Genomic DNA, 54536 nt, shown 5'->3' with positions numbered 1-54536 from the left:
CAGCGACAGGGCCGCGACGACCGGGAGCGAGGCCAGCGCGAACACGACCAGAACGAGTTCGAACTGGCCGGCGATGAGCGTCCTGGCGTCGGCGTCGTCGCCCGCGAACAGCCACCCCGTCAGGAACGACCGGCGGAGGACGCCGACGGCGACGGTCTGCCAGCGATCGGTCACGGTCGGGAGGAACGCGGCAGCGGTCATCACGACCGAGTCGCCGTGTTTGAGGTGCGCGAGTTCGTGCGCGAGGACGGCGTCGAGTTCGTCGTCGGCGAGCCGCTCGACCAGTGCCGTCGTCACGAACAGCGTCCGCTCGCCTGGGCGACTGGCGACGAAGCTGTTGGGCGTCGCCGACTCGACGATCGAGACCTCGGGGGTCGCCATGTCGGCGGTGTGTGCGAGGCGCTCGACCCGGTCCCGGACCGCCTGGACCGTCTCCTCGCGGTCGATCTTGCGGCGCATCGCGGCGATGCTGTCGGGACTGCTCGCTGCCGGATCGGTGGCGTCCGACAGCCCCGCCCGGAGTGTCATCCGGTAGCCGAACACCGACTGCGCGATCAGCACGACCGGGGTGCCGACCGCGACGACGGGAACGAGCACCCCGGTGTCGATCCCGGCCCCGAACAGCGCCCCGAAGTCGTTCCAGAGCAGTGGGGCGAGCCCGACGGCGAGATAGCCCAGCACGTAGGCGGCCGCGACCGCGACGGCGTCGAACGCGACGAGGACGACGCCGAGCACGAGGAGGCGCGCCCGAACACGCCAGGTCGACTGACTCGTGGCTGCCATCGCCACACGTTACGGTCGCCGAGAGAAGAATGTACCGTCGACAGCGATCACGCCAACGCGCTGCCGGCCCGGATGATCTCCCGTTCGCCGAACGCTGGCCCGACGATCTGGAGGCCGACCGGGAGGCCGTCGTCGGTCTCGCCGGCGGGCACCGAGATCGCCGGGAGGTTCGCGAGGTTCACCGGCGTCGTGTTCGCGTCGGCGAGGTACATCGTCAGCGGGTCGTCGAGGCTCTCGCCGCGTTTCATCGGCGGGACCGGCATGGTCGGCGAGGCCAACACGTCCGCGTCCTCGAGCGCCTCGTCGAAGTCCTGTTTGACCCAGGCGCGGGCGTCCTGGGCCTTCTTGTAGTACTTGTCGTGGTAGCCGGCCGAGAGGGCATACGTTCCCAGGAGGACCCGGCGTTTGACCTCCTCGCCGAAGCCCTCCTCGCGGGCGTCGGCGAAGCTCTCGTTCCAGTTGCCCTCGTAGCCGCCGCTCTGTCCGTACCGGACGCCGTCGAACCGGGCGAGGTTCGAGGACGCTTCGGACATCGCGATGACGTAGTAGGCCTCGACGGCGTGTTCGACGCTGGGCAGGTCGACCTCGTGGTAGCTGGCGCCCTGTGCCTCCAGGTCGGCCATCGCGTCCCAGAACGTCTCGACGACGGCCTCGTCGGCGCCGTCGAGCAGTTCCGTCGGGACGCCGATCGAGAGGCCGTCGACATCGCCGTCGGCGGCGTCGGCGTAGGAATCGTCGGCGTCGGGCGCTTCGCGGGTCGTCGCGTCGTTCTCGTCGGGACCGGCCAGTACCTCCAGCAGTTGTGCGGCCTCCTCGACAGAGGGGGCGATCGGACCGATCTGTTCGAGGCTGTTGGCGTAGGCGATGAGGCCGTAGCGGGAGACGAGCCCGTAGGTGGGCTTGATCCCGACGACGCCACAGAACGCGGCCGGACAGCGGATCGAACCGCCGGTGTCCGAGCCGAGGGCCATGTCGGCGTCGCCGGCGGCGACGACAGCGGCCGAGCCACCGGAGGAGCCGCCGGGAACGTGGCCCTCCGCGACGGGGTTCTCGACGGCGCCGTACGCGGAGGTCTCGGTGGTGGTTCCCATCCCGAACTCGTCCATGTTGGTCTTGCCGGGGATGGTCGCGCCGGCGGCTTTCAGCCGCTCGACGACCGTCGCGTCGTAGGGCGGGACGTACCCTTCGAGCATCGCGGACCCCGCAGTCGTCTGGACGCCCTCGGTGGAGATGTTGTCCTTGACGGCGACGGTCCGGCCCGCGAGCGGCCCGTCGTCGGCGCCGTCGATGGTCTCGGCCGTGATGTAGCCGTTGTAGTCGGTCATCTCAGGACACCTTCGGCCCCTTGAACTGCCCTTCCTCGGACTCGGGGGCGTTCTGCAGTGCCTCCTCCTGGCTCAGGCTCTCCCTGACCTCGTCGGGGCGCATCACGTTCGCGAGCTCCGATTCGCGGTCCGTCTCCGGGACCTCGTCGAGGGCCTCGAAGGCGTCGAGGATGTCGCCGAACTGCTCGGTGAACCGCGTGAGTTCCTCGTCGTCGAGGTCGACGCGGGCGAGGTCCGCGACGTGGCGGACTTCGTCGGGGTCGACGGCGGTGTCGCTCATGTGCGTCCGGAGTGTTGGCCCGTCGGTAAGCGTTTCGGAACGACCACCGTCCGATCTGCCGTCGGTTCGGCGGACGGAAAACACGTCGAACGAAAACTCTCTTTTTCGATTCGGAAAGGAATGCTTACAGAGTAGGCAGAGGATTTAAGTTTCTCGGTCCGTTACAAAGAATTGCACAATACGTTTTCCGGGTATCCAGACCCGTCTGTACGTAACCAATGACCGACACCACCATCCGCCGATACACGAGCGAGCGCGACACAGAGCACGAGCAGACAGACGAGGAGGAGGACGAACTCGTCTGTCCAGAATGTGGTGGCTCCCTGCTTTCGGACAGCGAACGCGGTGAGACCGTCTGCGAAGACTGCGGCCTGGTCGTCGAGGAAGACGAGATCGACCCCGGTCCCGAGTGGCGAGCGTTCGACTCCAAGGAGAAAGACGAGAAGTCCCGTGTCGGCGCCCCGACGACGAACATGATGCACGACAAGGGGCTCTCGACCAACATCGGCTGGCAGGACAAGGACGCCTACGGCAACTCCCTGTCCTCGCGCCAGCGAGAGAAGATGCAGCGCCTGCGCACCTGGAACGAGCGGTTCCGGACCCGCGACTCGAAAGAGCGCAACCTCAAGCAGGCCCTGGGCGAGATCGACCGCATGGCCTCCGCACTCGGCCTGCCCGAGAACGTCCGTGAGACCGCCAGTGTCATCTACCGACGGGCGCTGGACGAGGACCTCCTGCCCGGACGGTCCATCGAGGGCGTCTCGACGGCGTCGCTGTACGCCGCGGCCCGTCAGGCCGGGACCCCCCGTTCTCTGGACGAGATCGCCAACGTCTCCCGCGTCGACAAAGACGAGATCGCCCGTACCTACCGCTACGTGGTCCGGGAGCTCAACCTGGAGATCCAGCCCGCAGACCCCGAGAGCTACGTCCCCCGCTTTGCCTCCGACCTCGAACTCTCCGAGGAGGTCGAGCGCCGGGCCCGACAGCTCCTCCAGAACGCCAAACAGCAGGGCGTCCACTCCGGGAAATCGCCCGTCGGCCTGGCGGCAGCCGCCGTCTACGCGGCCTCGCTGCTGACCAACGAGAAGGTCACTCAGAGCGAGGTCAGCGAAGTGGCGAACATCTCGGAGGTCACCATCCGCAACCGCTACCACGAACTGCTCGAAGCCGAGGACGAAGTCCAGCCCTGACCGCGACCGTAACCTAAAGCACCGTCCGTCTCCTCGCCGGGGGTATGGAGACGACACGGCACTTCGTCGCGACCGTCTACGTCGTCAGCGACGGCGCCGTCGCGTTGCACGAACACGACAAACTGGAACTGTGGCTCCCGGCCGGCGGCCACGTCGACCGGGACGAACTCCCGCACGAGGCGGCGCTGCGGGAGACCCGCGAAGAACTCGGGCTCGATGTCGACCTCGTGGCCCCACAGGAAGCCATCGAGAGCGAGACGGTCCGGTCGATCCCCCAGCCTCAGCACTTCCTGCTCGAAGACATCAACGTCGACGCCGACGGCGCGGTCGGCCACCAGCACATCGATTTCATCTTCTACGGCGAATCGGTGACCCGCGACATCGATCCCGGCCCGGGCGAACAGCCGGCCGACGACTGGACGTGGTTCACTCCCGGGGATCTCCAGGCCAGTACCGACCGGCTACCGGCGGATGTCGTCGAGATCGGTCGACAAGCCATCGAGACGATAACCGAGTCATAACTATCGCGGGGAGCGGGCAAGGTGTAAACATGTACCACGTCTTGCTCCCGGTCGACAGCAGCGAGGAGCGCGCCTCGGCACAGACGGCGGCGACGCTCGCGCTACCGGAGCCAGCCGAGTTCGTGAAAGCGACGGTCGTCCACGTCTTCGGCAGCGAGGAGATGGCCGAAAAGACCACTGTCGAGCAGACGACTGCGGGCAAGCGGATGGTCGAGGACCTCCGGGACGCCGGCGTCGAGGTCGAGACGATATCGGCCCACGGCGACCCCGACGAGCGGATCGTCACCGTCGCCGAGGACGAGGCGGCCGACATGATCGTGATGGGCGGTCGCAAGCGGTCGCCGCTTGGCGCGCTGGTGTTCGGCAGCGTCAGCCAGTCGGTCATCCTCGACTCCGAGCGGCCGGTCGCGGTCACCGGCGCCGGACACAGCGCCTGAGCCCACCGAGGGTCCCAGCGCCCCGACGAGTCACTCGACCAGCGACTCGACGTACTGGGTGACGTGGTCGTCCATCCGACGCTTGTAGCCGGCCTGCCTCGCGAGGCGGTCGAGTTCGCGGGCCGCGAGCGAGCCGTACTGTGCGGCCTTCTTGTCTCTGGTCGCGATGGCCTCGGGCAGCGAGCCCCGGGCGGCCTGCCGGAGCGCCCACTTGCGGGTGTCGCCGTCGACGAGGTGGTGATCGTCGAGGCCGAGCGCCGCCTCGACCACCCGGTCGTGCAACAGCGGCGCGACGGGTTCGACACCGGCCGCCCGCAGGGCCAGCACGTCGCGTTCGAGTTGGTCGGGCAGCGTGGCGACGACCTCCCGCTGGGCGCCTCGGACCGTCTCGGCCTCGACGCGGGGGTCGTCGGGCGCCTTCGCGACCTTCGCGTAGCCGCCGAACAGTTCGTCGGCCCCCTGCCCGACCGCGAGGCGGTCGAACCCGTCCGCGGCGACGCGCTCGGCAGTCAGGTACAGCGGGAGCGCGATCTGGACGGCCATAGCGTTCGTTCGACCGGTTGCCGCGACGATCTCGGGGACTGCCCGCTCGATGGCGTCGTGGGTCAGTTCGACGACCCGGAGGTCCCGATCCAGCAGGTCGGCCGCCGACCTGGCTGCCTCGACATCGTGGCTGTCGGGGAAGCCGGCGACGTACAGCGGCGCGTCCAGTCGCGCGGCCAGCAACGCGGAGTCGACGCCGCCCGAGAAAGCGATGGCGAGGCCGGCGGTGTCGACCGCGTCGACGCTCGTCTCGACGGCGTCTCGAACGGTGGCGACGGCCGCCTCGTCGTCGGCCAGCGGCGCCGGGTCCGGCAGCGAGAAGACCCGGCGTGTCCCCCTCTTGTCCCGGACGTGGCCGGCCGGGAACGACCGCGGGTCGTCGAGATCCGATGGGTCGCTACTCCACTCCGGCAGCCCGTCGTCGCTCGCGTCCTCGACGAACAGCGGGTACCGACCGAGCACGTCCCGGACGAGACGGTCGTCGATCTCGCCCGCGAACCCGGCAGTACCCGAGAGCGGGTCGCCGCTATCGAGCGCTGCCCCGACCGCTGTCTCGGACGCTCCGCGCATCAGCCCAGGAAGCTCCCCAGCCGGTTCTTCACGCGGCGTTTGGCCCCGCCGGCGGCCTGCCGGAAGCTGATCCGCCAGGGTGTCCGCTCGCCCTCGACGGTCGTCCGGCCGTCCCGGACGGCTTCGAGGATCGCGTCCTGCGAGCGGTCGGCGGCGTCGACGTTGGTGACCGCCTGTCCGACCATCTCGGCGATGTGAGCGTCGCTGCCGGCCGTCATCGGCAGCCCGCGGCGCCTGGCGAATCGTTCGGCCTGTCGGTTCGACCGGCCCGTCAACAGCCGGGAGTTGTACACCTCGATGGCGTCGGCGGCCGCGAGTTCGTCCTTCGAGATGTGTTCCAGCACCCCGGACCGGGACTCCTGAAACGGATGGGGGACGACGGCGGTCCCGCCCTGCTCGCGGATGCGGTCGAGCGTCTCTTCGAAGGCCAGTCCCGGCGGGATGGGCTCCTGGATACCCAGGGCCAGCACGTGGCCGGCGGCGCAGGTCACCTCCATGCCCGTAATCCCGATCAGGCCGTACTCCGGGGCGAGTTCGGCGGCCCGGACACTGGCCGATAGCTCGTCGTGATCGGTGACCGCGAGCGCGTCCAACCCGACAGCCTCGGCCTGCTCTAAGAGGAGTTCGACGGGGTCCCGACCGTCGTGGGAGAGCGACGAGTGTGTGTGAAGCTCGACCGACAGCACACCCACGGGTAGGCGAGGATGGGGCAAAAACACCTCGGTACGCGGCCGGCAGCCCCGTTCTCCCCGACGACGACCGGCAGCCGGCCGGACCGTGGCAACGCGGTCGCCCCGCGCCCGAGACGAGTGCGCCGCGACACGCAGTCCACTGGTCCCGAAGGGTCGCCCGAGCCCACCGGGCGACCGTGATCCGAACGAGCGCGACGGTGCTCCTGTGCTGGAGCCACGGACAGATACCCGCGCGGCCGCGTTCCGACGGCCGCACGTAGATGTTCGGGACGAAAGCTATTATCTCGGCGGCCCGAGAGCGGAGGGAATTGAAGTGGGAGTGTCAGTCCGCAGTCTCGGTGTGGCCGGCGTCGACGAACGGCTCAGCCCCCCTGATCTCGTCCTCGTCGAGGTAACACTGCGGGTCCGGCGCGAACAGATCGTCTTCGACGGTGAGCGCACGGAGGCGGGAGCCGCCACGGCAGATCCCGGCGTACCGACAGTCCGCACACTTCCCGGAGAGGTGGTCCTCCCGCTCTCGTAGCCCCCGGAGCAACGGGTTCGACTCGTCCTCCCAGATGGCACCGAACGGGCGGTCCCGGACGTTTCCGAGGGTGTAGCCCTGCCAGAACTGCGTGGGGTGGACGTTGCCCTGGTAGTCGATGTCCGCGACCCGTTCGCCGGTCGGGTCGCCGCCGTTGACACGGAGGTACTCGTAGACCCGGCGGGCCTGTGCCTCGCCGAGGTGTTCCCGGGCGTACTCGACGATGTAGGCGGCGTCGGCGTAGTTGCCGACCAGCAGCGTCTCGATCTCCTCGCCCCGGTCGTGGTACTCGCGGGTCATGTCACAGACCCGCTGGACCGCCTGGCGGCGCTCGACGGGGGTGAGGTCGGCGTCGACGATCTCGGTCCCGCGGCCGCCGTAGTCCAGGTGATAGAAACAGAAACGGTCGACGCCCACGTCGGTCAGCAGATCGACGACGCCCTCCAGATCCGGGGCGTTGCGGTCGGTGATCGTGTACCGGAGGCCGGTCTTCAGCCCGGCGTCGAGGCAGTTCTCGATCCCCTGGATCGCCCCCTCGAAGGCGCCCTCCATCCCGCGGAAGTCGTCGTTGGCGTCGGGGAGGCCGTCGACGGAGACGCCAGCGTACTTGAGCCCGGCGGCTTTCAGCGACTCGGCCCGCTCCTCGGTGATGAGGGTCCCGTTGGTCGAGAGCACCGGCCGGACGCCGACCTCGTTCGCGTGGGCGACCAGTTCTTCGAGGTCCTGGCGCACGAGCGGTTCGCCCCCCGAGAAGAGCACGACCGGCGCGCTGTAGTCGGCCAGGTCCGAGAGCACGGCCTTCCCCTCGGCCGTCGACAGTTCGCCGTCGGCGATGTCGGTGTCCGCAGCCGCGTAGCAGTGGTCACAGTAGAGGTTACACTGCTTGGTGACGTTCCAGACGACGACGGGGCGGCGCTGTTTCTCCTCGCGGATCTGGGCCTTCGTCGAGTCGTCAGCCGCGTCGTAGCGCAGGCCGTCGCCCTCGGCGTCTAGGTCACAGAGCAGTTTCGAGACGGAGATCACGCGTCCTCACCCCGGAGCGTCTCGGCGTGCATCTCGGCCTCGTCCATCGTGGCGTCACCCTCGTCGGCCGCCGGATCGAGCGCCAGGGCTTCGTCCTGGAACCGCCTGGTCTCGTCGGCCGGACACAGCCACAGCGCCGCGGCCGCGTGACCGAACAGTTTCTCCGCCTGCTCGCGGGCGATCTCCGCCGAGGGCGCGCTGACGCTGCCGGCGTGGGTCAGCGGGTCCGCGGCCGCTTCGCGGACGAACACTTCCCACTCGCGGCTCGTCGCACCCCGTGGGGCGTCGACCTCGTGATCCAGTTCTCCCATACCCGGGTCTTGTTGTCCCACTAAAAAACGGGCCGAGCGCGTTCCCAGGGGTTGGGAACAGCAGTCACACGGTCATTTATGCCGGTTCCTCGCGCAGAGCCCGACAGATGCAACTCTGGCGGCTCACCCGCAACCGGTACGGCCGCGCCGTCTACGACGCGCTCGCCGACCGCGGCGTCACTGCGACATCGATGATCGAGTACGTCGCGGAGTTGGGCGACGAGACACAGATACCCGACGAGGGCCGCTTCACCGTCGAGCGGACGCCTCCCGAGCGGGTCGACCCGCTGGACGCGCCCACGGCGGAACTGCTCGCCGACGAATCGGTCGTCGCCGCCTTCGACGGTGAGACGCCGCTTGGCTACCTCTTCTGTTCGGTCGACGCGACCCACGAGATTCATCCCCTCGAACGGCGGGTGCAGTTCGACGGGGCGTACGTCCGGCGGGTCTACGTCGATCCGTCCCACCGCAACCGCGGCGTGGCGACGCGGCTGGTCGCCGACGCGCTCGCCAGGGCCAGCGACAGGGGGGCGGAGCGGGCCACGGCGCTCGTCGCCGTCGACAACCGTCCCTCCCGGGCGCTGTTCGAGCGCCACGGTTTCGCTCCCCGGCAGAAACGTCGCTACGTCAGAGTCGGGCCGTTCTCTCACCGCTCGGTGGCCGACGCCTGACCCGTCCGGATCGCTACGGAACGCTCCGTAGCTATATAGATTGAAACTGAGTAAATAATTGACGGGCCAGATTTATACTTCGGGGCCGGGTGTCTTCGGACGAGCGGATGACCGGGGAACTCCGAGAGGCGATACGGGGCGTCTGGGCCGACCGTCGCGTGACGGACACGGGCGATCGAACCAACGTCTTCAGACAGTTGACGGGGGCCGACTACATCAGCCTCGCGGCGCTGCTGGTCGGCTGGGGGAGCGCACTGCTGCTCGTGCGCGGCGAGCCGAACCTGGCGCTGCTGGCGATGTTCGGCGCGTTCGTACTGGACAAGGCCGACGGCTGGTACGCCCGCCGGACGGGATCCTCCTCGCCCTTCGGCCGGCAGGTCGACTCGTTCATCGACATCTTCGCGTACCTCGTGCCGGCGGTCCTGCTGTACCACACCGTCCTCGCGCCGAACGACCTCGCGAGCCTGATCGTCGGGTTCCTCGTGTTCGCCTTCGGCGGGCTCCGCCTCGTCCGGCACAACAGCGAGGGATTCGGTTCTGACGGCGGCGCGAGCTACTACCACGGGACGACCGTCGTCCACACGAACCTCGTCGTCGTCGGGACCTACTTCCTCTGGGCGCTTGTCCCCGTCTGGAACGGCTGGCTCGCCGGCCTCGTCGTCGCCGCCGTCTGCCCGCTGATGGTCTCGGACTACAAGGCCTACAAGACCGACGTGAGTCACGTACTGGCCGCGCTCGGGGCGGCCGTCGCAACCGCGCTGGCGCTGGCGCTGGAGTTCGGGTATCTATGAGCGGCCCCGGACCGGCGGGGGCCGCCGACGAGCGGACCGTCCGCGTCGACCCGCATCTCCACACCGTCGCCTCCTACGACGCCCGGGCGATGCCCGAACGACTGCTGGCCCGCGCGAGCGAGGTCGGCCTGGACGCCGTCGTCGTCACCGACCACGACACCGTCGAGGGCGCCCGGATCGTCGCCGACCTGGCGCCCGACTACGGGCTCGTCGGCATCGTCGGCTGTGAGGTCTCGACCGCCGACGGCCACCTCCTCGCGCTCGGTGTCGACGAGGCGCCCGAGCCCGGTCGCCCGCTGCCCGAGACGGCCCGGACGGTCCAGGCCGACGGGGGCGTCGCCGTCGTCCCCCACCCGTTCCAGCGGTCGCGCCACGGCGCGAGCGCCGGCGCGATCGACGACGTGGACGGGATCGAGGTGTACAACGCCCACGCGCTGACGAACCTCCGGAACCGACAGGCCGAACGGTTCGCGTCCGTCCGCGCGTATCCGGCCTTCGGCGGGAGCGACGCCCACCGCACGTCGGGTATCGGGCGCGCGGCCACGGCCGTCCGGTTGGCCGAGACGGCCGTCTCCGAGCGGGCGATCCTCGACGGGATGCGGGCCGGCCGGACGGCCGCCATCTGGCGGCGGTTCTCCCGCTGGCAGTTCCTCACCAAGGTCGTCGAGAACGCGAAGCGGAAGACCCTCTCGCTGCTGTGACCGGACCAGACGCGGACGACGGCCCGGCCGACGGGTCCGGGCTGTTCAGTTCGCAGGCGGCCCGTCGGGACGCGCTCCGGCGGTCTGTCGTCCTGCTGGTCGCGCTCCTCGGGACGACCGGCGCGCTCACCGTCCTGGTCCCGGAACTCACGGACGCGGGCTGGCTGCGGGCGCAACTGGCCGGCCTCGGCGCGTACGCCCCGCTTGCGTTTGTCGCCCTCCAGACCGTCCAGGTGATCCTCGCGCCGATCCCCGGGCAAGTGCTGGGCGGCGTCGGGGGCTACCTGTTCGGGACGCTGGCCGGCACTGTCTACAGCATGCTCGGCGTGACGCTCGGCAGCGCAATCGTCTTCGTCCTCGCCCGGCGTCGCGGCCGCCCGTACGTCGAGCGCGTCGTCGACGACGCGGCGCTCGCCCGCTGGGACGCCATCGTCGAGCGGGGCGGCACCGGCGGCCTGTTCGTCCTCTTTCTCCTCCCGACGTTTCCCGACGACTTGCTCTGTCTGGTCGCGGGCCTCTCGACCGTACGCACACGGACGTTCCTCGCGCTCGTGATCGTCGGCCGGACGCCCTCGTTTCTCGCCGTCGCCTACGCCGGCCAGGAGGCCGCTTCGGGGCAGTTCCGGAGCGTCGCGGCGGTGCTGACGGCGCTGGCGCTGGCCTCAGCGGTCGTCTATCTGCTGAAAGACCGCGTCCTCGCCCGCCTGCAGCGCCGCTCCTGAGCGCCGCCCCACCCGACTGTTTATTCCTATTGAGCCGTACCGAGTGGTACGTACTCCGTATGATGGCGACGACACACGCCCTGCTGGGCGTCGCGGTAGCGGCCCTCTCGTACCCGCTGGTCGGCGATCACGTCGGCGCGCCGCTCGTCCTCGCGGCGGCGTTCGCGGGCGGGCTCGCTCCCGACATCGACGTGCTGGGCCACCACCGCAAGACCACACACTTCCCGGTGGGCTACTCGGTGCTCGCTGTCGCCGCGTCGGCCGTCGTCGCGCTCGCGCCCGGTCCCGTGACGGTCGCGCTGGCCGTCGCACTCGTCGCTGCCGCGCTCCACGCCGTCTCGGACATCTTCGGCGGCAGCCCCGAGCCGGAGCCCTGGAACCCGACGGTTGACCGGGCCGTGTTCGACCACCTGCTCGGCCGGTGGCACCGACCGCGACGCTACGTCCGCTACTCCGGTGCGCCGGAGGACTTCCTCCTGGGTGCCGGCGCGGGACTGGTCGCTATCGCGGCATCGGCCACCTCGCCCACCGCAGACGCGGCCCTGTGGGCCGTGCTGGCGTTCTCGGCTGTCTACACCCTGACGCGGAAACGGTTCGGACAGTTACAGAGGGTGCTCGGCCGCCTGGCTCCGGCGTGGGTGACACCGGCTGTTCGGGTCGTCGAGCGAGACGACGGCGGGACGACCCTCGCCGTCGGCCGCGGGGAGTAGCGCTCCGAGAACCGATCACACGTACTCACGGCTTCGACTCGCGGTTTCACCGCTCGCTTGTCCCGAAGGGTTCACTCCGTTCACCCTTCGTACCCCGCGTACTCCATCAACTGCCCGAAGATGTCGGTGTCCATGGCCTCCTTGTAGACGACGCCGGTGAGCATCCCGCCGGGGTACGCGCTCCCGTTCATCACGTGGTTGACCTTGTGACAGTGCATGAGGTAGATGCCGGGGTCGGCGTCGGCGGTGAACTCGACGGTCCGGCGGCCGGCCGGCGGGATCGAACACACGTCCTGCTCGTGGCGGGCAGCGTCGGGAATCTGGCCGCCGTCCTTGTGGGTCACCTCGAACCGGTGGTTGTGGACGTGCATCGGGTGGTCCATGTAGCCCGCGTTGAGCATGTGTAGGCGGACCGTATCCCCCTGTTCGACGATGATCGGCGAGCCGTCTTCGGGGTGGAGGGTCCGGGGTGCGGACTTGCCGTTGACAGTGAACGTGTCGGGGTTGCGGTTGCGCGGGCTGTAGCTCGCGTCCATACCCGCCATCTGCTTGTTGAGCCGGGAGTCCCACTCCTTCAAGGAGAGGAAGTACTCCTTGTCGGCCGGTTCGTACCCCTCGGGGTCGACGCGGAAGATGCCGTACATCCCCATGTCGAGGTGCCGCGGGGTCTGGTAGTGACAGTGGTACAGGTGGGTCCCAGGCACGTCCGCGGGGATGGTGTAGGTGTGTTGCTCGCCGGGGTCGACGCGGATGCCCGTCGTCGTCGGGACGCCGTCGTCCTCCCACTGTTTCGAGACGGCGTGGAAGTGGATCGTGTGCGGGCGCATCCCGTCGGAGTTGTCCAGCGTCACCTCCATGTCCTCGCCCTCGGTCGTCCGGAGGATGGGACCGGGGACGCTGGGCGAGCCGTCGTCGGCCTTGAACGCCCAGACCTGCGGGAGTTCGACCGGACCGCCCATGGACTCGCCGGGGTGGGCGTCGTGACGCGCGGGGACGGACGAGAGCGTGACCTCGCCGCCCTGTTCGTCGACGTTGACGACCTCGGGCGGGGAGGTCGTCGGGAGACTGCTGGACTGATTCGCGGCCGTCGACGCCGTGTCCGTGGCCGCCTCGACCGTCTCCTGTGGGTCGCCGGGTGCCGCACAGCCCGCGAGCGCGAGCGTGCCGCCGAGGCCGGATGCTTTCACGAAGTCGCGACGGGAGATCCCCGAGCCGGGTGCACCGATTGGATCAGTCATGTACACGTCGGGATAAGACACCTCTGTATAAACCCCCTACAGCGCGTTCTCAGCCGAGTAGAAGCGTTCCCGGCGAGTGAGAACGGGCGAGCGGCTTTCATAAGACTACCCTAAGTTTCGGGGGTCGCTCCGGGACTGAATCGCCCGCCTGCGGAAGGTTTCGGCGGGATTCGGGAATCTTAACCGTGTCGAGAGAGCACGTCCCGACAACGATGGTCCGGGACCCGTTCGCTGACGACGAGACACCGGAGTTGGAGACGGTGCTCGACGCGCTCGACGACGAGGACTGTCGAGCGATCGTCAGCGTGCTCGACGAGCCGATGACGGCGAGCGAGATATCGGAGGAGAGCGGGGTTCCGCTGTCGACGGCCTACCGCAAACTCGAACTGCTGACGGAGTCGTCGCTGCTGTACGAAGGCGTCGAAGTCCGACCCGACGGCCAGCACGCCAGCCGGTACGCGGTCGACTTCGAGGAGGTGGTCATCGGCCTGGACGAGGACCGGAAGCTCGCGGTCGACATCTCACACCGCGCACGCTCGCCGGACCAGCGCCTGGAGAACCTCTGGTCGGAGGTCCGCAAGGAGACGTAGTACCATGCCACACATCCCAAGCTCACAGATCGGTATCGTCGTCTCGAAGACGCTCATCCTCATCATCGGGGGGCTGATCACCTACTACTCGTATCAGGCCTACCGGCGGACCAACGCCCCACAACACAAGTGGCTCACGTACGGCTTCGGGGTGGTGACCCTGGGGGCAGTACTGGGCGGCGTCCTCGATATCGTGGTCAGCAACGTCTACAACGTCGACCTCATCTACACGAGCGTGTTCGTCTCCAGTGGCCTGACCGCAATCGGGCTCGGGATCATCCTCTACTCGCTGTACGTCCGGTAGCGCGGCCCTGGCCGGGCCGGCGGTGGCTTCCCACGTCCTGAAAATCCCCTGCAATTTATATTGACGGTTCCGTTCCAGCAGTGACTGTCATGATCGGTCCCAGTACGATCCTGCTGATCGCCGCCAAGACGGTGACACTGCTCTGTGGCGCGGTGCTGACCGCCCTGACTTACCGTGCCTACCGCCGGACGGACGCACGGGCGATGCGGGCGCTGTTCGTCGGTATCGGACTCGTGACCGTCGGGAGCATCTTCGCCGGGAGCCTCCACCAGGTGTTCGAGTTCCCGGTCGCGACCAGTGTCACCGTCGAGAGTTCATTTACCGCCGCGGGGTTTGCCGTCCTCACCTACTCGCTGTACACCGAGCAGCCGACGGACGGATGACCGGCCTATCGGTCCCACGCGCGAGCGAGCCGGCCACCCAGGAGTTCCGGCATCGACTGTGGGCTGTGGGCGACGAGGACGGTGACGAGGTTCGCCCCGAACAGCGCGGCCCCGGCGAACGCGAGCGTCCCCGCGGCCGTCGCCGCGACCGCCGGCAAGAGTCCGGCGTCGTGAGCGACCGCGAGAAGCCCGGCGGCAACGAAGGCCGTCACGTCGGCGACGGCGACCCGGCCGTCGTAGAGGTCGTCGATCATCGGCACGTCCTCGAATCCGAGTCGGTCGCTGTAGCGGTGGACCCAGACGATGAAGGGGACGACGTGGTACAGCGTCCCCAGGACGACGAAGCCGACGACGCCGACGAGCAGCAGGCTCCCCGTCACCGGGTGGCCGAACAACCCGGCGTAGCCAAGCGGGTCGCGGAGCCAGGTCAGCGCCGCGAGCGGCGCCCACCCCAGCACCGAGACGGCGACGACGGCGTACCGGGTCAGCATCGGCGACCAGTCGACGGTCGCGCCGACGAGCCGGCGGGCCAGGACAAGGCCGACGGTCGCCAGACCGGCCGCGACGAGCACACCGCCGAGACGGGCGACTGTCGGGACAGCGAGCAGCCGTCCCCCGCCAGCAGCAGGACGCCGACCGGGTAGCCGACGGCGACCGCCCGTTCCGCGAGCGTGGCCAGGCGGCCGGTGTCGGCCTGGGTGAACATCGGCACCAACTGTGCGAGCGCGCCCACGACGGTCGCCAACACGGCGCCGAAGACCGCGAGCGTCGCGTGCGCGGTGAGCAGCGTGGCCCGAGAGACCCCGGCGACCGGCAGGACCCCGACCGCCCGATCCAGCGCCAGCCCGAGGCCCGCGAGCGTAACGAGGACGAAAAAGCCCAGCGCGACGGCGAACAGCCCCGTCGTCACGTCCGGGGCAGCGCGCCGGAGCGTCCGGCCGAGGTTGTAACAGAACACCCAGACGCCGGCCAGTGCGAGGGCGCCCGCGACCGGCAGGAGCGTGTCGGCACGGAGCGGGAACCCGGCGGCCAGGCCGGCGAACCCGACCGCCGCGAGGGGCAACTGCAGCGCGGCCAGCCGCCGGGAGTGCAACTCGACGCCGGCCCAGACCGGGACGAACTGGGTCATCGCGCCGAGGATCGTGAGACAAACCCAGCCGGCAAGCAGGAGGTGGACCTGGGCGAGGTGGCCGGCACGGCCGCCGAGAACGCCGACCGCGACGCCCGCGACGAGAAAGCCAAGCGCCACGACGAAGTGTCGCAGCGGGATCGTCATGGGCGGGCCGGCCTCCGCGTCGATGTCTCCGGGGAGCGCGCTCATGTCCGACCGTTCGGTCCGCGTCCTGCTGGCACTGGTTCCGAACATGTTCGGGGAAACCGACGGCGGCGGTGGGGACCTACCGTCGTCCATGGACCCCGTGGCACTGCTCGCCGAGACGGACGCACCGACCGACGCACCGACCGAGCGACTGGACGTGCGCGACCTCGGGCCGCCCGAACCGCTCCGGCAGACCCTGGAGACGCTCGCGGACCTGGACGACGCCGTCCTCGTCCAGGAGAACGACCGCGCTCCACAGCACCTCTACCCGAAGCTCGACGACCGGGGCTACGACTACGAGACGATCGAGACCGACGACGCGACCGTGACGATCATCTGGACGCCATGAGTGTGAACGACGACACGACGGAGCCGACGATCGACGTGGAACAGGCGCTCGGACAGCTCGCCGCACGCGGTGCTGAGGTCCGGGCCGAACAGCTCGAAGAGGCGCTCACGCGGCTGCGTGCGGACGGCGACCTCACCGACGAACAGGTCGCCGCGCTCGAACAGTTGAGCGAGCGTCTGGTCGACAGACTGCTGGCAGTCCCCGAGGAGACGCTACGGGAGGCCGCCAACCGCGGCGACGAGGAGGCGGTCGAGACGGCGATGGAGCTGTTCGGCTGACTACTCGTCGGCCAGCACTACGAGCGCCTCGGCGTCGGTGACCGCCGTCGGCGAGATGTCCTGTGCGCCGTCGAACCGCGCGATCTCGCCGGCCGACAGCGACAGCGTCTCGGTCCCCAGGTGGAGGTCGAACTCGCCCTCGCGGACCAGAAAGAGGATCTGCTGGCCGGGGTGTCGGTGCGGCGGGACCGACTCGCCGGCGTCGAGGGCCAGCCGGACGGTCCGGGGGTCGCCCTCGAACAGCGGCGTCCGGCCGTCGCCGTCCAGTTCCGACAGCGAGACACGTTCGGTCCCGGTCGTGGTGTCGCCCGACTGCGTCATGCTTCTTTGGGGAGGTCGGCGACGTATTTCCCGTCCGCGACCTTCCGGCAGTCGTACCCCTCCGCGTCGAAGGCCTCGACTTCCGCCTGCATCTCGTAGAACAGGGGTTTGGGTTCGTGGTCGTTGACGATCCGTAACACCTCGCCGGCGTCCAGGTCGGCGAAGGCCGAGTGGATCTTCGGGTGGCGTTCCGGCGGCGGCATCTCTCGGAGGTCGAGTTCGGTCGCTGGCATCACCAGACGGTTCGTCGCCGACCGCCCAGGGCGTGTCGCCGAACGTGTTCGGGTCACTCGGGGTCGAACGTCCCCTCGCGGAGCCCGCGCCGGACCGGATCGTGCTCGGCGTCGGTCGGGGGCGGCGCGGTCACGAGCGTCGCCTCCAGGCGACCCTCCACGGCGCGGACGCCCCGGTCCTCGCCGGCCGGGACGGCGACCACGTCGCCCGGTTCGACCGCGTGCTCCTCGTCGCCGTCGCGGACGACACCGGTCCCCGAGCGGACGGTGATCGCCACGTCGCTGTCGGGCGCGTGGACCGGGATGAACTGCCCGGGCTCGAAGTACCCGAGGACGACCTTCTGGCGGTCGGTCTCGTGGACGGTCCGGGCCGAGAACTGTTCGTCGTGGTAGGCGCGTTCGTCGTCGAAACTCGTCGCGACCATCACCGGCTGTCGGGGTCGGCCGACGGTGGGAGTTCGTGCGAACACGTTCGGCACAATCGCCTGTGTGACGGCGCCACAATCGTCGCGTATGAGCTTCCTCTCCGGTCTCCGGGGGTCCGGCACCGACGCCGGCTTCGACGACTACGACACGTTCGCGCCCGAGCACGTCCCCGAGCCAGGGTCGTTCATCGAGGACGGTACGGTCCTGACCGGCTCCGACCACGCCGCTTTCCACCGGCTGACGATGGACCTGTTCGACGAGCGGGGGGTCTACGACATGACCTTCGGCTACAACCTCGCGCAGTTGAACCTCGACCACCGTCACCCCGACGCCGGCTTCCGCTACGCCCGCGAGCCCGACGACCCCGGCGTCCTCCGGGCGGCGTTTACCCCGACCACGGAGTTTTGCCCGCAGAGCGACACGCTCACGGTCGGCGCGTTTCGGGCCTGGAACGGCCTCGCGGAGCGTCACGAGTACGACCTCGTCCGCGTCCGCGTCGATCCGATACACCACGAGAGCGTCGCCATCAACGGGAAACTCAAGCAACTGGAGGAGACCTACCGCGAGACCGGGGAGATTCCCGAGCAGGTCGGGGACAGCGGCGACGACGAGCGACCCGAGACGGACGTAGAGACGCCGTTCTGAGCGGGCCGCGCGCTGTGGCACGGCGGGCGAACATATTCCCGAGAAAGCCCACGGGGCGAGCGTCGGAACGGGACCCAAATGGCAGTCGGTACACTCGTCACGACGGCACTGATGGCGACGTTGCTAGTGGGCGTGATCGCGGCGCTCGCCCGCGTCGAGAACTGGCGGTCGTACGCCCCGACGGTCGGGGGCGGCGGCACCGCGACCGGGACCGGCCACGAGAAACCGAGCGGGGTCGTCCGCTGGCTGACGACGGTCGACCACAAGGACATCGGCATCCTCTACGGGGCGTTCGCGGTCCTCGCGTTCGCCTGGGGCGGTGTCGCCGTCGTCCTCATGCGCTTCGAGTTGCTCTACCCCGCACAGGACTTCATCGGCGCGAACCTCTACAACGGCCTGTTGACCACCCACGGGATCACGATGCTGTTCCTGTTCGGGACGCCGATCCTGGCGGCGTTCTCGAACTACTTCGTCCCGCTGTTGATCGGGGCCGACGACATGGCGTTCCCGCGGATCAACGCCATCGCGTTCTGGCTGCTCCCGCCGGCCGCCCTGCTCATCTGGGGTGGCCTCATCGGCGCACCGTTCCTCGAAGGGGTCGAACCGGCACAGACGGCCTGGACGATGTACGCGCCGCTGTCGGTCGAACAGCCCAATCCGGGCGTCGATCTGATGTTGCTGGGCCTGCATCTCTCGGGGGTCGCGGCGACGATGGGCGCGATCAACTTCGTCGCGACCATCTTCACCGAGCGCGGGGAGGATGTCACCTGGGCGAACCTCGACATCTTCTCCTGGACGGTGCTGGTCCAGTCCGGCCAGATCCTCTTTGCCTTCCCGCTGTTGGGCAGTGCGCTGGTGATGCTCCTGTTGGACCGGAACCTCGGGACGACGTTTTTTACGACCGACGGGGGCGGTCCGCTGCTGTGGCAACACCTGTTCTGGTTCTTCGGCCACCCCGAAGTGTACATCCTCGTGCTCCCGCCGATGGGGCTGATCAGCTACATCCTGCCGAAGTTCACCGGCCGGAAACTGTTCGGCTTCAAGTTCGTCGTCTACTCGACGCTGGCGCTCGGTGTGCTCTCCTTCGGGGTCTGGGCCCACCACATGTTCGCGACCGGGATGGACCCGCGGCTCAGAGCCTCGTTCATGGCCGTCTCCATCGCCATCGCCATCCCCAGCGCGGTCAAGACGTTCAACTGGATGGCGACGATGTGGAACGGGAGTCTGCGGCTGACCGCGCCCTTCCTGTTCTGTGTCGGCTTCGTCGCGAACTTCATCGTCGGCGGCGTCACCGGCGTCTTCGAGGCGGCCATCCCCGTCGATCTGATCCTCCACGACACCTACCACGTCGTCGCGCACTTCCACTACGTCATCATGGGCGGCATCGCCTTCGCCGTCTTCGCGGGCATCTACTACTGGTTCCCGATCTACACCGGCCGGTGGTACCAGCGCAGCCTGGCGAAGTGGCACTTCTGGCTGACGATGCTGGGGACCAACGTCACCTTCTTCCCGATGGTGTTGCTGGGCTACGCCGGGATGCCCCGCCGGTACGCCACCTACGATGTCACCGCCGGCCCGATCGACCTGTTCACCCTGTTGCACCAGGCGGCCACCGCGGGCGTCGTCCTCCTCGTGGTCGGTCAGTTGATCTTCCTCTGGAACCTCGTCCAGTCCTGGCTGGAAGGCCCTCGCGTCACCGACCGTGACCCCTGGAACCTCGCGGAGACGGACCAGTACTCCCGTGAGTTCGCCTGGTTCGCCGACGAGAAACTCCCGGCACTGACCGACGGCGGCGAGGAGACGGACGGAGACGGGCGCGACTGACCGAACACCTTCGCGGTCAGCCCCTTCGACCCGGCGGACGAACCGCTTGACGATGACCGACCGTGACCAGACCGTGCGGGACCTGGCCGAGGATATCGCCGACCACGACGGCGTCCGTGACGCCTGGACGGCAAAGAGCTTCACCGACCGACTGCTCGTCGTCGAGACGGCCCCCGAAGAATCGGTTCCGACCGCCGCCCGGGAACTGTTGACCGCGTACGGCTTCGCCGGCGCCGACGAGGTGTACGATGTCGACGGGGCCACGGACGCGGCCTTCGCCGGCCGGTTCGAGGACTGCCGGCGCTACCGGTTCGTCGACACCGAGAGCCGCGGGCAACACCGCTCGTACGTGGTCGAGTGACTCAGCGAGCGGCGCGGAGACACTCGCGAGCCGTCCGGTCCGCGTCGGCCAGCGAGTCCTGCCCGTGTTCGCGCGCCGAGAGTTCACGGGTCCACAGCGTCCGTTCCAGTTGTGTCACGCCGGCGTCGTCGCCCCGGATCGTCAGCGAGTCCGCCGGGCTGTCGGTTAGTTCGACGCTTGGCGTCCCGTCGACCGCACGCCTGAGTTCGCTGTTCGTCTCGTCGGTGAGGGGATCGATCGTCAGTCGCATGTTCGTACCTGTATCATCATCGTCCGGGAGAGTAGAACGGCGCCCAAACTGGTTAGGTGTGTGGCGCCGGCGGTGGAGGCGACGGCGCCGCGCGAACGTGGGCAGAGCCGCTTCGGGGGCGCATGGAAAGCGATTTAGCCGGCGGGCAGCCACGGAGAGGTAATGAGCCTGTCCGACGCGGACCACGACATCGTGGTCGACGAGATCGGTCGGGAGCCGACACGCGCCGAAGCCGCGCTCTTCGAGAACCTCTGGAGCGAGCACTGCGCGTACCGCTCCTCGCGGCCGCTCCTGTCGGCGTTCGACTCCGAAGGCGACCAGGTCGTCATCGGTCCCGGCGACGACGCTGCCGTCGTCTCCCTGCCGAGCCACGGCGACGGCGACGAGATGTACATCACCATGGGTGTCGAGTCCCATAATCACCCCTCCTACGTCGACCCCTTCGACGGCGCCGCCACCGGCGTGGGCGGCATCGTCCGTGACACCCTCTCGATGGGAGCCTACCCGATCGCCCTTGCTGACTGTCTGTACTTCGGTGACTTCGACCGAGAACACTCTCGCTATCTCTTCGAGGGCGTCGTCGAAGGCATCTCCCACTACGGCAACTGTATCGGCGTCCCCACGGTCACCGGCTCGGTCGCCTTCCACGACGACTACGAGGGGAACCCGCTGGTCAACGTCTCCTGTATCGGCCTGCTGGAACCGGAGCGGACCATCACCGCCGAGGCACAGCAACCGGGCAACAAGCTCGTCCTCGTCGGCAACTCCACCGGGCGGGACGGGCTGGGCGGCGCCTCCTTCGCCAGCGAGGACCTCGCGGAGGACGCCGAGACCGAGGACCGCCCGGCCGTCCAGGTCGGAGACCCTTACACGGAGAAACTGCTCGTCGAGTGCAACGAGGCGCTGCTGGACGAGGAGCTGATCGAGTCCGCCCGGGACCTCGGCGCTGCCGGGCTGGGCGGGGCGTCCTCGGAACTGGTCGCCAAGGGCGGCCTGGGCGCGCGCATCGAACTCGACCGCGTCCACGAGCGCGAACCGAACATGAACGCCATGGAGTACCTGCTGGCCGAGAGCCAGGAGCGGATGGTCTACGAGGTCGAGTCGGGGAACGTCGACCGCGTGGCCGAACTGGCCGACCGGTACGACCTGGGCTGTTCGGTCATCGGCGAACTCACCGAGCCCGGCACGAACTACGTCTGTACCTTCGAGGGCGAGACGGTCGTCGACGTGGCGGCGGAGTTCCTCGGCGACGGCGCGCCGATGAACGACCTCCCGAGCGAGGCCCCGCCCGAGCAGGAGCGGGACCTCCCGACGGTCAACACCGAGGAGGCGTTCCGCCAGCTCGTCGCCAGCCCGAACACCGCCTCCAAACGGTGGGTGTACCGCCAGTACGACCACGAGGTCCAGGTCCGCACGAGCGTCCTGCCGGGCGACGACGCGGCGCTCCTTGCCATCCGCGAGGCCGGCACCGGTCTGGCCTTCTCGGCCGGCGCCGACCCCAACTGGACCGACGCCGCGCCCTACGAGGGCGCCCGGGCCGTCGCCTTAGAGAACGCGACCAACGTCGCTGCGAAGGGCGCGACCCCCCACGCCGCCGTCGACTGTCTGAACGGCGGTAACCCCGAGAAACCCGACGTGTACGGCGGGTTCGAGGGTATCGTCGACGGGCTCGCGGACATGTGTGCCGATCTGGACGTGCCCGTCGTCGGCGGGAACGTCTCGCTGTACAACGATTCGGTCACCGGTCCCATTCCCCCGACGCCGACGCTCGCGCTCGTCGGCGTCAAGGAAGGGTACGACGCTCCGCCGATGGCGCTCTCGGGTGAGGGGACGCTGGTCGTCGTCGGCGACCGCGCCCTCGAAGGCGAGGCCGACCCGCGGCTGGGCGGCTCGGAGTACACCGCCGTCTTCGGCGGCACCGACCGATTCCCCGAACTGCCGGCCGATCCGAGCGGCCTCGTCAGCACTATCGCCGACGTGGCCGACGCCGACCACGTGCTTGCCTCCCACGACGTGAGCCACGGCGGGCTGGCGGTGGCGCTGGCCGAGATGGTCCACGAGGACGCCGGCGCCGACGTGGAGATCGAGACCGTCGAGCGTGGCACGCGCAAACGCCTGCTCTTTGGCGAACAGCCCGGCCGAGTCGTCCTCGAGACGACCGACCCCGCGGCGGTTCGGGAGGCCTTCGACGGGGTCGCCCCGGTGACGGAACTGGGCGAGGCCAACGGCTCGAACCACCTCGACCTGACTGTCAACGACGACCGACTCCAGTACGACGCGAGCGAGATCGCCGACCTCCGGTCGACGATCGAGGACGAACTGGCCTAGCACAGAACGGTTTTCTCCGTCCCGCCCGGACGGGAATCCATGCAGGAGACGTACGACGCGGTCGTCGCCGGCGGCGGCCCCTCCGGCCTCCAGTTCGCGCGCGAACTGACACGGCGCTCGGCGTTCTCGGTCGCGGTACTGGAAGCCCACGACGAACTGTCGGACAACGACAAGTCGACGGGTGGGACCTTCGACCAGGTCGTCGAGGGGTACGACATCCCCGACTCGGTCGTGATGGCCGAGAGTAGCGGCGTGGTCTTCGAGGGACCGAGCACCGCCGAACACCTCGAGATCCCCGGCTACGTGCTGGACTTCCCGAACTTTCTGGAGTTCCTCGGCACGGAGGTCGAGGACGCGGGCGGCGAGGTCCACACCGGCGTCCGAGTCACCGAACCGGTGTACGAACGGGGGAGCATCGCCGGCGTCCGCTGTCGCGCCGACGGGACAGAGCGGACGGTATCGGCCGACCTCGTGGTCGACGCGACCGGCGACTCGGCCGTACTGACCGACCAACTCGGGATGTTCGACCGCGACAGCGCACAGCGGGGCATCGGCAAGGAGTACGAGGCCGTCGGGACGTTCGAACTCGACGAGATGCTGTTCCGGTTCGACCACTTCGACGCCCCGGGCGGGTACGCCTGGGCGTTCCCGGCCGGCGACGGCGTGTTCAAGGTCGGCGTCTGCTGGATCGACGACTTCTACGAGCGCCACAACACCGACGCGGGCCGGCGGATCGACGACTACGTCCGGCGCTGGGCCGACAGCGACGACCGCTGGGAAGTCGACTCGGTCCGGGAGGTTCACGCCGGACAGGTGTACTCGAACAACTCGATCAACACGCGGGCGGTCGACGGCCTGCTCGCGGTCGGCGACGCCGTCTCCAGCATCAACCCGCTCTTTGGCGAGGGGATCCGGCCGGGGATGGAATCCGCCGAGATGGCCGCCGACGTGGCTCTGGCGGCGTTGCGGGCCGGCGACACGTCCCGGTCGGGGCTCGCGCCCTACGAACGGCGGTGGAACGACGAGAAAGGGGGCGCCTGGAAGCTCCAGCGCGCCGTCGGCGAACTCCTCTACGACTTCGCTCCCGTCCAGCAGGATCGGTTCGTCCGCGCTGCCGGCGGGATGTCACCGAGACAGCTCGACCGCCTCCAGCGCTACGAGCTGACGATCCCGGACCTGCTCGAACTGTACCCGTTCCAGTTCTCGGACCTCTGGAAGGCTCCGGCGCTGGCACGGCACATCTGAGCGGCGGCGCGGCTCAGACCAGAACGAACGCGACGCCGAACGTCAACAGGAGCCCGACGAGCGCCACGGCCGCACCGGTCGAGACCTGCGACATCGTGAAGTCGCTCTGTGGCGCCGTCGAGCGCAGCGGCGGTTCCTTCGACGGGAGGTCGACGTGCTGTGGGTCGAACTCCGGACGCTCCTCCTCGTGGTGGTCGTCGGACATACGACAGCGTTCTGCCAGGGGCTACCTGTAGCTGTCGGATTCGGCCGGTCCCATCGTCTTCGGAGAGAGCGTGCGAGCAGGAGGTGTCGCGGTTCGATACCGGGGCGGTCAGTTGTCGATACCGACGGCATCGTTTTGCCGGCGTAGCTCGAACCCGGGCGTATGCGTGGGGAATCCGGTATCGGTTCGGACGAGCGGGGGATGACAGGAGTCGTCGGCAATCTCCTGCTGGTAGCGACGGTCGTGTTCCTCGGGGCAGTGCTGGCGATCGGCTCGTTCGCCTATCTCGACGGGCTGGGCGCGCCGACGGCGAACGCGGAGTTCACCTACGAGCAGACGCCGGCAGGCCTGGAGATGACGCCAGAGGCACTCTCGACGACCGTCGACGTACAGCTCAACGGGAAGCGAGTCACGACGTTCGGCGAGGACGCCGCCGGCCGGACGGTGTTGCTCCCGACGGCACCCGGCGACCGGATCACCGTCGTCTCCCGGGACGGCGAGCAGACCGTGCTGGTCGACAAGGCGATCGACGACCGATCCGAGGTCGGTGACTTCATCGCCTACTACACCTTCGAGTCGACGAGCGGGTCGACGCTCGTCGATCGGTCGGGCAACGGCAACGACGGGACAGTCCGAGGCAACCCCCGATGGACGGGCGACAGCCTGCGCTTCGACGGGAGCGGTGACTTCGTCGAGGTGACGGGACTCAGCGCGCCCATCGATGTCTCGGAGTTCACCGTCGCTGTCGCCTACCGGACCGACACTGGTGCCCGAAAGCAGGAACTCGTCGAGCACATCGACAACGACGGGAGCAACTGGCTGTTCGAACTGAAACAGCGCGGTGACCCGGACGAGTACGATATCGCGTACAGTGTCGACAAAGCCAGCGGCTCACAGAGCGGGCAGTTGCGAGTGGGGCCGTACAGCGAGGGCGAACGACGGGTCGCTGTCGGGACCTACGACGGCAGCGAGTACACCGTATACGTCGACGGCCAGCGCGAGAAGAGCGGATCGTTCTCGTCGAAGATCAGTATGGGCGACCTCTTCGTCGGTCGTGACGCAGAGCGTTCGGGGGATTTCCTCGACGGCGATATATACGAGATCAGGCTCTACTACACGGCCTTCGGCGAGGAGGAAGTCCGGGTCGTCTCGGCCGCGATGGGCTGACCCGATTGCGCCAGCCGAAACGGTCAAACGGCCCTGTGGCGAACCGTCGGGTACCGAATGACACTCACGAAGCGCATCATCCCCTGTATCGACGTAGATGTCGACGAGAACGGGGACGCCGCCGTCTACACCGGTGTCAACTTCGAGGATCTGGAGTACACCGGCGACCCCGTCGAGATGGCCAAAGCCTACAACGAGTCCGGGGCCGACGAGTTCGTCTTCCTGGACATCACCGCCTCCGCCGAGGGCCGCGAGACGATGCTCGAAACCGTCTCGTCGGTCGCCGACGAGGTCTTCATCCCACTGACGGTCGGCGGTGGCATCCGGACCCGGGCGGACATCAAAGAGACGCTGCGGGCCGGCGCCGACAAGGTCTCGATCAACTCCGGCGCCATCGCCGAGCCCTCGCTGATCGAAGAGGGCGCGGCGGCCTTCGGCAGCCAGTGTATCGTCATCTCGCTTGACGCCCGGCGCCGGTTCGACGAGGGCGGGGAACAGTACGCCCAGGTCGACGGGGAGTCCTGCTGGTTCGAGTGTACCGTCAAGGGCGGGCGCGAGGGGACCGGCCTGGACGCCGTCGAGTGGGCCATGGAGGCCGAAGACCGGGGATCGGGAGAGATATTCGTCAACTCCATCGACGCCGACGGCACCAAGGATGGCTACGACATCCCGCTGATGAAGGCCGTCTGTGACAGCGTCTCGACGCCGGTGATCGCCTCCTCGGGCTGTGGCAGCCCCGCCGACATGGAGGAGGTGTTCGTCGAGGCCGGCGCCGACGCCGGGCTGGCGGCCTCGATCTTCCACTTCGGGGAGTACTCCATCGAGGAGACGAAGGAGTACCTCGACAGCAAGGGGATCCCGGTCCGGCTGTAGGCCGAGTAGCCCCGTTTGGGACCGCCAGACGGCTAGCCGCCTCCGGTTCCGCGCAGCCTTTGTAGCTCGGTCGCCTAGCAGGAACGATGAAATGGCGGTGTGAGTGGTGTGGCAAACCCCACGAGGAGAACGATCCGCCCTGTGACAACTGCGGGCACGGGACCTTCGAGAAGGCCGTCCAGCCGATAGGACCCGAACGGACCGACGAGGAGTCGACGCCCGGCGGTTCGGTCTGGGTCTGTCAGGACTGTGGCCGCCAGCACCAGCGCAACTCCCCGCCCTGCCGGCGCTGTGGCGGCGCGAACTTCGAGCGCGAGGCCGTCGCCGACACCGACCCCCTGGACGAGATCGGGACGAGTTGGCGGGATGTCGTCGAACCGAAGTACGTCGTCGGCTACGCCGTCGTGGCGGTGCTCGTCGGCGTCCTCGTCCTCGGCTTTCTGGGGATCGTCCCGCTGCCCGGGTTCGGCGGTGGGGCCGCCGAGGGCCCGCCACCGGCCGTCCCGGCGGCACCCGGGGCGGCCGACAGTGTCGAGGGCCTGGACATCACAGCCGTCGAGGGCGCCTACCTCGACACGCTGAACGACCGTCGAACGGGCGCCGGTGCGGCCGAGTTGACCCGTTCGAGCGCCGTCGACGAAGCCGCCGCGTACTACAACAAGGCGACCGTCGCGGCGCGGTACGGCGACGGCGAGCCCCCGAGCAGGGAGGCGTTCGACCGGTTCCCGCTGGCCTGTGAGCGCCCGACGGTCGTCGGCTATCAGGTCGCGTACGACCGGACGGGGACGCCGCTATCGGGTTTCGAGGACGAGACTGCACTCGGGTCGGCACTGGCCGATAGCTACGTCGAGCGTGGCGCACCGTTCAGAAGCGCCGAGCGCGGAACCTTCGGCGTCGACATCCACGTCGCGCCGGACGGCCGGGTGTTCGTCACGCACGTGCTCTGTTAACAGAGCGTGGACGGCGGGCGTCAGGCTGCTTCGAACGCCTCGGTGAAGGCGTCGGCCTTCTCGACGACCCGGTCGGTCCCGTCTTCGAGCACGTCCAGCGCGTCGACGCCCTCCTCGGACTTGATCGTCAGCACCGGATCGGTCTGGCCACCGGACTGTTCGGGATTCATGTCGTAGGTCGCGGCGGTGACGCCCGCTGTCTCCAGCAGCGCCCCCTTGAGGACGTTCATGAACGTGTGATCCTCGCCGGCGATCTCGATAGAGAGTTCCGTGTCGGACTTGTCGATGACGCGGAGGTCCATATCCACTGGTGGGCCGTTGTGACCCATCAACGTGTCGCTTCCCGCCTCACACCAGCGCGTAGATCATCAGGAGGACGAAGTAGATGGCGACGAGCGCACCCAGTGCGCGCAGTCGGAACTCGCGGATCTCCGTCTCCTCGGCGTCGTGGGCCGCGCGGAACGCGTCGGCCTCCTCGTCGGAGAGGTCGCCCGGATGCGCCCAGCCGTGGTGGATGGCCAGCCACTCCTCGCGGGCGTAGGGCTGCCCGCAGTACGCGCAGGTCACTGGCGTCTCGTCGTCCGGTACGTCGTAGGAGACGGACTGTCCGTCGCTCCGTGTGTGTGTCTCGTCGGTCATAGGTGTGGCAGGGCCACCTCCGGGCGGGAGACGATCCAGAGGCTGATCATCGTGTAGAGGACCATGACGGCGATGAAGGGGTACTGCGAGCGGATGGCCTGGAGCCGGCTCGGAAACAGTTCGTAGGCCGCGGCGTGGGCCACCCAGATCGCGAGCAGGTGGCCGACGACGACCGAGACGATCCCGACCGCGCCGAACCAGGCCGGAAGCTGGTACACCGGCACCGCCGCCGGCGAGGAAAGCGGCGAGACGGCGGCGAGCGCCAGCGCCGGAGCGAGAAACAGGAAGTAACCCAGGTAGTGCGCGAAGTGGTAGCCGACGGCGATCGCGAGCAGCGGCGGCGCGAACCGCACCGCGAGCGCCTCGGTGGCGAGGTACGTGTCGGCGCTCCGGCGGGCGAAGCGAGCAGCGAGTCGGTACGCCCCAAGGAAGAGGCCGAACCCGATGGCGAGGACGACTGGGTAGAGCACGTGGGGCGGGACGCCCGCAGCGACTACCGGTGTCGAGAGGTCCCGCCACAGCGCCGTCGTCACGAACCCGTCGTAGGTCGTCCCCCACAGCAGGGCGACGACGAAGGCGACCTCGTCGGCACCGTCGACGAGTCGGGGCGTCGAGAGGTCCATCGCGGGAAGCCGGAGCCGGAACCCGTCCGTACCACGCGTGATCGGCGCGAACCGACCGTAGTACCGAAACACGCGCTCGACGGGGTCGACGCGCTGGAACCACGTCGTCGGCCCGAAGATGGCTGCGCCGGCCAGCGTGACGGCGCCGTAGGCGGCGACGACCGTCGCCAGCAGCCGTGGCTGGTCGGCGAGCGGGCTCACCACCTCGACCCAGATCAACACCAGCAGGCCGACGACGCTGGGCCAGGCCCCGAACCGCTCGGGGTAGCCGTAGTCGAGCGAGGGCAACAGCATCGCCAGTGTCTTGAACGGGTTCAGCGCGCTCCAGGCGTTGCCCAGGAGATAGGTCACGATGACCAGACCGGCCCACCAGCCGGCCCACACGAGCAAGATCGCGAGGTTCGTCCGCGGCGTCTCCGGGCCGAGAAAGCCGGTCACCAGAACCGCCACCAGACCGCCGAGGCCGAGCAGGCGACCGAGCGTCAGGAGGAGCCGTTCGCCGCCGTCGAAGAGGCCGGCTTCCCACCCGTGGAGCCGTTCGACGAAGGCCCGGTCGGTGACGAACGACGCCAGCAGAAAGGAGGCGCCGACAGCCGCGCCGCCGGTCGAGAGGAACAGCCAGGTCGGGATCGTCAGGGACTCGCGGCCGCCGGCAGCCAGACTCCCCCCGTGTGCGCTCGCGGTGCCGGCCAACGAGAGGGCAGCCAGGACTGTCGTGAGGACGGCGAGTGCCCGGGTCCGGGACACACTCATCACCGGCAGTTGGTGATTGTGCCCCCTATGGGTTCCGACATCGCACGGCGAAGTGGATGGGCTTTTAGTAATCGACTCGTAAAGGCCCAGTATGAGCCTATCCGATGAACAGACGGACGGCGGCCACGGGCACGGGGACCACCACCTCCCGGCGACGGAGGACTGGCCCCGCGGCTTCGGCGAGGCCAGCTGGTGGCCCTTTGTCACGGCGATCGGTGCCGCCGGCATCTACGTCGGCGCGGCGCTGTTCGTCCTCTCGCTCGGCGAGGAACCGCTCATCAGCACGACGATCGGCGCCGCCACGACGGTCGGCAGCGTCGGTCTCTTCCTGGCCGGGATCTACGGCTGGCTGTACCACGCGTTCGTCTCGGACTTCTGGGACCGGGGGACGAACCACCACTCCGGCCGGACGCTGAAGTTCGCGATGCTGTTGTTCCTCGGCTCCGAAGTCGCGACGTTCGGTGCCGGCTTCGTCTACTACTTCATCGTCCGCGGGACCGACGTGTGGGCCTCGACCGCGATTCCCGAGGTGTTCGGTTCGCTGGTCATCGTCAACACCGTCATCCTGCTGATCAGCTCCGGGACACTCCACCTGTCTCACGTCGCGCTCCGGAAGGGGAACCACGAGCGGTTCCTCCAGTGGCTCGCCGTGACGCTCCTGCTGGGCGTGATCTTCATCGGCGGCCAGGTGTACGAGTACTACGAGTTCATCATCCACAAAGGGTTCACCATCACCGGCGGCGCCTACGCCTCGGCGTTCTACGGCCTGACCGGGCTCCACGGCCTGCACGTCACGCTCGGTGCGGTCCTGCTGGGCATCGTCTTCGTCCGTGGCTACTACGGCCAGTACTCCGCCGAACGCCACACCTCCGTCTCGACGGCCTCGATGTACTGGCACTTCGTCGACGTGGTCTGGGTGTTCCTCGTCGTCGTGCTGTACATCGGCGCGAACCTGGTCTAACGCTTTTCTCCTCGCCCGCCGCTTGTCCCGTATGGACCGACTCGACATCAGCGACGGCTTCGATGTCCACGACTACCGCCACGGGCTGAAACTGCTCAAACAGGACCGGGGGACGATGACGCTCGAGAACCGCGAGGGGTTCAGCTGTCCGGCCTGTGGCGACCCCTTCGAACGCCTGTTCGTCAGCGAACGCCGGACCAACACCTTCGGTGACCCCGGACGCCGTTTCTGTCTCGTCCGGACCGACGACGAACTGCTCCTGTTGACACACTGAGCCCGTATCGGAAGGTTCTATACCGCAGCCTCCACTTCCCGCGTGTATGGTCGATCCGGGCGAAGTCGACGAACTGTTCCGCGCACTGGCGGACAGTCGCCGGCGTGTCGCGCTCTCCCGACTCTCGACACACCAGGACCTGACGCTACCGGATCTCGCGGACGAACTCGCGGAGATCGAGCACGGGCGCCCGCTCACCGAGATCGATCCCGAGTCGGTGACCGAACTGTACTTCGACCTCTATCACAGCCACGTCCCCTGTCTGGTCGCGGCCGATCTCGTCGAGTACGACCAGGCACAGGACCACGTGGCGATCACCGACCGCGGCGACGCCGCCCAGTCCGAACTGATCGAGCAGGCCCAAGCGTTGACGACCCACTGATCGGGGTGACAACTGTCTTCTGCCGGCGGACCGAGGATATCCCATGAGCGAAGACGCCCTCGCTGCTGCGGACCTGGCCGACTACTGTCGGACACAGGCACGGTTCCTCTGGGGCCGCGTCGAGACACTCACCGACGAGACCGAGGCGCTGCTTGACGAGATCGCCGACGATCTCACCGACCTCCAGGACAGCGTCGCCGCGCACGAACGCCCCGCCGGCGAGTCCCCCGACACGCCCTCGCCGACGGCCCCCGAGCAGGCCGTCGACGATCTCGAAGCCCGGGAACGTGACATCGAGGAGAAACAGGCCGTCGCGGAGGCCAAACAGGCCCGGCGTGACGCCTTCGACGACCTGGCGACGGCCTACGTCGAACTCGCCGACGACCTCGCCGACACAGCGGACACACGGGCCGCGCTCACCCGCGTCGTCGAGTTCGAGCGCGACCGCGACGCGCCGGCGTACTTCGAGGAGCGCGAGACGCTGCTGGAGACGGTCGCCGGCGCGTCCGACGGCGACAGCGAGTGAGGTCGTCGATCCGGGAGCCGCTGCTCCGTCGTTTTGCCCCACTCCCATCGCGCTCGACAGCCAGGGGTCTATCTCTTCGTAGCCCCTACTCTTGCGTGATGCCCACAGTCATCGAAGAAGTTGACAGCGGCCTGCTGGTTCGCTTCGAGGACAGCCACGGCGTCTTCGAGGCGACCGTCGACGAGGTAGCGGTGACCGACGTGACGCTTCGCTTCTACCGCGACGACGAAAAGATCGGCAGCGTCTACAACGACGACGGCACCGCTCGGACGATGGCCCGACTGACCGTCCCCGGCGACACCGACTTCATCAGTCTCGAAGTGCCGAAGGCGTTCGTTCGGGAGTTGCTGGACACCGCTCAGGAGCAAGGCCGGGTCAGGAATCCGGACGCAGTCGAGGGGTACCGGTTGCGTGTGCTCCGGGAATAGTGTTCAAAGCAGAAAGCCGGTGGCGGGAGTGTGAACCACGGTCGGAGCGAAGCTCCTCCCTGATTCAAATCCCTCCACGCCTCGCTTTCGTTCTCACGTCCGTTCGAACAGAAAGAGCCGGTGGAGGGATTTGAACCCTCGGCCTAATCCTTACGAAGGATTCGCTCTGCCAGTCTGAGCTACACCGGCACACAGGCCGTCTGTGTACACTCTGTGTTGTGCCGATAACCGCAATAAGGATTGCGAATCGGTGCCGGCCCGCGGGAGGTTCTCACGCCTCGCGGGCACCGACGACCGTCACCGGCACGTCGCCTTCCAGCAGTACCTGCTGGGCGACGCTGCCGAAGACGACCTTCCCGGTCGGGGAGCGCTTGCGCGACCCCATGACGATCTGGTCGACGCCGAACTCGGCAGCCAGATCGAGGATGCCGTCAGCCGGCGGTGTCCGCGCCTCGGCGAGTTGGTGGTCGATGTCGTGCTCGTCGAGGTAGTCCTGGACCAGCCGAACCGTCTCCACGCGGTCGACCGACTTGAGGTCGTCGGGCGCCTCGGCCTGCTCGGGCGTCAGCGCGTGCGTGACGATCGCTTCGACCGTGTCGGTGCCGTCGGGCAGTTCCGCGACGAAGGCGGCCTGGCCGCGGGCGCGGTCCGGGTCGTCGTCGACGGGAACGAGTACACGGTACATGTTAGCCCCCGAGGTAGAGCCGGCCGACCTCCTCGTTGTTGAGGAGTTCGGTGCCGGAGCCGGTGAACTTGATCTCGCCGCTGGCAAGGACGAACCCGCGGTCGGCGACGGACAGTCCCTTCTCGGCGTTCTGTTCGACCAGCAGGATCGTCGTCCCGAGGTCGTTGAGCTGTTCGATGCGCTCGAACACGTCGTCGATGAAGCGCGGTTCGAGGCCGATCGAAGGCTCGTCGAGCATCATCAGGTCGGGATCGACCATCAGCGCGCGGGCCAGTTCGAGCAGGCGGCGCTGACCGCCCGAGAGCGTGCCGGCCTTCTGGCCACGGATGTCGCCCAGGATCGGGAACTCGTCGTACAGTTCTTCGGCGCGCTCGGCGGCCTCGTCGTCGTCGTCGAAGACGTACCCGCCCATCAGCATGTTCTCGTGGACGCTCATCCGGGGGAAGACGCTGGCGTCCTGGAGGACGTAGCTCATCCCGCCGGCGAGGTTCTCCTGGGGCGAGCGCCCGGTGATCTCCTGGTCGCGGAAGCTGACCGTCCCCGCCTGGACATCGGCGAAGCCGTAGATGCTCTTCATCAGCGTCGACTTCCCCGACCCGTTCGGGCCGATGAGACAGCCGATCTCTCCCTGTTCGACGCCGATGCTCACGTCGTGCAGGACGGTCGTGTTGCCGTAGCCCGAGGTGACGTTGCGCATCGACAACAGCGTGTCGTCGGTCGTGGTGGATGTGTCTGTGGTCGCCATCTCATTCCCTCCCCAGATACGCGTCGAGGACGCGCTGGTCGTTCTGGATCTGTTCGGGCGTGCCCTCGGCGATGCGCTCGCCGTGGGCCAGCACGTAGATCCGGTCGGCGATCTCCATGACGAAGTCCATGTTGTGTTCGATCAGGAAGATCGTCGCCTCCTCGTCGGTGTTCGCGGTGCGGATGTACTCGATGAGCTTCTCGACCATCGAGGGGTTGATCCCCCCGGCGGGTTCGTCCATCAGCATGATCTCCGGGTCGGACATCAGCGCCATCGCGAACTCGATGAGCTTCTGCTGGCCGAAGCTCAGTCGGCCGGCCCGTACGTCCGCCAGCCCGCCCAGGTCGACGTACTCCAGTAGTTCGTCGGCACGGCCCAGCAGCGAGTCGTCGGGCCGGCGCAGGAGGTTCCCCGCGCCGGCACCGGCCTCTTGAGCCGCGATCAGGAGGTTCTTCCGGACGGTCATGTCCCCGAAGATCCGGGTCTCCTGGAACATCCGTCCGAGTCCCGCCCGGGCGATCTTGTACTCGGGCCAGTCGGTCACGTCTTCTCCCTGGAGGTAGACGCTGCCCTCGTCGGCGTCGAGCGTGCCGGTGATGCAGTTGAACAGCGTCGACTTTCCGGCACCGTTGGGCCCGATGAGTCCGACGATCTCGCCTTCGTCGACCTGGATGTCGACATCGTCGACGGCGGTCAACCCACCGAAACGTTTGGTAACGCCGTCGGTCCGGAGGACGGCACGGTCACCCTGTGGGTCGGTCACCGGCGCGTCGGTGGCCTGGCTCACGGGGAGTCACCTCCCGCGGCCGAGTCGTCCGTGTCGGCGCTGTCGTCGGCGGCAGCCATCCCGCCGTGTTTGTAGTACTCCATCTGGCTGGCGTACTCCCGTAGCGAGCCCACCAGCCCCTTCGGGATGACGATCACGGTCACGATGACCGCAAGGCCCAACAGGACGAGTTGCCAGCCCACGGCGTAGGTCTCGACGACCTCGATGACCGTATGCAGGCCGAAGGCACCGATGATCGGACCGGCGACGGTCCCGGATCCGCCCAGCAACGCCATCGCGATCAGTTCCACGTTCCAGGCGCCGTTGTAGGCGGTCTGTGGGTCGATGAACGTGTTGAACAGACTGTAGGCGCCGCCGGCGAAGCCGGTGAACATCGCCGCCAGCATCCACGCGGCGGTCTTGTAGTAGGTCGTGTTGAATCCCATGGCGGTGGCCTTGCCCTCGTCGTCCCGGATGGCGTTGAGCACGAACCCGAACCGGGTGCCCGAGAGGTAGTAGATCACCGCCGCTTCGGCGACCAGGACGCCCAGGAACAGGTAGTAGAACTCCGTCCCCGAAGGCGTCTCCAGCAGGATCTTTCCGCTTGCGCCGCCGGTGATGTCGAGATTCCGGGAGACCTGCTGGGCCGCGAGCAACACTCCGAGCGTCGCGATCGCGAAGTAGTGGCCCCGTAGCCGCAGGACGATGATCCCGATGACCAGGGCGAAGGCGGTCGCGACCAGGCCGGCGACGACGAACGCCGCCGGGAACGCGACCGCGAAGTCCTTGACCAGGATCGCCGTCGTGTACGCGCCGATCCCGAAGAAGGCCATGTTCCCGAAACTCGGGTAGCCGGTCTGCCCGCCGACGATGTCCCACGACAGCGCCAGGATCGCAAAGAGGTACATCTCCGAGAGGACGGTCATGTAGTACCCCGACTGGAGGCCAAGGACAGGCGGGAGCGCACCGAAGACCGCACCGGCAAGGATGAGCTTCCAGCCGTGGGCGTCACAGATCCGGAACAGCCGGTCGATCTGGTCGGGCGGGAAGACCGACCTGAGGAGTCCGGAGTCGTCGGTCTCGGTGCTCATTCGTTCACCCCCTCACCGAACAGGCCCTTGGGTTTGACCACGAGCAGGACGATCAGCAGCGAGAAACTGACCGCGAGCGTCCACTGTGAGGAGACGAACCCGGCGACCAGTTCCTCGACCGACCCGAGCAGGAGGCCGCCGACGAGCGCGCCGGGGATCGAACCCACGCCGCCGAAGACGACGATGACGAAGCTCTTGAGCGTGTAGATCAGTCCCATCTGTGGCTGGATGTTGAGGATGACCGCGATGAACGAACCCACGCCGCCGGCGATCGCCGACGAGAGCCCGAAGGTCATCGCCCGGGTGTGTTCCACGTCGATACCCACGAGGGCAGCTGCCTCGGGGTTCTGTGCGACCGCGCGGATCGCCCGTCCGGTCCGGGTCTGTTTCAGGAAGACGAACAACAGTGCGGTCAGGACCAGTGCCCCGACGAACGCGACGAGTTTCATCTTCGGAACGACGACGCCCGCGACCGTCAGCGACGGGTCGGCGAAGGCGACCCGGATCGACCGTGGATTGGCCGACCAGGCCTGCAGGGCCAGTTGCTGGATGGCGATACTCGCCCCGAAGGTCACGAGCAGCGTCAGGAAGATGTCCGTCCCGATGACCCGTGAGACGAGCGTCCGCTGGAGCGCGTAGCCGACGACGAACAGCACGCCGATAGCGACCGGGACGGTCGCCAGGAACAGCAGCGGCGACCCCTCCGCGTTGCCCGTCACTAACGACAGCACCCAGTAGGACGTGTAGCCGCCCAGCATCACCATCTCGCCGTGTGCGAGGTTGATGATGTCGACGACGCCCCAGATGAGTGCGAAGCCGACAGCGACCGCCGCGAACAGCGCTCCGACGAGCAGGCCGTTGACGACGAACTGTGTCGCCGCCATCGTCTTAGCGTTCACTCCAGTCCGGCATCGGGTAGATGGGTTCGGACTGAGCGACGTTGTCGGGGTAGGTGATCTGGAGGCCGGGGTCAGGTTGCCACTGGTAGACCAGCATGTTCTTGTTGATGACACCGGAGTCGTCGAAGGCGACGGTGCCGTACACCGACGAGAAGTCCGAGTTCCGGATCTCGTTGCGCACGGGCGTCGGCGCGACCTCGTCGACGTTCTGGAACGCGTTCATGAACGTCAAGATGACGGCCTCGCCGGCCGCGCTGTGGTAGTCCGGCGTGTACCCGTAGTTCTCCTCGATCGCCGAGACGAAGTCGCCGGTCTGGCCGTACACCGGGTCGTCGAAGTTCGCGTTGACCGCCCACGAGGAGGGACCGTACATGTAGTCGCCGTTAGCGCCGACCTCGTTTTTGAACGAGTCGTTGAGGCTGCCGACGGTCCCCATCGCCGCGTCGACGTTGACGTTCTGGCTCTCCATCTGGTTGGCCAGGATGATGTTGTGCTTCTGGTGGGCACACAACAGCAGGATGTCGGCGTCGTTGTCTCGGACTCGGCCGAGGTTCGTCGAGAGGTCGGAGGTGCTCGACGGGAACGTCTGGTCGACGACCAGTTCGAGGTCGGTCTGCTCGATCTTCTGTCTGGCACCCTCTGCGGTGGACTGGCTGAACGTGCCGTCCTCCGCGAGAATCGCGATGGATTCGGGCGTCTCCTCCTGTGCGAGACACATGTCGATGAACGACCCGGCGTACTTGTTGGCCGTCGGCAGGAGGCCGAAGATCCACTCGTTGCCCTGCGCGAAGATCTCGGGGCTCGCGCCACCGCCCTCGACCATCGGCTTCTGGTTCTGTGCGGCGACCGCACTGGCCGGCAGCGTCACCGTACTGGAGTACGGTCCCAAGAGATAGTCGACATTTTCGCGGTCGATCAGCTCCTGGTAGATCGACTTCGAGGTCGAGGCGTCGGTCCCGTCGTCCCGGAGGATCATCTCCAGTTCGTAGGTGTTGCCGTCACCCGCCTCGACACCGCCGCTCTCGTTGATTCGCTGGATCGTGAGTTCGTAGGCGTCCCGATACAGCTGCCCGAGGTCGGCGTTGTCGCCCGACAGGCTCATCGAACCGCCGAGTGTGAGCACGTTCGACCCGCCGCCGCTCTCGCCTGTCGAACCGCCGTCACCGCTGCCGCCGTCGCCGCTTCCGCCGTCACCACTGCCGCCGTCGCCACTTCCGCCGTCGCCACCACCGCCGCTGCCGCCGTCTCCGGAGCAACCGGAGAGGCCCGTCAGCCCAATCACGCCTGTACTCCCTGCAATCTTGAGGAACTGTCTTCGGTCGTGTTTTCGGGTCATAGCTTCGGTACGTGCGTGTATCAGTGATACACGCCCTATACAGGCCGTTGTGATCCGCATTAATAAACATTGAGGATTATTCCGCAACAAGCAGGTAAAAACAAGAATACTGACAGGAGTTAACTCGGTCACCAAAGAATCGTTGGCCAGATCGTCGCGAAGAAGACGACGACCAGCGCGGTGAGCACGAGCGTCATCAACACGTTCAACACGACACCTGCGCGGATCATGTCCCGCTGCCGGAGGTGTCCGCTGCCGAAGACGATGGCGTTTGGCGGCGTCGCCACGGGCAAAGCGAAGGCGAAACTCGCCGCGATGGCGCCGGTGACGGTGAGGAAGATCGCCGCAGGAACAGGATCGACACCCAGCGTACCCGACAACACACTCCCGACTCCGATGAGTACCGGCGCGACGATCGTCGTCGTCGCCGTGTTCGAGGAGAGTTCGGTCACCAGAACGGTGAAGACCACGACCGCCAGTACCACGAGCACGAGCGGCGCGCCGACGACCGCGTCGAACACCGAGCGGGCGAGCCACTCCGTCGCGTTCGTCTCCGCGAGCGCGTCGGCCAGCGAGATCCCTCCGCCAAAGAGGATGATCGTCCCCCAGTCGATCTCGACGAGGTTCTCCCACTCGTCGGCCCCCGAGAGGACCAGCGCAGGGATGGCGAACAGCCCGACGACGACGAAATAGAGGATCCCGCGGTGGCCGGACAGCCCGAATATCGTCTCGCCCGAGCCGCCAAACAGCGTCACGAACCACGGCTCGGGGACCAGCCCCTGGAACAGCACACCGAGCCCTCCGAGAATCCACAGGCCGGCCGTCGCAGCGAAGATGTACGCCGCGCGGCGGCCGGCCGGCGACAGCGGGCCTTCCTCCTGGAGGTACTGGCCCGCCTGGGCCTGTGCGTCGGTCACGTCGTCGATCTCCGGTGGGTACAGCCAGAACGTCAGCACGTACCAGGTCAGCGGGAGCGTGATCACGACGATCGGGAGTCCGACCGCGAGCCACTGGGCGAACGAGATCTCCACCCCGACCAACTGGTCGAGGAAGGCCACGGCGACGACGTTCGGCGGGGTCCCGATCAGCGTCCCGACACCGCCGACGCTCGCCGCGTAGGCCGTTCCCAGAAGCGTCGCCACACGCATGTTCGAGACGCCGTCCTCGGTCGCTTCCCGGCCGACGACCTCCGCCAGGACACCCAGTGCGACCGGCGTCATCATCGCCGTCGTCGCCGTGTTCGAGACCCACATCGACAGCCCCGCCGTCGCGATCATGATCGCCAGAATGAGCATCCGGGGCGACCGGCCGAGTCGGTTGATGAGATACAGCGCGATCCGGCGGTCGATGTTGTGGGTCTGGAGCGTCTCGGCCAGCATGAACCCCGCGATAAAGAGGAAGATCAGCGGATCGGCAAAGCCCGAGAGTGCGGCCTCCATCTCCCCGTAGACGCCAAAGACCGTCAGCGCGACCGGTATCAACAGCGCCGTCACCGGGAGCGGGAGCGCCGTCGTGACCCACAGCGTCGCCGCCAGCACCATCGTCGCCAGCGCGTACTGTGCGGCCAGGCCGAGCCCCGGCGGCGTCGGCGCACCGGCGACACCTGCCGTCAGCGCGAGCGCGACGGCGAGGGCACCGGCAGTCCGACGCGGTGTCTGGAGGCCACGCCAGGTCATCGCCGTGTCTCCCGGTGGTAGTTCGGTGCCATCGTTAGAAGTGTTCGACCAGGACACAGACCTGTTCGTCGTCCAGTTCGCCTCGATAGAGGGCAAACAGTTCCGCCAGTCGCGCCTCCGAGAGACTCCGTGTGTCGCTTTCCAGCATCGAGATGTGCGCTTGCATGATGTCGTCGACCTCCGACTCGACCTCCCGCTGTCCGAACCCGGCCGCGACACGCAACAACCGCCACGCGGTCGGCGTGATGTCACGTACGTCTACGTCGTCGGCCACGCTCACACCCATCCGTCGGTGTTTGGCACCATCACGCGGGTCATCATAATTGTTCGCCTCACCTCGTCAGGTGAACGTCTAAGACGACGTTGTGCTCGTGTGGCGCGTACGAGCGGACGGTGTGACGCGTCTCGACGCACACGTCGTAGGCCGGTTCCGCTGCCGCCCTGATCGCTCGCTCGCCCGGTCCGTAGGGGTCGTCCTCGTGTTGGATGTCGTAATAGTGCAGCCAGCAGTCGTCGCCGGCCAGCGCGACCGCGGTCTCCAGGAACTCGTCGGCACTGTGGGGGAGGTTCATCACGACCCGGTCCGCCCACCCCTCGTAGTCGCCGGCGACCTCGCGGACATCCCCACAGATAGCGGTCACCCTGTCGGCGACGCCGTTCCGGCGCGCGTTCTCCCGGAGATAGTCGATGGCCGTCTCGTTGATGTCCGTCCCCACACAGACCGCCCCCCGGCGGGCGAACGGGATCACGAACGGGCCGACCCCGGCGAACATGTCGAACGCGTGTTCGCCCGGTCGAACCTTCTCGACGACTCGGTGGCGCTCGGTCGCCAGCCGCGGCGAGAAGTACACCTCGGCCAGATCCAGCAGGAACTCCGACCCGTACTCCCGGTGGAGCACTTCCGTATCGTCGCCGGCCAGGAGGTCCCAGTCTCTGACCCGCTCGGTCCCCTTGATCTTCGACGCGCGGTCGAGGACGGTCGTCACGGGCAGGTCCGATTCGAGAATCGCGTCCGCGAGTTCCCGCGCTCGGTCCGGGTCGTCTTCGTCGACGATGACGGTCTCCCCGATCCGCTCGTAGCTGGGATCGAACGACAACAGGTCCGCCGGCATCGTCTGCCCCTCGCGGACCGGTGCGTCGAACTCGACGACGACGAACTCTTCGGGGACCGCTGCCGGGTCGGTGACCGGGATGTACAGCGACCCGTCGGCGACCGTGATATCGTGGCCGTCGTCGACGAGACCGGCCTCGGCCAGCCGACCGCGAGTGGCCTCGCCGTCCTCGCGTGCGACACGAACGCAGGGAACGCCCATATCTCCTCTCCCCTGCGGTCGGCGGTAAGCCTGACGCTTCGGGCCCTTTATCCACGCCGGTGACCGACTGTGGGTATGCTCACCTTCGTCGGCCTCGGACTCTACGACGAACGATCGGTCACGCTCGCCGGTCGGGATGCGATCGCCGCCGCCGACCGCGTGTTCGCGGAGTTCTACACCAGCCGCCTGGTCGGGACCGACATCGAATCGCTCGAAGCGTTCCACGACACCGACATCGAGGTCCGTGACCGCGCTGGCGTCGAGCAGGACCCCGACCCCGTGCTCGACGCCGCCGAAACCGCGGACGTGGTCTTCCTGACCGCGGGCGATACGATGGTCTCGACGACACACACAGACCTCCGGCTGCGCGCCCACGAGCGCGGGATCGAGACGCGCGTGATCCACGGGACGACCGCCCAGACCGCCGCCGGATCACTGACCGGCCTCCAGAACTACCGTTTCGGAAAGGCCACGACCCTCCCGTTCGAGGGCGCTCACGGCGCCGACGGCGTCCCCGACAGCGTCGTCTCGACCATCGAGGCCAACCTGGCCCGTGACCTGCACACACTCGTGTACTTAGATATCAAGGTCGACGATCCTCACTGGGACGACAGCGACGAGACGTACATGACGGCAGACCACGCCGCCGGCCTCCTGGCCGATCCATTCCCCGAGCAACTCGGTGTCGTCGTCGCGCGTGCCGGGAGTTCGGACCCGACAGTCGTGGCCGACACACTCACGACGCTCTCGGAACGGGACTTCGGCGGTCCGCTGCATCTGCTCGTGCTCCCCGCCGACCTCCACCCGATGGAAGCGGACGCGCTGACGGAACTCGCCGGGCTTCCCGCGGACCGCTAGTCGTCACCGGGGGTCGCGTTCGCGTCCCCGTCGGTCGCGTGAAACGCCGCTTCTAGATCGTACTCGGTCCCGGTCAGCATGAACAGCAGATCCTCGACGAGAACGGTCATCTCCGGGAGTTCACGCACGAGGATCCAGGTGATCCCCACGAGGACGACGACGGACCCGACCTGTGCGAGGATCCGATCCGCGAGGTAGTACGACACCAGCCGCGGGTCCGAGACGCCAAAGAGTGACATGATGGCGCCCTCGAAGACCTGCATCCGCTGGAGGCCAAAGGAGAGGCCGATGAACACGTTCCGGAACAGGTTCAGGACGTAGATGACCGCCGCCGTCGCCGCCAGCGCCCGGAGTTTTCGCCGCCAGGGTGCCGACACCGCCAGGATGGCGCCGGCGAAGATCGAGATGCTCCCGATCCCGGTACAGGCGAGGAGGATGTTGTACGTGATCGGTCCCTCCTCGTGGTCGAACCAGAACGTGCTCTCGTAGGGGTACTGCTTGGTGACGATCTCGATCCCGTTGTGCGAGAAGCCGTCGACGACGACGGGATCGACACCCAGCAGTGACATCAGAAAGGCGGTCTGGTCGGTCACTACCTCGACGAGGAACTGCCGTAGCGGCTCGATCGTGAGGAACGGAACGTAGACGATCCCCATCGCCCCGATCGCCCGTGTCAGTACGAACAGCGAATCACGTCCGTTCCACAGCAGATACCCCGTGTACAGCGAGAGCGGGACCGCGGCGACGCTGCCGATCCCCTCGACGAAGCTCTTCTGTGTCAGGACGAAATGCGGGATCAACACGAACCAGAACGCGCCGAACAGTCCCCAGCCGGTGACCGCCGTGATCCGTGCCCATCGTTCGTCGGTTCGGTGGAGGACGGCACTCCCGAGAAACGCCGCGAGGACGAGCCACATCAGCGGCTCCGAGAGCACGAGCGGATCGAACGACAGTCCACCGAGCGTGACGCGTGACTGCAGGACTGTCGGTATCATTGCGCGTATGTTGGCAAATCCGGCCTATATGCTTTGTCGTTACGCCCGCGTGTGGCTCCAAGACGATACCGAACGGAGCTGTCGCTACCGGATCAGCGCGCGAAAGAAAAGGCGATGTTCAGAGACGGGAGGTGATCCCGTTAGTTGTTACGGCGGACTGCGAGCAGTGCCGCGGCGACCAGCGCGACCAGAGCGATCACAGCGGTGAAGCCGGGACCGTCCTGGGACGTGGTGGTCGGTTCGTCGGTCGGCGTGCTCATGTCCGTGGTCGGCTCCTCGGTCGGCGTCGGCGTCGGCGTTGCCGTCGGCTCGTCCGTCGGCGTCGGCGTCGGCGTCGGCGTCGAGGTGACGACCGTCACGTTCGCTGCGTCGGTCACTGCCGAGCCGTTCTCGGTGTAGGGACCGTCAGCACTCGGGAAGTCGTACTCCTCGTTGCCGTTCGTGTCGAGGTGCGGCATCGCGATCGCCGTGAAGTCCTCTTCCTGGGCGTCCACGGTGATCTCGATGTCCTCGTGGCTACCGGACTCGAGGTAGTCGGAGTTCCCGATGACGCTATCCTCGACTTCGCCGTCGAGGAGCGTGCCATCGTGGATGACGACAAAGCCACCGTCGGACAGCGACGCGCTGTCAACGGTGACGGTCTCGCCGTCGGATTCCTGGTCGCTGATACTGACGGAGGCCACCGGTGCGGCGGAGACCTGTCCGTCAATCTCTTCGCCCAGGTTCTGACCGCTCAGGCGGACCTGTGCGGTGAAGTTCGCGCCGGGCTGCTCCTCGCTGAAGTCAGCCGTGGCCGTGAAGGAACCGTCCGGCTGGACGACAGCGGTCGGCTGCTTCAGGAACGGCGCGCTGGAGTCGTCGCTCCGGATCCGAACGGTGAGTTCGGTGCCGGGGGCGGCGACGGTGGTACCGCTGATGTTCTGGCCCTCAGCGGCGCGGACAACGACATCGTTGTCGTTGTTCAGGCTGGTTTCGTCGTCGCGGTCCTGGACGTTGAACGTCATGTTAACGTCCTGAACCTCGTCGTCGTCGTTGAGCTCAGTGTAGTCCTCGTTGGCAACACTGAAGTTGGCGGTGTACTCGTCGTCGTCCTCGACATCCATGGCGACGAGGCCCTGGCTGTCGATTGCGACGAAGTGCGAGTTGTTCTCCTCGTCGACGAGAACGTGCAGGTCGCCGCTGTTGAGGTCGTCGACGCCGATGTCGTCGTCCTCAACGTTCGCGCCTGGGTTCTCGTCTTCGAGCACGGCCGAGATGTGGCCGGTGTCGGTGTTCTGGAAGTTACCCGTGTGGGCCTGCAGCGCAGCGGCCTCCGAGAGGCCGTCAACTTCCGAGTGGTACTTGAACAGGCCTTCGAGACCGGAGGCCTGAACCTGCAGGACCAGCGTGTCCTGCGTGGCGAGGGTGTCCGACTGGGTCAGCGAGCCGTCCTCGATCAGCTGGTAGACATCGCCGACCTCGTCGTTGTCGAGATCCTCGATGTCACTGAACTCCTCTTCCGGAGCGACCCACGTCTGCAGATCCTCGGTCGAGCGCTCCTGGAGGGAGATCGTCCCGACATCCTGCTCGTTGTCGGCCGTGACATCGTTGTCGTTCTCACCGGTAACGTTCATCTCGTAGTCCGTGGCGTCGAGGAGGTTCTCCCCGACCTCACGGTTGGTGTCGACGAAGTTACCGTTGCGTTCGATCACTTCGAGTTCGTCGTCATCGTCAGCGACGGTGACGACGGCGGGTTCGATCTGGTCCATCGGGACCGCGCCCGCGGAGTAGCTGTTGAACTGGACAGTGACCTGACCGTTGTCGCTGTCGTCCGTCAGGTTCAGCAGCAGGTTGTAGTTGTCGTCGGACTCGTCACCGATGTTCAGCAGCGCGGTGTCGGTGTTCTCGAGGTTGATCGTGACGTTCGCCACGTCACCACTCTCCTCGACGAAGACACCGTCGTCCGCGAAGCTGGCTTCCATGTCACCGGCTTCGACGACTTCGAACTCGTCGCTCTCTGCGGTGACCTGCGTGTTAACGTCCGTTGCTTCGATCGTGTAGTTACCGGTGTCGACTTCACCGAAGTCGACCTCGGCCTCACCATCGGAGTCAACGGTCACGGTCGTCTCTTCCTCCTCGTCTCCAGAGGAGTCGAGCAGGTCGACATCGACCTCGCGGTTGATGTCGTTGGATTCGATCGTCGCGGTCACGTTCTCGTCGTCCTCGAACGTGTCCTCGTCAGCCTCGACCGTGAGGCCGAGGTCTTCGAGCGCCAGCGAGCTGTTGGTACCCGCTGCGTCGTTCTCGATGCGGTAGTCGCCCACATCGCGGTTGTCGGTGTTCCAGACGTAGACCTGGCTGTTCGCTCCCGTACCACGCGTGGTCGAGAAGTCCAGGTCGTCGTCGGTTCGCGTGTTAACGTCGAACTCGTCGCCGACGTTACCCTCGAACGTGACGTTGGAGCCCTGGAAGGCCTCAACGTTGTCGTTCGTGAGCGTGTTGACGGTTTCCGGTGCGAACTTCGCGTCGATCGTGACTTCACCGAGGCTGTTACCGTCACTGTCCTCGTAGCCGGAGACAGTGACTTCCTCGATGCGGTTGTAGACGTTGCCCTGCGTGTCCACGACCACGCGCCCGCCGTCGGGTGCCTGGATCCACGAGTCAGGGACGGAAACGTCCGTGTCGTTGCTGAGGTGGACGGTGACTTCCGGGTTGTCCTCGGTGACGTCCTCGGTGAACGCCAGCTCGAGGATGACGCCTTCCTGCGCGTCCTCGTAGTGAGTCGCCTTACGCAGGTCGGGTGCGCCGGGCTGGGAGTCGCTCGGCGGCGGGCTGGTGCTCGACGAGACGGTGACCGTCGAGGTCGTCGAGTCGGTCGAGGAAGTCGACGAGTCCTGCAGCGTACCGTCGGCGGTGACATCGTAGTCACCGTCGGCGGCACCACTGTCAACTTCGAAGGTGACGGTCGTCTGGACCGAGTCACCGGACGCGATCGTGTTGCCCGTGACTCCGTACAGGACCGTCCCCGAGTTCAGCTGTCCGTCACCGCTCGCGGAAACCACGCTGACTTCCGACGGGGTGTCGAACTCGAGACTGCCTGCAAGGCCGGGGTCAGCCCCGGTGTTTTCGAGTGTGTACGTCACTTCGAACGTATCGCCAGGCTGGAGGGAACCAGCGTTGGTAGAGGCGGAGAGATCTGCCGCGGGAGCCGCAGCTGCGGGCGCGGAGATCGCAACGACTGACAGCACCATCAGGGCTGTCATCGCGACCGCCTGTACCGTCTTCATTGTGTTTGTCATGTGTTGATTTACCTCGTTAGCTGTTGAACGCGACGATGATGTCCAGGATGTCGCCCTGGGTGATCTGTCCGTTGTTGAAGTCGACGATAGCGTCGAGGACTTCGCCGGTCTGGATGCCGGGCGTCCCGTTCGTATCGTACTGGTCAACGATCGAGGACGGCGGGCTGCTGCCGGCCTGGACAGTCAGGTTCGTCGATGCGCTACTGTTGTCGGTGCTCGCAGTGACCGTGTAGTCGCCGGGCGCGAGCGTACCGGTGGTGGAGCTGTCGAAGTCGAACGTGACCGTGCCGCTCTCGCTGGTGTTCAGCGTGATCGACTGGCCGCCGCTCGCGTTCGCAACGTCACCGGCGATCTCGTTGGCGAACTGGTCGCTGAGGTTCTGCGAGTTGATGTTGAAGTACTGTGCGTCAGCCGTCTCGTTGACAAGCACGCGCTTGTCGTCGGCGGCCGGGTACTGGAACCCGCCTTTGACATCGGGTTCAGTGACTGCGATGTACTTCGCGTTCTCGTCTTCCAGCAGCGTGGAAATCTCACTCTGGGTCGGCGTGGTGATGTCGCCATCGCTGTTGGTCTGGTTGTTGTTCCCTTCGTCGGTGAGGTCGATGATGACCGGACGTGCGTTCGCACGCAGGCCCAGCTGACCACCGGTCAGGGACTCGTTGATCGCGTCGTAGTTGACCTCAGTGCCACCGGAACAGAAGCCACCGGGACAGACGTTCCCGAGGGTGTTCTGCGTCTGGGTGACGTTGTCGCTGAGGGTCTGCTGGATCTGGACCGAGCCGTCGCCGTACGTGACGACAGCGTACTGGGCGTCTGCGGACTGGTCAACGCGGGCAGCGAAGTCCTGCGTTGCGTCCGTCAGATCCTGGATGAACGGATCCATGCTCGAGGAGTCGTCCAGCAGGAAGATGATGTCGAGCTGGCCCGTGCCAGTCGACACGTTCGTCCCGTTGATCTCAACCGAGACCGAGCCCGCGCCGGGGCCGCCGACGTTCGTCACGTTGGTGTCCACGGTGAGGTTCTCGGACTGGTTGATGGTCGACGGCGTCGCGGTGACGCTGTTGACCGTGTAGTTCGGCGGGTTCGAAGGCGTTCCTGCCTCGATCTCGAGGTTGGCCGTCGCGGGTGCAGCCGAGGTCGGCGTGTCCACGAAGACCGTGTAGTTGCCGTCGGAGAGACCGGTCGTGTCAACCGTGAAGTTGACCGATTCGGTCTGACCGGCAGCGATCGTCTGGGTGGTGCTGGAGCCGCTGACCTGCGTGCCCGAGGTGTCTTCGACACTCAGGGTCACGTCGGTCGAGTCGGTGACAGCACCACTGTTGGTAACGTCAGCCGAAACGTCGACGGCCGTCCCCGCGCTCGTGGAGTTCGGGGTGACGACGACGTTGTTGACCTGGAACGGTCCGCCGGCCGCGCCGGTGATCTCGACGTTGGCCGTCGAGGTCCGCTGCGGCTCGGTGAGCGTGCTCACGGACGTACCGTTCTGGAGCGAGCTGAAGCCGGTGCCGTCACTGACGGCGTCCGCGATGGACGTGTCAGAGGAGCCACGGACGACGACTCGCGAGTCGACGTTCGGGTCCTGGTCGACGGACGGGATGCGCGGGAGCGTGTAGGACGACGACTCCTGCACACCGTCGGTCGACAGGGTGGCGAGCGTCAGGTTGCCGACGTTCGCGCCGAGCGAGACGCCAGTGAACCCGGAGAAGTCGTAGTCACCGGGCGTGGAGTCGTACGAGGCGTTGAAGGTGTCGGAGGCGATGACGCCGCCGGAGTTGTTGAGACGGTCGATACGGAAGGTCCGGATAACGTCCTCACCGGAGGCCGTCTGTCCGAACTCGACCGGCGTCAGCGTGAAGATCTCCCCTTCCAGGTTGATCTCGTTGAGGTAGACGTTGGCCGGGACCGGATCGTTGTTCTCGTTGGTAACGATACCGGAGACCTCTGCCTCTTGGACGGTCAGCTGACCGACGAACTCCACGGTGGAGTTGTCAGTCGCGGACTCGTCGTTCGAGAGGACAGCCGTCTTGTTCGTGACGACGGACTGCGTGTTCGAGTCGGCCTGGTACAGCACGGTCGCCGCGCCGTCCGGACCGGTCGTGATCGTGATGTTGTTGTTCGCCTCGTCGACCGAGACGTTGGTGCCGCTTTCGACACCGGTGAAGTTGCCCTTCACCGAGGTATCGTCGATCGAGACCTCGACCGTGGCGTTCGCGGGCGTGCCCTCGGCGGAGGTTTCGATCAGGAACGCGTCGACAGTGCGTCCGTTACGCGGGACCTGCTGGACGAACTCGTCAGACTTGTTGCTGAACTCGTCCGTTGCAGTCGCGGACGCGTTGTCGCGCAGACCGATCTGCGTGATGTTGACTGCGTCGGGCTGGACCAGCACCGGCTCGAGGAAGAAGTCGTTCGACCCCTGGGTCTCGGTGAAGGTCAGCTGCCCGTCTTCCTGCAGGTAGACATCCTGGAAGTCCGTCGAGTAGCCGCTCGCCTGAGCGATCGCGACGTACTGGACGCCTGCCTGGTAGTTGGTCGGGATCTCGCTGAGCACGTAGTCACCGTCCTGGTTGGTCCCTTCCGTCGGGACGCCGAAGGAGTTGGTGAAGCCAGGTGCGTCGGCGAGGTTGGCACCGGATGCGCGCGAGTCCGCGACCGCCTGCTCAACCGTCAGGTTGGCGGACGGCTCGAACACGGCAGCATCGCCGGTACCGAGGTCGTCGCTGCTGACGACGCCGCTCGTGGTGCCAGTGACGTTGACGAACGCCTCGGGGTTCTCGTCCGGCTGGAGAACGCGCGAGACATCGTTGTCGTAGTCGCTGGCGTTGTTCGCGTCGAACGAGACCTGTGCGTAGTAGTCACGGGCTTCGAGACGCGTGTGGCTGAAGACGATTTCGCCGTCACCGTCGGTGTCGACGAGCGCGTAGCCGCCACCGACTGCAGCATCAGTGGAGTTCAGCTCGTCGATGAGAGTGACGCCCGTACCGGGGTTGACGCCCGGCGGGAGCTCGGCACCTGGTTCGACAGGCCCTTCTGCGACACGGATGTCGTACTCGTCCGGCGAGATGACGCTGCCTTCGGAGTCGTTCAGACGCAGGAAGACCGTGTTGTCGTCAGCGTCGCCCTGATCGATGCTGTCGAGGTCGATCGTGGTGGTGACCTCGTTGGTGGTGTAGTCAGTCTCCGAGACAACGTGGACCGAGCCGTTCTCGATTCCGTTGGTGGAGGCCTGGCTGACGACCGAACCGTACAGGTTACCCTCACCCGACTGCGGGGTGAAGAGACCGGTTGCGGTGGTCGTGAGGCTCTCCGAGGTCTCCTCGAAGGTGAAGGTGACTTCCTGTTCGTCGGTCGACGAGACGTTGAACCGGACGGTACCGTTCTCGTCCGTGATCTCAGTCTGGTCGCCGTCCTCGTAGGTCAGCGCCGCGGTGTTCGGACCGGTGGCGCTGATCGTCACTTCTGCACCCTGGAACGGATCATTGTTGACATCACCGCGGACGGTGACCTCGTACTGAACCTGATCCTGGCCGTTGGCGGTCGCTTCACCTTTGATGGTGTCGACCGTGATGCTGGCCGGGTCGATGACCCGTTCGAGACGCAGCGTCGCGGAGTCGGTCCGCTGCGTGTTTTCGAAGAGGTCAAGCTGCGTACTCTTCGAGTCGAAGTCATCGTCCTGGTAGCCAGCCACAGCGACGTAGGAGACGCTGTCAGACTGGGTCGGACCAGCCCCGACAGCAAGGTTTTCGAAGTTAACGAAGCCGTTGTTGTCGGTCTGGAGCACTCGGATCGGGTCTGCGGCGGTGTTGTCGACGCTTCCGCCCCAGTCGCCTGCGCGGTACAGTGAGACGTTGGTCCCGGTAACGGTGTTACTCTGCTGGTCGATCACGTCGATGTTGATCGTACCAGAAGAGTCCGTACCGACCGAGAGGCTGGCGGTCTGACTGTCAGAGTCGCCAGTGTTCTGACCGGTCGCCGTGATGCCGTGGGTGTAGTCCACGACCGCGCTGGCGTCGGAGTCAGGCAGGTCGGTCGTGTTGACCGTGAAGCTGACTTCCGTGGTCTCGCCCGCGCCGAGGTTCACCGTCTGGGTGGATGTCCCAGCGGCGCCACTCGTGGACGGGCCGGTTGCCGAGTACGAGACATCGAAGTCTTCCGTGGAGCCACCAGTGTTGGTGACGTTCGCGGTCACGATGATGTCCTGATCGTGCGCCGCGACTGCGGGCGCGCTCAGGTCCGTGACTTCGACGCCGGTGCCGTCACCGACCTGCAGCGAGATGCCGGTGGTCGGTCCGTTGGAGTCAGGGTTCAGCTGGTACTCGCCCGAGTAGGAGCCGTCAGTCGACGGGTTCGTGTATCCGTCAACGACTACCTCGACCTCGTAGTCAGTCTGAACGTCCTGAGTGCTGAACGTCAGGATGGCAGAGCCTTCACTGTAGGAAATGCCGTTTCCATCGTTCAGACTACCCTGGTTGGTAAGGTCGCCATTCTCGTCGTAGATGTTGACGGAATAGGCGCTACTCGTGGTCGGAAGACCATCATCGGCGCTCGCCTGGTCGAAGGCCAGACGGAGGCCGTCTATACTGGTCGGATCGCTCGAATCTATCGTTGCTGACGTTGTCAGCGTCGTGTCGGCACCTGCCGCTGTATTACCAGCAGCAGCGTTGCCCGCTGACAGCGCAGCAGCGTTCCCTGAGAGCGCGACGGTCCCTCCGAATACGGAGAATACCATCAGCGCCGCAAGGAATAGACTGCGGAGCTTTTCGTTTGTTGTTGTCATGTTTGGTTATTTGCTATCTGGGTCGGCGACGGTAGCTTTCCTCGATCGCAGACGCGACCCGCGTACCGGTCTGAACGATCGTACTCACTCCCATCACCATGGGTAGGGGTACGGTCTAAACCAACGTTGGATGTTATAAATGCTTTGTGGTCAGTAAACCGGGATGAGAAGGTTTCACACGCGCGAAAACGGGCGGTAGAGGCGATACGGGGGGTTTCAGCGTCGGGCTGTCCTCGTATCAGGAGCGTGTCATCGGTACGTCAGACATATCTAGTTCAGACATAAAGAACACGGTTGGAACCGACGCGGAACGGCCCAGTCGGCGATTCAGTTGGTGACGATCTCGATCTCGTGCCCGTCCGCGTCTTTGGTGAACGCGTACCGGTCGTCACAGCTCTCCGGATCGCGGTAGTCCTGTGCGTGGCGCCCCATGAGGTCGTCCCACGTCTCGTGGAGGTCGTCGGTCCGAACCGCGAGATGGCCCCAGGCGTCGCCCATCTCGTAGGACCGGCCGTCGTAGTTGTAGGTCAACTCGACCGACATGGCCTCGGGCGGTGCGTCGTCGGGTTCGACGAAGTACAGCGCGAAGTCGTCGAACTCCGCGCGCCGAGTGAGATCGTAGTCCAGTTTCCGGACGTACCAGCCGATCGCCTCGTCGGCGTCCGCGACGCGCAGCATCGTATGATCCAGCGACCACTTCGCACCGTGGTCGCGCTCGACGATCTCGATCTCGTGACCGTCCGGGTCTGTCACGAACGCGTAGGAACCGCCACAGGAGTCAGGGTCGCGGTAGTCCTCGACGCCGGCGTCCATCAGTTCCTCGTAGGCCTCGTAGACATCCTCACAGCGGACCGCGATGTGCCCCCAGGCGTCACCCATCGTGTACGTGCGCCCGTCGTGGTTGTACGTGAGTTCGAGCAACGCGCCCTGGTCGTGGGCGTCCTCGGGGCCGAGGAAGACGTTCGTGAACGTCTCCGCCTCCCAGCGGCCCTTCTCCTCGTAGTCGAGGTACGTCTGGTACCAGTCGAGCGCGGCGTCCAGGTCCTCGACACGCATCATCGTGTGGTCCAGTGTCAGCATGTGCGGACCGAGGGTCGGCGGGGCGAAAAGGCTACCGGGACGTGTGAGACTCGTCCGCTGGGGCGACGAGCGGCCAGTAGTACCACCAGACGACGGTCAACAGCAGGACGGTCCCCACCGGGAGTGCGACGTAGCCGATCCGGCGGTTGAACCCGAGGAAGACGCTGATCTGTGTGAGCGCGGCGCCGGCCAGTGCGAGCGCAGTGATCCGCTCGTCCTCCCGCCAGACGACCCCGGACACCGCGCTCGCCAGTCCGAGCAGATACAGGACCACACCGCTGCGCCAGGCCTCGATGAACCCGGGCAGTCCGTCCGTGAACCGATAGAAGTAGTCGTAGATCGAGACGACGGCCGGAGGATCGGTGTTGAACAGCCCGAAGCTGAACAGCATCGTCAGTTCGCCGCCGATGACGAGGACCGTCCACGGGAGCAGTCCCACTGCGAGCACGGCGGCCAGGCGTCGGCGCGGATCCCGTCTCATACCGGTAGCCAGTGGTGGAGCGGTATACAACTCACGACCGCGCGCGTTCGCGGGCACGCGGGTCGATTCGAAAGGAAGCCACGAGAACGGCGGTCGTGGACACAAGATCGACCGACGGCGCCGGACATCGGGCCGAATTACTTCCGCGCGACGATCCGGAGCACGTCTTCGTCGGCGAGTTCGTGATCCCGCCCGACCTGCTGTTCGTCGTGTTTCGCGCTTGGCCCGGTGACGCGGGCGAACCGGAACCGCTCGTCGAAGCTCCCGCCGAGTTTCTCACAGGCCGCACCGACGGTGTCGCCCTCCCGGAGGATGAGCGGCTCGTCGTAGTCGACGCCCCGGCCGGGTTTGTCCATGTAGATCCGGATCAGTCCGAGCTCGTTCCAGATTCGTTCGGTGAGACCGTCGAGGCCGCGTTCCTCCTCGGCGCTGATGAAGATCGCGTCGTCGGGATCGATGTCACGTTCTTCCAGCTCGCCCTCGACGGTCGGTAGGTAGTCGGGCTCGATGAGATCGGCCTTGTTCACGACGACGATCGAGGGGAGGTAGACGCGGTTGTCCATCACGCCGTCGATCAGTCGGTCGAGGTCGACCTGCTCGCCGATCGTCACGTCGGCGTTGACGTAGCCGTGTTCGCGCAGGACGGACTTGATCGTCTCCTCGTCGAGACCCAGGTCCGCCGAGCTGTTGACGCTGAGCCCGTCTTTGGCCTTCTTGCGGATGTTGACCCGCGGTGGGTCCTGGTCGAGGCGGATCTTGTTCTTGTAGAGCTCCTCGGAGAGTCGGTCGTACTGGTCGATCTCGAAGACAGAGACCATGAAGACGATGAGATCAGCGGTCCGGACCACGGAGAGGACTTCCTGCCCGCCACCGCGGCCGCCCGCGGCGCCCTCGATCAACCCCGGCACGTCGAGGATCTGGATGTTTGCACCCTTGTGCTTGAGCATCCCCGGATACACGTCGAGGGTGGTAAACTCGTAGGCGCCCGTCTCGGAGTCGGCGTTCGTCAGCGCGTTCAACAGCGTGGACTTTCCGACGCTGGGAAAGCCCACGAGCGCGACGGTCGCGTCGCCGTGTTTCTCGACGCCGTAGCCGCCACCGCCGCCGGACGAGGACTGCTGTTGTTCGAGCTTCTCTTTCTTCTCGGCGAGTTTCGACTTCAAACGGCCGATATGAGCCTCTGTGGACTTGTTGTAGGGCGTACTGACGATTTCGTCTTCCAGTTCCTGGATCTCCTCTTCGAGCCCCATCGTGTGTACGTCGGCCCCTCACACCGAATAAGGCTTTCTTCCCTGGCCGGGCATCCGGCCCCAGCCCGGAAACTATCCCGAACGTTTCCACATGTAATTCGTTACACCTATACGGCGCCCACCGTCAGAAACGATAATGGCAGACGCGAACCGGTTCCGCGACAGCACGCAGATCCTGTTACCGGCGGGTGCGCTGAACGGGGTCCGCGAGGAACTCGAAACACAGTTCACCCTCACTGTCCGCGAAGAGGGGAATCAGGTCCGGATTATCGGTTCGCCAGTCGAGATCAAAGACGCCGGGGACTTCCTCGCGATGAACGGCGTGAGCTTCGCCTGATCGTCGTCGCCGTGTCGCGCCGAGAATCAACAGTTGTACTGGGAGCCAGGGTCGGTGCGGACAGCCATGTGGAGCGGTCACGCGGCGGTCGGTGAAACGCAATCCTTTAAGCCGCCGGGAAAAATGCCCCATACATGGCTGGAACTATCGAAGTGCTCGTTCCCGGTGGGCAGGCCAACCCCGGCCCGCCGCTCGGTCCGGAACTCGGCCCGACACCCGTGGACGTGCAGGCAGTCGTCCAGGAGATCAACGACCAGACGGAAGCGTTCGACGGGACCGAAGTGCCGGTCACGATCGAATACGAGGACGACGGCTCGTTCAGTATCGAGGTCGGTGTCCCGCCGACCGCCGAACTCGTCAAGGACGAGGCCGGGTTCGACACCGGCAGCGGCGAACCCCACGAGGAGTTCGTCGCCGACCTCTCGGTCGAACAGATCAAACAGATCGCCGAGCAGAAACACCCGGACCTGCTGGCGTACGACCTGAAGAACGCGGCCAAGGAGGTCGTCGGGACCTGTACCTCCCTGGGCGTCACGATCGAGGGCGAGAACCCGCGGGCGTTCAAAGAGAAGATCGACGCTGGCGAGTACGACGACGTGTTCGCGGCCGAAGCGTCGGCGTAATTTTCTGCAGCCAGTTTTCGCCCGGTGCCTACTCCCCGTCAGCGTCGGCGCTGGGTAACGTGACGGTGATCGATGTCCCGCGCTCGGTTCCAGTCGCGACGGCGATGTCGCCCCCGAGTGAGTCGACGGCCCACTTGACGAGCCAGAGCCCCAGCCCGTTCCCGTGTGAGGTGGGTGTCTCGTCGCGGGTTCCGGTGAGCAGTTCCGCTTCGAGGTCCGGCATTCCCGGGCCGTTGTCCGCGACAGTGATCGTCGCGGTATCGGGTCCGTGGGAGGCGCGGAACGCGACGCTCCGGTCCGGTTCGGGGAGGTCGTTGTGTGCGAGCGCATTCCGCCCGAGTTCCGTCACCAGCGGTGAGAGGACCCTGGCGGCGTAGACCGGCACCGCTTCGGAGAGATCGGTCTCGACCGCTGCGTCGGGGTACTCCTCCCGGAGCGTGTCGGCGGCTTCGGTGACGACCGTCGTCGCGTCGACCTGGCCGACGCCGGCAGTGTTCCCGCTCAGGAGTTCGTTCTGGATCGTCCGCGCGTGCTCGCTCATCTCCATGAACGACTCGGCTCTGGTCTGGATGCGCTCGGCCGAGCGCTCGACCGGGGCGGGTGTGTCGTCGGTGTCGAGGATCCGCTCGACCGACAGCAGGATGACCGACATGTCGTTCCGGAGGTTGTGGCGGAACACGCG

61 protein-coding genes, 1 tRNA gene and 1 pseudogene (2 of these 63 running past the window's edge) are annotated in these 54536 nt (G+C 66.7%); 29 read left to right on the top strand and 34 right to left on the bottom strand.

All coding sequences use genetic code 11. The features are described 5' to 3' along the window. The 3 genes in view from P1L40_RS15580 to gatC are tightly spaced (at most 47 nt apart) and all read right to left on the bottom strand, a layout consistent with a single transcriptional unit that may run on beyond the window. Positions 1-783, bottom strand: the 5' portion of a protein-coding gene (locus tag P1L40_RS15580; protein WP_284008350.1) for a M48 family metallopeptidase. 375 nt of this gene lie to the left of the window's left edge; the window shows 783 of its 1158 coding nt (coding positions 1-783); its start codon is at positions 781-783; its stop codon lies beyond the left edge, outside the window. A gap of 47 nt (positions 784-830) precedes the next feature. Continuing rightward, positions 831-2108, bottom strand: a complete 1278-nt coding sequence (gene gatA, locus P1L40_RS15575; RefSeq protein ID WP_284008349.1) for an Asp-tRNA(Asn)/Glu-tRNA(Gln) amidotransferase subunit GatA — start codon at positions 2106-2108, stop codon at positions 831-833. Position 2109: 1 nt separating this feature from the next. Continuing rightward, on the bottom strand, positions 2110-2388 hold the full coding sequence (gatC, locus tag P1L40_RS15570; RefSeq protein ID WP_284008348.1) for an Asp-tRNA(Asn)/Glu-tRNA(Gln) amidotransferase subunit GatC: 279 nt from the start codon (positions 2386-2388) through the stop codon (positions 2110-2112). A gap of 218 nt (positions 2389-2606) precedes the next feature. Here gatC and P1L40_RS15565 point away from each other — a divergent pair, with 218 nt between their 5' ends. The 3 genes from P1L40_RS15565 to P1L40_RS15555 are packed head-to-tail and all read left to right on the top strand — an operon-like array spanning position 2607 to position 4536. After that, positions 2607-3578, top strand: coding sequence for a transcription initiation factor IIB (locus P1L40_RS15565; protein WP_284008347.1), 972 nt, complete (start codon positions 2607-2609; stop codon positions 3576-3578). Between the two features lie 44 nt (positions 3579-3622). After that, positions 3623-4099, top strand: coding sequence for an NUDIX hydrolase (locus tag P1L40_RS15560; protein WP_284008345.1), 477 nt, complete (start codon positions 3623-3625; stop codon positions 4097-4099). Positions 4100-4128: 29 nt separating this feature from the next. Beyond that, positions 4129-4536: a universal stress protein gene (locus tag P1L40_RS15555; protein ID WP_284008343.1), complete on the top strand. Its 408-nt coding sequence runs from the start codon at positions 4129-4131 to the stop codon at positions 4534-4536. A 30-nt stretch (positions 4537-4566) separates the two neighbouring features. On the opposite strand, the gene P1L40_RS15550 is transcribed toward P1L40_RS15555, so the two are convergent. The 4 genes from P1L40_RS15550 to P1L40_RS15535 all read right to left on the bottom strand — a co-directional run bounded on the left by P1L40_RS15550 (position 4567) and on the right by P1L40_RS15535 (position 8198). Further along, positions 4567-5649: an asparagine synthase C-terminal domain-containing protein gene (locus tag P1L40_RS15550; protein WP_284008341.1), complete on the bottom strand. Its 1083-nt coding sequence runs from the start codon at positions 5647-5649 to the stop codon at positions 4567-4569. Next, a complete protein-coding gene (locus P1L40_RS15545) occupies positions 5649-6335 on the bottom strand; it encodes a PHP domain-containing protein (RefSeq protein ID WP_284008339.1) in 687 nt (228 codons plus the stop codon). The genes P1L40_RS15550 and P1L40_RS15545 overlap by 1 nt, the downstream gene beginning before the upstream one ends. A gap of 328 nt (positions 6336-6663) precedes the next feature. After that, positions 6664-7887, bottom strand: coding sequence for a TIGR04347 family pseudo-SAM/SPASM protein (locus P1L40_RS15540; RefSeq protein ID WP_284008337.1), 1224 nt, complete (start codon positions 7885-7887; stop codon positions 6664-6666). Next, a complete protein-coding gene (locus tag P1L40_RS15535; protein ID WP_284008335.1) occupies positions 7884-8198 on the bottom strand; it encodes an Htur_1727 family rSAM-partnered candidate RiPP in 315 nt (104 codons plus the stop codon). The genes P1L40_RS15540 and P1L40_RS15535 overlap by 4 nt, the downstream gene beginning before the upstream one ends. 107 nt (positions 8199-8305) lie before the next feature. Here P1L40_RS15535 and P1L40_RS15530 point away from each other — a divergent pair, with 107 nt between their 5' ends. From P1L40_RS15530 to P1L40_RS15510, 5 genes are all read left to right on the top strand, one after another. Then, positions 8306-8869 (top strand): GNAT family N-acetyltransferase, encoded by a 564-nt coding sequence (locus P1L40_RS15530; protein ID WP_284008333.1) that lies wholly within the window; start codon positions 8306-8308, stop codon positions 8867-8869. Positions 8870-8976: 107 nt separating this feature from the next. Then, entirely contained in the window at positions 8977-9660 is a 684-nt protein-coding gene (locus P1L40_RS15525) for a CDP-alcohol phosphatidyltransferase family protein (protein WP_284008331.1), read from the top strand. Beyond that, positions 9657-10361 (top strand): CehA/McbA family metallohydrolase, encoded by a 705-nt coding sequence (locus tag P1L40_RS15520; protein ID WP_284008330.1) that lies wholly within the window; start codon positions 9657-9659, stop codon positions 10359-10361. The genes P1L40_RS15525 and P1L40_RS15520 overlap by 4 nt, the downstream gene beginning before the upstream one ends. Then, positions 10358-11083: a TVP38/TMEM64 family protein gene (locus tag P1L40_RS15515; RefSeq protein WP_284008329.1), complete on the top strand. Its 726-nt coding sequence runs from the start codon at positions 10358-10360 to the stop codon at positions 11081-11083. Before P1L40_RS15520 ends, P1L40_RS15515 begins: the two co-directional genes overlap by 4 nt. Positions 11084-11142: 59 nt before the next feature. Continuing rightward, the gene (locus P1L40_RS15510; protein WP_284008328.1) at positions 11143-11793 is read left to right on the top strand and encodes a metal-dependent hydrolase; all 651 of its coding nucleotides are present in this window, start codon (positions 11143-11145) and stop codon (positions 11791-11793) included. 80 nt (positions 11794-11873) lie between these two features. Here P1L40_RS15510 and P1L40_RS15505 read toward each other — a convergent pair whose 3' ends face one another. Then, entirely contained in the window at positions 11874-13031 is a 1158-nt protein-coding gene (locus tag P1L40_RS15505; protein ID WP_284008326.1) for a multicopper oxidase domain-containing protein, read from the bottom strand. 212 nt (positions 13032-13243) lie between these two features. On the opposite strand from P1L40_RS15505, the gene P1L40_RS15500 reads away from it, so the two are divergent. The 3 genes from P1L40_RS15500 to P1L40_RS15490 all read left to right on the top strand — a co-directional run bounded on the left by P1L40_RS15500 (position 13244) and on the right by P1L40_RS15490 (position 14308). Beyond that, positions 13244-13621: a helix-turn-helix domain-containing protein gene (locus P1L40_RS15500; RefSeq protein ID WP_284008324.1), complete on the top strand. Its 378-nt coding sequence runs from the start codon at positions 13244-13246 to the stop codon at positions 13619-13621. A gap of 4 nt (positions 13622-13625) precedes the next feature. Further along, positions 13626-13925, top strand: a complete 300-nt coding sequence (locus P1L40_RS15495) for a DUF7521 family protein (protein WP_284008322.1) — start codon at positions 13626-13628, stop codon at positions 13923-13925. An 89-nt stretch (positions 13926-14014) separates the two neighbouring features. Beyond that, positions 14015-14308, top strand: a complete 294-nt coding sequence (locus P1L40_RS15490) for a DUF7521 family protein (protein WP_284008320.1) — start codon at positions 14015-14017, stop codon at positions 14306-14308. A 5-nt stretch (positions 14309-14313) separates the two neighbouring features. Here the strand turns inward: P1L40_RS15490 and P1L40_RS15485 are convergent. Beyond that, a pseudogene (locus P1L40_RS15485) lies at positions 14314-15629 on the bottom strand (hypothetical protein). A 43-nt stretch (positions 15630-15672) separates the two neighbouring features. Between P1L40_RS15485 and P1L40_RS15480 the strand changes: the two are divergent. Together P1L40_RS15480 and P1L40_RS15475 are read left to right on the top strand one after the other, a co-directional pair. Further along, positions 15673-15975 (top strand): DUF2249 domain-containing protein, encoded by a 303-nt coding sequence (locus tag P1L40_RS15480; protein WP_379775919.1) that lies wholly within the window; start codon positions 15673-15675, stop codon positions 15973-15975. Between the two features lie 2 nt (positions 15976-15977). Beyond that, complete coding sequence (locus P1L40_RS15475; RefSeq protein ID WP_379775227.1) at positions 15978-16253, top strand: glutamyl-tRNA reductase; 276 nt, start codon at positions 15978-15980, stop codon at positions 16251-16253. On the opposite strand, the gene P1L40_RS15470 is transcribed toward P1L40_RS15475, so the two are convergent. The 3 genes from P1L40_RS15470 to P1L40_RS15460 are packed head-to-tail and all read right to left on the bottom strand — an operon-like array spanning position 16254 to position 17232. Then, entirely contained in the window at positions 16254-16574 is a 321-nt protein-coding gene (locus tag P1L40_RS15470) for a cupin domain-containing protein (RefSeq protein ID WP_284008318.1), read from the bottom strand. After that, entirely contained in the window at positions 16571-16807 is a 237-nt protein-coding gene (locus tag P1L40_RS15465; protein WP_284008316.1) for a DUF2249 domain-containing protein, read from the bottom strand. The genes P1L40_RS15470 and P1L40_RS15465 overlap by 4 nt, the downstream gene beginning before the upstream one ends. Before the next feature lie 53 nt (positions 16808-16860). Further along, entirely contained in the window at positions 16861-17232 is a 372-nt protein-coding gene (locus P1L40_RS15460; protein ID WP_284008315.1) for a cupin domain-containing protein, read from the bottom strand. Positions 17233-17320: 88 nt separating this feature from the next. Between P1L40_RS15460 and P1L40_RS15455 the strand changes: the two genes are divergently transcribed. The 3 genes from P1L40_RS15455 (at position 17321) to P1L40_RS15445 (ending at position 20063) form a co-directional block, all read left to right on the top strand. Further along, positions 17321-17878 carry a DUF7998 family protein gene (locus P1L40_RS15455; RefSeq protein WP_284008313.1) on the top strand — a complete coding sequence of 186 codons (558 nt, stop codon included), beginning with the start codon at positions 17321-17323 and terminating at the stop codon, positions 17876-17878. 78 nt (positions 17879-17956) lie between these two features. Further along, a complete protein-coding gene (locus P1L40_RS15450; protein ID WP_284008311.1) occupies positions 17957-19702 on the top strand; it encodes a cbb3-type cytochrome c oxidase subunit I in 1746 nt (581 codons plus the stop codon). Positions 19703-19754: 52 nt separating this feature from the next. Beyond that, on the top strand, positions 19755-20063 hold the full coding sequence (locus P1L40_RS15445) for a hypothetical protein (RefSeq protein WP_284008309.1): 309 nt from the start codon (positions 19755-19757) through the stop codon (positions 20061-20063). Position 20064: 1 nt separating this feature from the next. On the opposite strand, the gene P1L40_RS15440 is transcribed toward P1L40_RS15445, so the two are convergent. Further along, complete coding sequence (locus tag P1L40_RS15440; protein ID WP_284008307.1) at positions 20065-20313, bottom strand: hypothetical protein; 249 nt, start codon at positions 20311-20313, stop codon at positions 20065-20067. Between the two features lie 162 nt (positions 20314-20475). On the opposite strand from P1L40_RS15440, the gene purL reads away from it, so the two are divergent. Beyond that, positions 20476-22641 carry a phosphoribosylformylglycinamidine synthase subunit PurL gene (gene purL, locus P1L40_RS15435; protein ID WP_284008305.1) on the top strand — a complete coding sequence of 722 codons (2166 nt, stop codon included), beginning with the start codon at positions 20476-20478 and terminating at the stop codon, positions 22639-22641. 39 nt (positions 22642-22680) lie between these two features. Beyond that, on the top strand, positions 22681-23886 hold the full coding sequence (locus tag P1L40_RS15430; RefSeq protein ID WP_284008304.1) for an NAD(P)/FAD-dependent oxidoreductase: 1206 nt from the start codon (positions 22681-22683) through the stop codon (positions 23884-23886). Positions 23887-23899: 13 nt separating this feature from the next. Here P1L40_RS15430 and P1L40_RS15425 read toward each other — a convergent pair whose 3' ends face one another. Continuing rightward, entirely contained in the window at positions 23900-24091 is a 192-nt protein-coding gene (locus tag P1L40_RS15425) for a DUF7550 family protein (protein ID WP_284008303.1), read from the bottom strand. A 162-nt stretch (positions 24092-24253) separates the two neighbouring features. Between P1L40_RS15425 and P1L40_RS15420 the strand changes: the two genes are divergently transcribed. From P1L40_RS15420 to P1L40_RS15410, 3 genes are all read left to right on the top strand, one after another. Continuing rightward, positions 24254-25258 (top strand): LamG-like jellyroll fold domain-containing protein, encoded by a 1005-nt coding sequence (locus tag P1L40_RS15420; protein WP_284008301.1) that lies wholly within the window; start codon positions 24254-24256, stop codon positions 25256-25258. Between the two features lie 57 nt (positions 25259-25315). Continuing rightward, positions 25316-26131 carry an imidazole glycerol phosphate synthase subunit HisF gene (gene hisF / locus P1L40_RS15415; RefSeq protein WP_284008300.1) on the top strand — a complete coding sequence of 272 codons (816 nt, stop codon included), beginning with the start codon at positions 25316-25318 and terminating at the stop codon, positions 26129-26131. A gap of 86 nt (positions 26132-26217) precedes the next feature. Continuing rightward, positions 26218-27081: a hypothetical protein gene (locus P1L40_RS15410; RefSeq protein WP_284008298.1), complete on the top strand. Its 864-nt coding sequence runs from the start codon at positions 26218-26220 to the stop codon at positions 27079-27081. Positions 27082-27101: 20 nt separating this feature from the next. Here the strand turns inward: P1L40_RS15410 and P1L40_RS15405 are convergent, their stop codons facing one another. The 3 genes from P1L40_RS15405 to P1L40_RS15395 are packed head-to-tail and all read right to left on the bottom strand — an operon-like array spanning position 27102 to position 29096. Then, a complete protein-coding gene (locus tag P1L40_RS15405; protein ID WP_284008297.1) occupies positions 27102-27383 on the bottom strand; it encodes a DNA-directed RNA polymerase subunit L in 282 nt (93 codons plus the stop codon). A 46-nt stretch (positions 27384-27429) separates the two neighbouring features. Further along, entirely contained in the window at positions 27430-27720 is a 291-nt protein-coding gene (locus P1L40_RS15400; RefSeq protein WP_284008296.1) for a C2H2-type zinc finger protein, read from the bottom strand. Next, positions 27717-29096 (bottom strand): hypothetical protein, encoded by a 1380-nt coding sequence (locus P1L40_RS15395; protein WP_284008294.1) that lies wholly within the window; start codon positions 29094-29096, stop codon positions 27717-27719. The genes P1L40_RS15400 and P1L40_RS15395 overlap by 4 nt, the downstream gene beginning before the upstream one ends. Positions 29097-29187: 91 nt before the next feature. On the opposite strand from P1L40_RS15395, the gene P1L40_RS15390 reads away from it, so the two are divergent. From P1L40_RS15390 to P1L40_RS15370, 5 genes are all read left to right on the top strand, one after another. Further along, complete coding sequence (locus tag P1L40_RS15390) at positions 29188-30057, top strand: cytochrome c oxidase subunit 3 (RefSeq protein ID WP_284008292.1); 870 nt, start codon at positions 29188-29190, stop codon at positions 30055-30057. Between the two features lie 31 nt (positions 30058-30088). Further along, positions 30089-30331 carry a DUF7385 family protein gene (locus P1L40_RS15385; protein WP_284008290.1) on the top strand — a complete coding sequence of 81 codons (243 nt, stop codon included), beginning with the start codon at positions 30089-30091 and terminating at the stop codon, positions 30329-30331. Between the two features lie 46 nt (positions 30332-30377). Beyond that, positions 30378-30713, top strand: coding sequence for a DUF7344 domain-containing protein (locus P1L40_RS15380; RefSeq protein WP_284008289.1), 336 nt, complete (start codon positions 30378-30380; stop codon positions 30711-30713). A 43-nt stretch (positions 30714-30756) separates the two neighbouring features. Then, entirely contained in the window at positions 30757-31239 is a 483-nt protein-coding gene (locus tag P1L40_RS15375; RefSeq protein WP_284008287.1) for a hypothetical protein, read from the top strand. Between the two features lie 98 nt (positions 31240-31337). Further along, positions 31338-31667, top strand: a complete 330-nt coding sequence (locus P1L40_RS15370) for a hypothetical protein (protein ID WP_284008285.1) — start codon at positions 31338-31340, stop codon at positions 31665-31667. Positions 31668-31782: 115 nt separating this feature from the next. Here P1L40_RS15370 and P1L40_RS15365 read toward each other — a convergent pair. From P1L40_RS15365 to P1L40_RS15320, 10 genes are all read right to left on the bottom strand, one after another. After that, a tRNA-Thr gene (locus tag P1L40_RS15365) sits at positions 31783-31856 on the bottom strand. An 82-nt stretch (positions 31857-31938) separates the two neighbouring features. Then, positions 31939-32352 carry a universal stress protein gene (locus tag P1L40_RS15360; RefSeq protein ID WP_284008283.1) on the bottom strand — a complete coding sequence of 138 codons (414 nt, stop codon included), beginning with the start codon at positions 32350-32352 and terminating at the stop codon, positions 31939-31941. Position 32353: 1 nt separating this feature from the next. After that, positions 32354-33097 (bottom strand): ABC transporter ATP-binding protein, encoded by a 744-nt coding sequence (locus P1L40_RS15355; RefSeq protein ID WP_284008281.1) that lies wholly within the window; start codon positions 33095-33097, stop codon positions 32354-32356. 1 nt (position 33098) lies between these two features. Then, complete coding sequence (locus P1L40_RS15350) at positions 33099-33884, bottom strand: ABC transporter ATP-binding protein (protein ID WP_284008280.1); 786 nt, start codon at positions 33882-33884, stop codon at positions 33099-33101. Next, on the bottom strand, positions 33881-34954 hold the full coding sequence (locus tag P1L40_RS15345; RefSeq protein ID WP_284008279.1) for a branched-chain amino acid ABC transporter permease: 1074 nt from the start codon (positions 34952-34954) through the stop codon (positions 33881-33883). The genes P1L40_RS15350 and P1L40_RS15345 overlap by 4 nt, the downstream gene beginning before the upstream one ends. Continuing rightward, entirely contained in the window at positions 34951-35838 is an 888-nt protein-coding gene (locus P1L40_RS15340) for a branched-chain amino acid ABC transporter permease (RefSeq protein WP_284008277.1), read from the bottom strand. The genes P1L40_RS15345 and P1L40_RS15340 overlap by 4 nt, the downstream gene beginning before the upstream one ends. Before the next feature lie 4 nt (positions 35839-35842). Further along, positions 35843-37189 carry an amino acid ABC transporter substrate-binding protein gene (locus tag P1L40_RS15335; RefSeq protein ID WP_284008275.1) on the bottom strand — a complete coding sequence of 449 codons (1347 nt, stop codon included), beginning with the start codon at positions 37187-37189 and terminating at the stop codon, positions 35843-35845. Positions 37190-37317: 128 nt separating this feature from the next. Further along, positions 37318-38865: an SLC13 family permease gene (locus tag P1L40_RS15330; RefSeq protein WP_284008274.1), complete on the bottom strand. Its 1548-nt coding sequence runs from the start codon at positions 38863-38865 to the stop codon at positions 37318-37320. A gap of 34 nt (positions 38866-38899) precedes the next feature. Next, a complete protein-coding gene (locus P1L40_RS15325) occupies positions 38900-39151 on the bottom strand; it encodes a hypothetical protein (protein ID WP_284008273.1) in 252 nt (83 codons plus the stop codon). A gap of 46 nt (positions 39152-39197) precedes the next feature. Then, positions 39198-40178, bottom strand: coding sequence for a class I SAM-dependent methyltransferase (locus tag P1L40_RS15320; RefSeq protein WP_284008271.1), 981 nt, complete (start codon positions 40176-40178; stop codon positions 39198-39200). Positions 40179-40253: 75 nt separating this feature from the next. On the opposite strand from P1L40_RS15320, the gene dph5 reads away from it, so the two are divergent. After that, positions 40254-41036 (top strand): diphthine synthase, encoded by a 783-nt coding sequence (gene dph5, locus P1L40_RS15315; RefSeq protein ID WP_284008269.1) that lies wholly within the window; start codon positions 40254-40256, stop codon positions 41034-41036. On the opposite strand, the gene artA is transcribed toward dph5, so the two are convergent. From artA to P1L40_RS15285, 6 genes are all read right to left on the bottom strand, one after another. Continuing rightward, entirely contained in the window at positions 41033-42031 is a 999-nt protein-coding gene (artA, locus tag P1L40_RS15310) for an archaeosortase A (RefSeq protein WP_284008267.1), read from the bottom strand. The two genes, dph5 and artA, sit on opposite strands and share 4 nt — an antisense overlap. Positions 42032-42171: 140 nt before the next feature. Then, complete coding sequence (locus P1L40_RS15305; protein WP_284008265.1) at positions 42172-45297, bottom strand: DUF7282 domain-containing protein; 3126 nt, start codon at positions 45295-45297, stop codon at positions 42172-42174. A 28-nt stretch (positions 45298-45325) separates the two neighbouring features. Further along, on the bottom strand, positions 45326-50035 hold the full coding sequence (locus tag P1L40_RS15300) for a beta strand repeat-containing protein (protein WP_284008263.1): 4710 nt from the start codon (positions 50033-50035) through the stop codon (positions 45326-45328). Positions 50036-50410: 375 nt separating this feature from the next. Then, positions 50411-51163: a VOC family protein gene (locus P1L40_RS15295; RefSeq protein WP_284008262.1), complete on the bottom strand. Its 753-nt coding sequence runs from the start codon at positions 51161-51163 to the stop codon at positions 50411-50413. Positions 51164-51194: 31 nt separating this feature from the next. Then, on the bottom strand, positions 51195-51644 hold the full coding sequence (locus tag P1L40_RS15290) for a TIGR04206 family protein (protein ID WP_284008261.1): 450 nt from the start codon (positions 51642-51644) through the stop codon (positions 51195-51197). Between the two features lie 137 nt (positions 51645-51781). After that, positions 51782-52894, bottom strand: a complete 1113-nt coding sequence (locus P1L40_RS15285) for an OBG GTPase family GTP-binding protein (protein ID WP_284008260.1) — start codon at positions 52892-52894, stop codon at positions 51782-51784. Between the two features lie 136 nt (positions 52895-53030). On the opposite strand from P1L40_RS15285, the gene P1L40_RS15280 reads away from it, so the two are divergent. After that, complete coding sequence (locus tag P1L40_RS15280) at positions 53031-53231, top strand: VNG_1110C family protein (RefSeq protein WP_284008258.1); 201 nt, start codon at positions 53031-53033, stop codon at positions 53229-53231. 134 nt (positions 53232-53365) lie between these two features. Continuing rightward, a complete protein-coding gene (locus P1L40_RS15275) occupies positions 53366-53854 on the top strand; it encodes a 50S ribosomal protein L11 (protein WP_284008256.1) in 489 nt (162 codons plus the stop codon). 28 nt (positions 53855-53882) lie between these two features. On the opposite strand, the gene P1L40_RS15270 is transcribed toward P1L40_RS15275, so the two are convergent. After that, on the bottom strand, positions 53883-54536 hold the final stretch of the coding sequence (locus P1L40_RS15270; RefSeq protein WP_284008255.1) for a sensor histidine kinase. The gene runs 984 nt beyond the window's last position; 654 of the gene's 1638 nt are visible here — the last part of the coding sequence; its start codon lies beyond the right edge, outside the window; its stop codon occupies positions 53883-53885.

Source organism: Haloarcula pelagica, from assembly GCF_030127105.1.
Classification (GTDB): domain Archaea; phylum Halobacteriota; class Halobacteria; order Halobacteriales; family Haloarculaceae; genus Haloarcula; species Haloarcula pelagica.
Note: the sequence above shows the minus strand (reverse complement) of the source record. Positions and strands in the feature narration are given on the sequence as shown.

Coding starts and splice junctions, on each gene's coding strand:
- gatA (WP_284008349.1), bottom strand. CDS start 2,108: ATGACCGACTACAACGGCTACATCACGGCCGAGACCATCGACGGCGCC.
- gatC (WP_284008348.1), bottom strand. CDS start 2,388: ATGAGCGACACCGCCGTCGACCCCGACGAAGTCCGCCACGTCGCGGAC.
- P1L40_RS15565 (WP_284008347.1), top strand. CDS start 2,607: ATGACCGACACCACCATCCGCCGATACACGAGCGAGCGCGACACAGAG.
- P1L40_RS15560 (WP_284008345.1), top strand. CDS start 3,623: ATGGAGACGACACGGCACTTCGTCGCGACCGTCTACGTCGTCAGCGAC.
- P1L40_RS15555 (WP_284008343.1), top strand. CDS start 4,129: ATGTACCACGTCTTGCTCCCGGTCGACAGCAGCGAGGAGCGCGCCTCG.
- P1L40_RS15550 (WP_284008341.1), bottom strand. CDS start 5,649: ATGCGCGGAGCGTCCGAGACAGCGGTCGGGGCAGCGCTCGATAGCGGC.
- P1L40_RS15535 (WP_284008335.1), bottom strand. CDS start 8,198: ATGGGAGAACTGGATCACGAGGTCGACGCCCCACGGGGTGCGACGAGC.
- P1L40_RS15530 (WP_284008333.1), top strand. CDS start 8,306: ATGCAACTCTGGCGGCTCACCCGCAACCGGTACGGCCGCGCCGTCTAC.
- P1L40_RS15525 (WP_284008331.1), top strand. CDS start 8,977: ATGACCGGGGAACTCCGAGAGGCGATACGGGGCGTCTGGGCCGACCGT.
- P1L40_RS15520 (WP_284008330.1), top strand. CDS start 9,657: ATGAGCGGCCCCGGACCGGCGGGGGCCGCCGACGAGCGGACCGTCCGC.
- P1L40_RS15510 (WP_284008328.1), top strand. CDS start 11,143: ATGATGGCGACGACACACGCCCTGCTGGGCGTCGCGGTAGCGGCCCTC.
- P1L40_RS15505 (WP_284008326.1), bottom strand. CDS start 13,031: ATGACTGATCCAATCGGTGCACCCGGCTCGGGGATCTCCCGTCGCGAC.
- P1L40_RS15500 (WP_284008324.1), top strand. CDS start 13,244: ATGGTCCGGGACCCGTTCGCTGACGACGAGACACCGGAGTTGGAGACG.
- P1L40_RS15495 (WP_284008322.1), top strand. CDS start 13,626: ATGCCACACATCCCAAGCTCACAGATCGGTATCGTCGTCTCGAAGACG.
- P1L40_RS15490 (WP_284008320.1), top strand. CDS start 14,015: ATGATCGGTCCCAGTACGATCCTGCTGATCGCCGCCAAGACGGTGACA.
- P1L40_RS15480 (WP_379775919.1), top strand. CDS start 15,673: ATGTTCGGGGAAACCGACGGCGGCGGTGGGGACCTACCGTCGTCCATG.
- P1L40_RS15470 (WP_284008318.1), bottom strand. CDS start 16,574: ATGACGCAGTCGGGCGACACCACGACCGGGACCGAACGTGTCTCGCTG.
- P1L40_RS15465 (WP_284008316.1), bottom strand. CDS start 16,807: ATGCCAGCGACCGAACTCGACCTCCGAGAGATGCCGCCGCCGGAACGC.
- P1L40_RS15460 (WP_284008315.1), bottom strand. CDS start 17,232: ATGGTCGCGACGAGTTTCGACGACGAACGCGCCTACCACGACGAACAG.
- P1L40_RS15455 (WP_284008313.1), top strand. CDS start 17,321: ATGAGCTTCCTCTCCGGTCTCCGGGGGTCCGGCACCGACGCCGGCTTC.
- P1L40_RS15450 (WP_284008311.1), top strand. CDS start 17,957: ATGGCAGTCGGTACACTCGTCACGACGGCACTGATGGCGACGTTGCTA.
- P1L40_RS15445 (WP_284008309.1), top strand. CDS start 19,755: ATGACCGACCGTGACCAGACCGTGCGGGACCTGGCCGAGGATATCGCC.
- P1L40_RS15440 (WP_284008307.1), bottom strand. CDS start 20,313: ATGCGACTGACGATCGATCCCCTCACCGACGAGACGAACAGCGAACTC.
- purL (WP_284008305.1), top strand. CDS start 20,476: ATGAGCCTGTCCGACGCGGACCACGACATCGTGGTCGACGAGATCGGT.
- P1L40_RS15430 (WP_284008304.1), top strand. CDS start 22,681: ATGCAGGAGACGTACGACGCGGTCGTCGCCGGCGGCGGCCCCTCCGGC.
- P1L40_RS15425 (WP_284008303.1), bottom strand. CDS start 24,091: ATGTCCGACGACCACCACGAGGAGGAGCGTCCGGAGTTCGACCCACAG.
- P1L40_RS15420 (WP_284008301.1), top strand. CDS start 24,254: ATGCGTGGGGAATCCGGTATCGGTTCGGACGAGCGGGGGATGACAGGA.
- hisF (WP_284008300.1), top strand. CDS start 25,316: ATGACACTCACGAAGCGCATCATCCCCTGTATCGACGTAGATGTCGAC.
- P1L40_RS15410 (WP_284008298.1), top strand. CDS start 26,218: ATGAAATGGCGGTGTGAGTGGTGTGGCAAACCCCACGAGGAGAACGAT.
- P1L40_RS15405 (WP_284008297.1), bottom strand. CDS start 27,383: ATGGACCTCCGCGTCATCGACAAGTCCGACACGGAACTCTCTATCGAG.
- P1L40_RS15400 (WP_284008296.1), bottom strand. CDS start 27,720: ATGACCGACGAGACACACACACGGAGCGACGGACAGTCCGTCTCCTAC.
- P1L40_RS15395 (WP_284008294.1), bottom strand. CDS start 29,096: ATGAGTGTGTCCCGGACCCGGGCACTCGCCGTCCTCACGACAGTCCTG.
- P1L40_RS15390 (WP_284008292.1), top strand. CDS start 29,188: ATGAGCCTATCCGATGAACAGACGGACGGCGGCCACGGGCACGGGGAC.
- P1L40_RS15385 (WP_284008290.1), top strand. CDS start 30,089: ATGGACCGACTCGACATCAGCGACGGCTTCGATGTCCACGACTACCGC.
- P1L40_RS15380 (WP_284008289.1), top strand. CDS start 30,378: ATGGTCGATCCGGGCGAAGTCGACGAACTGTTCCGCGCACTGGCGGAC.
- P1L40_RS15375 (WP_284008287.1), top strand. CDS start 30,757: ATGAGCGAAGACGCCCTCGCTGCTGCGGACCTGGCCGACTACTGTCGG.
- P1L40_RS15370 (WP_284008285.1), top strand. CDS start 31,338: ATGCCCACAGTCATCGAAGAAGTTGACAGCGGCCTGCTGGTTCGCTTC.
- P1L40_RS15360 (WP_284008283.1), bottom strand. CDS start 32,352: ATGTACCGTGTACTCGTTCCCGTCGACGACGACCCGGACCGCGCCCGC.
- P1L40_RS15355 (WP_284008281.1), bottom strand. CDS start 33,097: ATGGCGACCACAGACACATCCACCACGACCGACGACACGCTGTTGTCG.
- P1L40_RS15345 (WP_284008279.1), bottom strand. CDS start 34,954: ATGAGCACCGAGACCGACGACTCCGGACTCCTCAGGTCGGTCTTCCCG.
- P1L40_RS15340 (WP_284008277.1), bottom strand. CDS start 35,838: ATGGCGGCGACACAGTTCGTCGTCAACGGCCTGCTCGTCGGAGCGCTG.
- P1L40_RS15335 (WP_284008275.1), bottom strand. CDS start 37,189: ATGACCCGAAAACACGACCGAAGACAGTTCCTCAAGATTGCAGGGAGT.
- P1L40_RS15330 (WP_284008274.1), bottom strand. CDS start 38,865: ATGACCTGGCGTGGCCTCCAGACACCGCGTCGGACTGCCGGTGCCCTC.
- P1L40_RS15325 (WP_284008273.1), bottom strand. CDS start 39,151: ATGGGTGTGAGCGTGGCCGACGACGTAGACGTACGTGACATCACGCCG.
- P1L40_RS15320 (WP_284008271.1), bottom strand. CDS start 40,178: ATGGGCGTTCCCTGCGTTCGTGTCGCACGCGAGGACGGCGAGGCCACT.
- dph5 (WP_284008269.1), top strand. CDS start 40,254: ATGCTCACCTTCGTCGGCCTCGGACTCTACGACGAACGATCGGTCACG.
- artA (WP_284008267.1), bottom strand. CDS start 42,031: ATGATACCGACAGTCCTGCAGTCACGCGTCACGCTCGGTGGACTGTCG.
- P1L40_RS15305 (WP_284008265.1), bottom strand. CDS start 45,297: ATGAAGACGGTACAGGCGGTCGCGATGACAGCCCTGATGGTGCTGTCA.
- P1L40_RS15300 (WP_284008263.1), bottom strand. CDS start 50,035: ATGGTATTCTCCGTATTCGGAGGGACCGTCGCGCTCTCAGGGAACGCT.
- P1L40_RS15295 (WP_284008262.1), bottom strand. CDS start 51,163: ATGCTGACACTGGACCACACGATGATGCGTGTCGAGGACCTGGACGCC.
- P1L40_RS15290 (WP_284008261.1), bottom strand. CDS start 51,644: ATGAGACGGGATCCGCGCCGACGCCTGGCCGCCGTGCTCGCAGTGGGA.
- P1L40_RS15285 (WP_284008260.1), bottom strand. CDS start 52,894: ATGGGGCTCGAAGAGGAGATCCAGGAACTGGAAGACGAAATCGTCAGT.
- P1L40_RS15280 (WP_284008258.1), top strand. CDS start 53,031: ATGGCAGACGCGAACCGGTTCCGCGACAGCACGCAGATCCTGTTACCG.
- P1L40_RS15275 (WP_284008256.1), top strand. CDS start 53,366: ATGGCTGGAACTATCGAAGTGCTCGTTCCCGGTGGGCAGGCCAACCCC.